Here is a 40,461-nt window from a genome sequence, read left to right on the forward strand (position 1 = left end):
GATCGTCCTGGTGGACACCCGGCGTCTCGCCGACTGCTTCCCCGCGGTCGACTACTTCGAGAACTCGGGCCTGCCCTTCGTCATCGCCCTCAACGGCTTCGACGGCCAGCAGCCCTACACCCCGGACGAAGTGCGCGAAGCCCTCCAGATCGGACCGGACACCCCGATCATCACCACGGACGCCCGCCACCGCGCGGACGCCAAGAGCGCGCTGATCACCCTGGTGGAGCACGCCCTGATGGCCCGCCTGCGCTAGCACTTCTCCGCGAGGGGGCCCTTTCCGTCCGGAGAGGGCCCCTTCGCCGTACCCCGTGAGCCGTACGGCGGCCCGGACCCGAACACGCCGCGGCCCCGCTCTCCCTCGGGGAGGAGCGGGGCCGCGGTTCGCGTGCGGGAAGGCTCAGTGCCAGCTGTGCGGGGCCCGGAAGCCGGGCTCGCGCTCCAGGCGGCGCCAGCCCGCCTTCGGACGGGCGCGGTGGGTCGCCGAGGGCTCGGGGCGGGCGGCGGCGCGGGCCAGGAGGATCGCCGTGATGGCGGCGACTTCCTCGGGCTCGGCGTGGCCCTTCTCGACGCGGATGTCAGGAGTGCTCATGGGTGTCAGTCTCCCTGAGAGAGGTGTCCGCCGGGTTACTGCGGAGGGTTGCCGTGCTTGCGGGAGGGCAGGTCGGCGTGCTTGGTGTGCAGCATCGCCAGGGACTTGATCAGCACCTCGCGGGTCTCGGCGGGGTCGATGACGTCGTCGACCAGGCCCCGCTCCGCCGCGTAGTAGGGGTGCATCAGCTCGGACTTGTACTCCTTGACCATCCGCGAACGCATGGCCTCGGGGTCCTGGGCCTCGGCGATCTGCCGGCGGAAGATGACGTTGGCCGCGCCCTCCGCGCCCATCACGGCGATCTCGTTCGTCGGCCACGCGTAGGTGAGGTCGGCGCCGATCGACTGGGAGTCCATGACGATGTAGGCACCTCCGTACGCCTTGCGCAGGATCAGCGAGATCCTCGGCACGGTCGCGTTGCAGTAGGCGTACAGCAGCTTCGCGCCGTGGCGGATGATCCCGCCGTGCTCCTGGTCGACACCGGGGAGGAACCCGGGGACGTCCAGGAACGTGACGATCGGGATATTGAAAGCGTCACACATCTGGACAAAGCGCGCAGCTTTTTCGCTCGCCTCGATGTCCAGCACGCCCGCCAGGACCTGCGGCTGGTTGGCGATGATGCCGACCACCTGGCCGTCCAGGCGGGCGAGGGCGCAGATGATGTTGCGCGCCCAGCGCTCGTGGACCTCCAGGTACTCACCGTCGTCGACGATCTCCTCGATGACCTTGGCCATGTCGTAGGGCCGGTTGCCGTCGGCCGGGACCAGGTCCAGCAGCGCGTCGCCGCGGCGGTCCGCCGGGTCCGTGGAGTCGACCCGCGGCGGGTTCTCCCGGTTGTTCTGCGGGAGGAGCGACAGGAGGTAGCGCACCTCGGCGATGCACGTCTCCTCGTCGTCGTACGCGAAGTGGCAGACACCGCTCGTCTCGGCGTGGACGTCCGCGCCGCCCAGGCCGTTCTGGGTGATCTCCTCGCCCGTGACGGCCTTGACCACGTCGGGGCCCGTGATGAACATCTGGGACGTGTCGCGGACCATGAAGACGAAGTCCGTCAGCGCCGGGGAGTACGCCGCGCCGCCCGCGCACGGGCCGAGCATCACCGAGATCTGCGGGATGACACCGCTCGCCTTGGTGTTGCGCTGGAAGATGCCGCCGTAGCCGGCGAGGGCGGAGACGCCCTCCTGGATGCGGGCGCCGGCGCCGTCGTTGAGCGACACCAGCGGAGCGCCGGCCGCGATGGCCATGTCCATGATCTTGTGGATCTTGGTGGCGTGGGCCTCGCCGAGGGCGCCGCCGAAGATCCGGAAGTCGTGGGCGTAGACGAAGACCGTACGGCCCTCCACCGTGCCCCAGCCGGTGATGACACCGTCGGTGTACGGCTTCTTGGCCTCCAGGCCGAAGCCGGTCGCCCGGTGCCGGCGCAGTTGCTCGACCTCCTGGAAGGACCCGGGGTCGAGGAGCAGCTCGATCCGCTCCCGCGCCGTCAGCTTGCCCTTGGCGTGCTGCGCCTCGGTCGCCTTCTCGCTCGGGCCCGCCAGGGCCCGGGCACGGATCTCGTGCAGTTCGGCGACCCGTCCGCGTGCGTCCGTCGGCTCACCGGTCGGCTCACCCGTCGTCTCTTCCAAAACGGTCATGTAGCGACCTTACGAAGGACCCGAAGAAAAGCGAGCCGTCGACTCCGTACAGTCTCCGGACCGTTTTCCTGGTGCCAGTGAACAGAACCGTGGCGGCATGCAGGCATTCCGACTGCTCAGAAGGGCGTCCCGTTGTAGGGAGACCACAAAGCCGTCAGCGGAGAGTCAGCTCACATTCGTGGGTGGCACATGCCATCCCCGGAGTGACACGGAGCCTCAGACGGCGGTCGGCCGAAAGGACCTCGACACTGTCGTCGGCCCGGGTCACCGCGCGCACCGGACGGTTCCAGACCAGCTCCAGCGGGGCCCCGGTGCGGGGCGGCTCGCTCACGCGGAGGGTGGCCGTCCGCCCCCGGCGTACGACGAGCACGCTCGCGCCGGCCGAGACGGTCAGGTCCCCCACCGTACCGGCACGCCAGAAGTTCCACGCCATCAGGCCCAGCCGGGGGACGGCGACGGCCTGGCGGCCGGCGTCGTTGGCGAGGACGGACAGCCAGTGCCGGTCGGCGGCCCGGGCGGCGGTCTCGGCGCGGGAGGCGCCGGGCAGCAGGACGTAGGCGTAGCGGGCGGCCTCGGGGTCGGTGCCGTGGTCGAGCCAGAGGGTCTGCCACCGCCGGGTGCGCCGTTCGTCCGTGCTGGTGGTGTTGATGTCGGACCAGGCGCCGGTGCGGTCCTCGCGCAGGGTGCGCAGGTCGCCGCCGCACGGCAGGATCCAGCCGCCGTGCTCCTCCAGGTGGGCCCAGTTCCGCCCGCGCACGAGGCTCTGGGTGCCGTTCTCGCCCAGGTTGCGGCTGTCCACGACCGTCTCCACCGGGACGCCGTCGGCGCAGGAGATCCCGGCGCCGAGGCAGACCACGGCGTCGTCGAGGAAGAACCAGGACTTGTGGGCCTGGAGGGTGGAACCGAGGCCCTTGAGGTGCTGGCCGACCGCCGCGTACGTGCCGTCGGTGGTCCCGCCGACCCAGCGGACGTCCGGCTTGGGGGCGCCCCACTCGCCGCCCGCCCGGTCGGGGAGCCGCTTCGTGGACACGGTGGTGCCGGGCAGCCGGTACCAGTCGACGGTGGGCCAGTACCAGTCGGTGTACTGGTCGCTGATGCCCCGGGGCCACCAGGAGAGCATGCCGGACCCGGTGTGCCAGCCGCGCGGATTCTCGCCGTTGCCGCACTCGTAGTGGGCGATGCGGTCGCTGGCCATGGCGAGGGCGGCGGTGAAGCGGGGCGTGCGGTGGACGGCGCGGTCCATGGCCGGGAAGAGGCGGTGGCCGAGGGGTTCCGGGGCGGCGGGTGCGGGCGAGTCGGCGATGGCGTGCAGCCGCGCCAGATCGGCGACGTCGAACTGACGGGACGTCAGTATCGGTACGACGGTGTCCCGTTCGATCCAGCCCTTGATCCGGCCGTGCCACCGCTCCCGCTCGGCCGGGCTCGCGCCGCTCGCGAGCAGGGCGATGGCGGCGATGAGGGCCTGCCCGTGGTAGTGGTCGCCGCGCAGCACGTGCTGGTCGTCGCTGCGCAGGTAACCCCGGCTGATTGCACGCCCGTTGACGCAGTCCATCACCAGTCCGTCGTGGATCAGCGGGGCGTAGGCGTGCTCCACGCTGTCCAGGACGTGGCGCCGGGCGGGGTCGGTGACCTCCCACTCGGACCCCGCGAGCAGCGCGAACAGCCGCCCCAGCCCGTCGAGCAGGACCTGGCCGTACGTCCCGGAGTAGGCGACCCAGGTGTGCTGGACGAAGGAGCCGTCGGCGTAGAGGCCGTCGCCCCGCGTCACGTACGGGAAGACGGGCGAGAGGGCGTCACGGGCCAGGGAGATCTTCTCCGGACTCCGGCCGAGGATGCCGCGCAGGGCGACCGAGCGGCACAGGTCGACGCGGTTGGCGCCGGTGGAGGTGCCCGAGTAGTCGGTGAGCATGGTGTCCGGGACGAAGTGGTCGACGGCCGCGCAGGCCGCCGCCACCCGGGCGGGGCCGGCCTGCTCGTACAGGGCGGCCGTGATGTCCGTCAGCAGCCGGGGGCTGCCGATCTGCCACTCCCACCAGTTGCCGTAGCGGGTGGTGGCGGGGTTGTAGACGGTGGCGGAGAGGTGGTCGAGCCCGCGCAGTACGTCGGCGAGGAGGCCGGGGTCGCCGGTGGAACCGGTGCCGGCCTGGACGTACGCCTGGGCCATGGTCCACAGGCGGCCGTAGCTGAAGGTGATCCCGGAGGGCGGGTCGAAGGGGTGTCCGGGCCAGAGCGAGCCGGGAGCGGCGACCATCCCGGCCTGGAACTCCCTGGCCTGCTGCCCGAGTCGGGCGAGCCGGGAGGCGTACGGCTCGGCGGCCGGGTCGTACCCCGCGCCCAGGGCGATGCCGAGCCAGCGGCGGCGCAGCACGTCGTACGGGTCGTCGGCGGCCCGCGCGCCCGGCGCCGGGACGGCGGCGAGGGCGGCGGCCAGCAGCAGCGCGCGTCGGGTCATGCGCATGGGCCCGGTCACCGCCCTCTCTCCTCGGCTCCCGGCTCAGCAGCCGCCGCAGTTGTAGTAGAGGACGTCCCAGTGGTTGCCCTCGTCGGCGTAGATGTTGCCGGAGCCGGACTGGTACTGCGGGGCGCCGTCGCCGCGCAGGCCGATGTAGCCGAAGTTGTTCTTGATGTACGACGTCACGCACGTGTTCTTGCCGTAGTCGAGCTTGTAGCCGTTCCAGTGGGAGTAGGTGCCGGAGGCGTGGCCGGTCTCGGTGCCGCCGGTGATGTTCAGCGCGCAGCCGCTGGCCCGCTTGAGGGTCTGGGCGCCCTGGGCGGTGGCGAGGTTGAGCTGCTCGAAGGAGGTACAGGTGGAGTTGTAGCGGTCGGAGCAGTTGCCCGAGGACGACCAGGTGATGCCGACGTCGCGGAACATCTGGGTGGCGGTCGCGTGGCTGATCTTGGTGACGGCGAAGGCGTCGGTGGCGGTGCCGAGGACGGCGACGCCGGGGGCGACGACGAGGGCGAGCGCGGTGAGCAGCGAACGGGTCTTGAGCGGCTTCATTGGGACCTTTCCTGCGGTGGGCCGTGCGTCCTGTGGGTCGGCTGTGCAGGTGGTACAGGTGGTGCAGGCAGATGGTGCCCGAGCGGTCGGGCGGTGCGCCAGAGGGCGGAATCGATTACTCGGCGCACTCATGGAAACACGCTGCGGATGATGTTGAAAACCGAACCGAATGGGTCTACTGTCTGAGTCGCAGGTTGGTTTAACGTTCAACAAGCAACACGAGGAGCACGCCATGGGAATCTTCAGCCGCAAGGACACCACCCCCGCCCCGGCCCCGCAGGCCACCGCCGGCCCCGACCTGACCGCGCTGACCGGCGACTACACGATCGACCCGTCCCACAGCACGATCGGCTTCGTCGCCCGGCACGCCATGGTCACCAACGTCAAGGGCGGCTTCCAGGACTTCACCGGCACCCTCCACCTCGACGGCGCCGACCCCACCAAGTCCACCGCCACGCTCGACGTCCAGATGGCCAGCATCGAGACCGGCAACACCGACCGCGACGGCCACCTGAAGTCGTCCGACTTCTTCAAGATCGACGAGCACCCGGTCATGACGTTCCGCTCCACCAAGGCCGAGTCCCTGGGCGGCGACGACTACCGCATCACCGGCGAGCTCTCCCTGCTCGGCGTCACCAAGCCGCTCACCATCGACCTGGAGTTCAACGGCGCCGCGAAGGACCCGTTCGGCAACGAGCGCGTCGGCTTCGAGGGCAAGGCCGAGATCCTGCGCTCGGAGTGGGGCCTGACCTGGAACGCGGCGCTGGAGACGGGCGGTGTCCTGGTCTCCGACAAGATCAAGCTCGTCTTCGACATCTCGGCGATCAAGAACGCGTGAGCGTCCGGCAGCCGACGGAGGGTGGGCACGGTGTCCGTCGGCAACAGGTGACCCTCGGTCCGCTCGCTTCCCGGCCAGTGTCGGGCTTCCGCGAGGTGAGTCAAGGGCGCTGCGCGTCGCCTTCGGCGATGGCCCTCCGGGCCACCCTTGACACACCTCGCTCCAGCCCGGGGAAGAAGCGAGCGAGCGGCCCGAAACAGCGGTGGCCCCAGCGGCAACGGGCCCCCAGGCCGACTGGGTGCGTGCCGTCGGGAGGGTCACGCGGTCGCGCCTCGCCTGCACGCCGGGTGGGTTCAGCGACTGCGGGTGGCGGATGGGGCGCGTCCGCGTCCCGCATGGACGCCGGGTCGGCTTGGCGGCGAACGGTGAGCGGGTGGCTGGGGCAACCCCAAGGGGCGGCGGGCCCCTCAGGCGGTGATGGGCGGATCTGCGCCAGGTGCCGTCGACGAACAGGCAGGTCAGCGGGCTGGGTGGTTGGCGGAAGTGGCCCAAATCCGCCAATCACCGAACCCGTGTGATCTGCGGGGCCCATGAGGCCGGCGGGACACTGAGCCAGGAGTGACCCCGCCCCCCCACCCACCGGCCGCACGCCGCCAAGCCGGCCCGGCGTGCTGGCGAGGCGCGATCGCGTGCCCCTGGCGCCGAGTGCGTACGCAGCCGACGCAAGGGCCCGTACCGGTAGGCGGCCACTTTTCCCCGGGCCGCCCGCTCGCTTCTCCCCCGTGCTGGAGCGGGCCGGGTCAAGGGTGGGCCGGAGGCCCATCGCCGAAGGCGACGCGCAGCGCCCTTGACGCGGACCGCGGAAGCATGACACTGGCCGAGAAGCGGGCGGCCCAACGGCCACGTCATCCCACGCTCACCGCGGCCGACCCGGGACGGCCACCTCGTCGCCCCGCACCGCGAACTCGCACCACACGATCTTGCCGGGGCTCCGCTCCCCCACCCCCCACTTGTCCGCGAGCGCCGCGACGAGGAGCAGACCCCGGCCGTGTTCCGCCTCCGGAGTCGGCTCCGGAATCCGCACCTCGCCCGGACCACTGTCGTGCACCTCGACGCGGAGGACGCCGTCCGTGTGCAGGGTCAGCCGAAGCAGGAAACCTCGGCCTGCGGGGACGCCGTGAATGAGGGCGTTGGTCGCCAACTCGCTCACGCAGAGCAGTACGTCGTCGCTGCGCTCGGCCGTGGCCCAGTCCGTCAGGGCCTCATGGGCGAACTCCCGCGCGAGCCGTACCGACCTGCGGTCCCTGCGGTAGAAGGTCTGGCGTGTGCGGGGGTGTCGGGGTTCTGCGTTCATGCCGCGAGTGTCACTGTGCGTCACTACACTGGGTCAGTGAGTGAGGTCGTAGTTCTGATTGCTACGAGTCCACTACGAGAGCTTGGCGTGCATACGGGGGAAAGGAACGGCCATGCACGTGGCATCGAGGCCCAAGAAGGTCGGTTCGTGGTACGCGGTCGGCGCGCTGGTGGCGCACTTCCGGAAGAAGGCGCGCCTCACACAGGAGCAGTTCGCGGAGTCGGCGAACCTCGCGGTCGACACGGTGAGGTCGATCGAGCAAGGGAGGCTGGCCCTACAGCCGGATCGCGCCGAGCAGTTCGACGAACTCCTCGACACGGGTGGGGCGTTAACGGTGGTGGTGGCCAAGCTGCCGGTACGGGACCGGATCGTTCAGTTCGCGCAGGGGCTGGTGGATCATGAGCAGGAGGCGTTGAGCATCCTGTCGTACGAGACCCAGGTCGTCCCGGGACTTCTTCAGACGCCGGAGTACTGCCGTGCGGTCTTCGACTACCGGTATCCGGCACTGGGGAGCGAGACGGCCGAGCAATGGGTTCAGGCCCGCATGGAACGGCAGTTGATCTGGCACCGGGAGAGGCCCCCCGTAGGGCACTTCATCCTGGAGGAGAGCATCCTGCGGCGACCGGTCGGCAGTCCGGACACCATGCACGAGCAGTTCCGGCAGATCCTGGAGTACACCAAGCCGGTGCACATGAGTTTCCAGATCATGCCGATGGATCAGACGCCACACGCAGCCCTGGACGGACCCATGGTGCTCTTGGAGACCCCGGAACACGAACGTCTCGTCTACCTGGAAGTTCAGCGCGCCAGCTTCTTCGTCGATGACCCGGAAGAGGTCAGCGGATATCACCACAAGTATGGGATGCTGCGGTCACAGGCGCTCCCCTGCGATGAGAGCGAGCGCCTCCTGAAGGGACTGCTAGGAGAGTCATGAGCACCGCAGCACTGGCGTGGTTCAAGTCCAGCTACAGCGGGAGTGAAGGCGGCAACTGCCTGGAGCTCGCCTACGCGTGGCACAAGTCCAGCTACAGCGGGAGCGAAGGCGGCGACTGCGTAGAAGTAGCCGCCCACCCCACCACCATCCACATCCGCGACTCCAAAACCACCCCCGGCCCCACCCTCACCCTCTCCCCCGTCACCTGGACCCGTTTCCTCGACGGCATCGCCCGCTGAGCGGCAGCGCGCCGCTCAGAAGCCCCCGCCGAAGTCCCCTCCCCCGCCCCCGCCGTCGAAACCGCCCCCGTCGCCGAAGCCTCCGCTGAAGTCGCCGGGGTCGAAGTCGGTGCCGGAGACGTCGCCGCCCTCGTAGCCGCCTGCGCCGAAGTCGCCGTACCCGGTGCCGTAGTCGGCGGCGTACGTGGGGGTCGCCATCGCGCTGCCCAGCAGGGTGCCGACGAGGAGGCCGGGGAGGAGGCCGCCGCCGAAGTAGCCGCCGGCCCAGGGGCCGTAGGCCGGGCCGGCGTCCCAGTAGGGGCGGCGGCCGTAGTCGGTGTCGACCTCGCGGATCACGGGGTCGCGGCCGTCGGCCAGACGGGTGGCGTCGGCGGCGCAGACCGGGACCTCGCGCGGGGCACCGCCGGGCGGGGTCCAGGTGGCGTCGGTGACGGAGGGGCCGTGCCGGGGGTCGAAGAAGCAGGGCGGGCGGCGCTCCGGGAGCGGGCGGCCCTCGCGGCGGGCGGCCAGCTGGGCGAGGGAGAAGCGGCCGTCCTCCACCGCCTCCGTGACCGACCGGACGTCCTCCGGTTTCCGTGCCGCGGCCATGCGCTGCTTGGCGGTCTCGTAGGCGTCCAGCGCGCGCTCGTAGTCGGCGCGCATCGTGTCGTCGGCGCCCGCTTCCGAGGGGTGGAAGTCCAGGCGGTCGAGTTCCTCGCCGAACGCGGTGATGTCCTCGTCCACGACCACCCGCAGCCGGTCCAGCGCGGCCCGCTGCTCCTCCTCGCGGCGCCGGCGGTTGCGGCGGACCAGCGCGTAGGCGCCACCGCCCGCGGCCACCAGGACGGCGGCCGTCGTGATCAGTGCGGTGGCCGACGCGCCGCCGCCGTCGGCCGAGCCGCCCCAGCTGCTGGGGGCGTGGCCGCCCATGTTGGCCAGGGCGCGGTCGGTGAAGTCGGTGAGCTGGGCCTTGGCGTCCTCGCCCTGGACGCTGCCGACCAGGTTCTGCCGGGCCGTGGCCGACATGACGGAGGAGTCGGCGCGGGCGTCGAAGCGGTCGCCGAGGCGGATGCCGTAGAGGCCGGTGACGCCGGTCGCGGAGCGCAGGTCGGCGAAGAGGTTGGTGGTGGGGTAGCCGGCCGGGAGGACGGCGATGAACAGGGGTTTGTCTGCGTCCTTGATCCGGGTGGCGAGCGTGTCGGCGTCCGCCGCGGACAGCTGGTCCCGGGCCGCCGGGTCGACGTAGACCGGGCTCTTGCGCAGCGCCTGGGCGATCGTGGAGACGCTGGTGTCCGCGCTCGCCCCGGGTGCGTACAGGGTCGTCAGCACCAGGACGAGGGCGGTCAGCAGCAGGGCGGGGAGGCTTCGGGTCCGCGGCACGTCCTTCATACCTTGAAACTACCCGAAGCCTCCCCAAACCGGTCACTCGTCCGGCGTCGGGATCAGACCGCCCGGTACGCCTCCGCCAGCTTCTCCACCGCCTTCCCGTACCTGCCGGTCAGCAGCAGGTGGTCGGCGTCGGCGAAGGGCTTCGCCACGGCCGCCGTGAGGTGGCCGTCCGCCTTCTGCTGGACGAGCAGCCGGGCCTGGGTGACCAGTGCGCGCCCGGTGCGGTCGTCGCGGTGCCGCTCGGCCTTCGCCGCCCGGACGGCGAGGTCGCGCAGGGTGGCCGTCCCGCCCTTCGGGACGTCGGTGCGGGTGGTCAGGCCCCAGCCGTACGGGAACTGCGGGTCGTACGCGGTATCACCCACGTTGATCGGCAGCTGTGCCTCCGACTTGGGCCAGGTGACCGGGAGCTGTCCGGTGAAGGGGCGCTTGCCGTAGAGGACGTCGGCTACGCCCTCGCCCTCGGTGCCGGGCAGCCAGGAGGCGACCAGGGCGTCGATCTCGTCCAGCCGGTCGCCGACGAGCTGCGGGCGGCCGGAGACGATCAGCACCGCGCACTTCATGGCCGCGCACACCTTGTCGACGGCGGCCTGGTCGGCGGCGGACAGGGACAGTGAGTGGCCGTTGCCGACGTCGCCGACGCCCTCGGCGTACGGGGTCTCGCCGACCACGACCACTCCGACGTCGTAGCCGCCGGTGGGAGCGGAGGCGTCCTTGGAGTAGGTGACGTTCCCGCCCGCCTCGCGCAGCCCCTGGAGGATGGTCGTGCCGGGGACGGTGTTGCCGGAGGCGCCCTGCCAGGTGAGGGTCCAGCCGCCGGTCTGGTTGCCGATGTCGTCGGCGTTGGACCCGGCGACGTACACCTTCTCGCTCTTCTTCAGCGGCAGCAGCCCGCCCGCGTTCTTCAGCAGCACCTGCGACTCGGCGGCGGCCCGGCGGGCGACCTCCCGGTGGGCCGGGGAGCCGATGGCGGCGGCCCCGCTGGTGTCGGCGTACGGGTGCTCGAAGAGGCCGAGCTTGAACTTCTCGGTGAGGATGCGGGAGACGGCGTCGTCGATCCGCTGCTCGCTGACCCGGCCCGCCTTCACCTCGTCGACCAGCGCGGTGCTGAACTCCTTGTAGGTGTACGGCACCATCATCATGTCGACGCCCGCGTTGACCGAGGTGCGGACGTGGGAGGCGTAGTCGCCGGGCAGCTGGTCGATGGCGTTCCAGTCGCTGATGACGAAGCCGTCGAAGCCCATGCGGCCCTTGAGCACGCCGTTGATCATGTCGCCGCGGGCGTGCATCTTCACCGCGCCCTTGCCGTCGCCGGCGATGTCGAGGGAGGAGTACGACGGCATGACCGTGCCGACGCCCCGCTCGACGGCCGTGCGGAACGGCGCGAGGTGGATGTCCTCCAGCTCCTGGCGGGTGACCTTGGTGACGCCCTGGTCGATGGTGTACTTCCCGGTGGTCGAGGAGCCGTACGCGGTGCCGCCGTCGCCGACGAAGTGCTTGGCCGTGGCGAGCACCTTGTCGCCGCGCCCCAGGTCCTTGCCGTTCGCGCGGCCCTGGAGGCCCTGGATGACGGTCTCCATGGAGTCCACGAGTGCCGGGTCCTCACCGAAGGACTCGTAGGAGCGGCCCCAGCGTTCGTCGCGGCTCACGCACAGGCAGGGCGCGAAGTCCCAGGGGACGCCGGTCGCGCGCACCTCGGCGGCCGTCACCGCGCCCGTCTGGAAGGCCAGCTGGGGATCGCGGGTGGCGCCGATGCCGACGTTGTGCGGCATGACCGTGGCGCCGGAGAGGTTGTTGTGGCCGTGGACCGCGTCGACGCCGTAGACCAGCGGGATCTGGAAGCGTGTCGCCTGGGTCCGCAGCTGGAAGGCGTCGATCATCTTCGCCCACGCCTCGGGCGTGTTGGGCGTGGGCGTCGAGCCGCCGCCGGAGAGCAGGGAGCCGAGGGCGTAGGCGGCGATGTCGTTCGGCTGGGTCATCGCGCCACGTTCGGCCTGGGTCATCTGGCCGGCCTTCTCCGCCAGGGACATCCGGCTCAGCAGGTCCGCGACCCGCTTCTTCACCGGCAGCTTGGCGTTCAGGTACGGCAGTCCGTGCGCGTCGATCACGACCTGCGGTGTCTCGGCGGGGGCCTTCGCGCCGGTGACGGTGAGCTTCAGCGGGACGGTCTCGGCGGGTTCGGCCGCCCGGTCCCGGCGGGTGGGCACGGCGATGGTCCGCACGGTGCCGGAGGCGGTGCCGGCCGGGAAGGTGAGGGTGCCGGAGACGGGGGTGTAGTCCTGGCCGGCGGTCGCGGTGCCGTCCCCGGTGGCGTAGGTGACGATCACGGGGTCGGTGAGGGGCTGTTCACCGGTGGTGGCCACGGTGACCTGCACCTTCGCCGTGCCGCCCTCCTCGACCGGGTGCACGGGCGCGTCGGTGGTGACGGAGGCGCGCAGCGCCTGGTCGGCCCTGCCGTACAGCTCCACGCCGTCCATGGCGAAGTCACCCTTGGCGCCGGCCGGGAGGGTCAGGGCGTAGCCCCACATCTCCTTGAGGCCGAGGACGTGGTCGATGCCGCCGACGGGCTGGTAGTCGGTGCGGTAGGCGAAGTCGGTGAAGGGGAGCCGGATCTGCTTCCAGCCGGTGAAGTCGTCGGTGAAGGAGGTGGTCCACAGCTCGGACGCCTCGCCGTTCGCCCCGCCGTCCTTGATCTCGAAGGGGATCCTCTTGCCGGTGTTCCGCCCCTCCCACCAGAACCGGATGCCCTGGTGGGCGGACCAGTCGTGGGCGGGCGCGGTGGCGGCGAAGTCGTGGGTGAAGCCGCCGTAGCCGCTGATGTCGTAGCTGCCGGCGAGGACTTTGCCGCCCTCGGGGGCGTCGGCGCGGTCGGCGAGGCGGAGGGTGGGCGGGTCGTCGGCGTCGCCGCCCCAGGTGAAGATGCCCTCGGCGGGCTGGGAGGCGAAGGGCACCTCGCCCTCGAAGCGGTCGACGGGTACGGGGGCGGGCTCGTCGGCGGCTCGCGCGGTCGCCGCCCACGGCAGCAGACCGGCGAGGAGTGCGGCGGAGGCGAGCAGGGCGGTTCTTCGCATGGACCTTCCCTCGGCTCTCGTGGTTCACTCAGGGCTTAGCTCACGCCGTGAGTTAACTAGGGGCACACATCCCCGTCAAGACGATCCGTCAGCTCTGCCGATCCGAGAGGAAGGGCGACGCACCAATGAGGAGATCCCCCCGCACAGTCCGGCTGCTGCTCGCCGGGCTGCTCTCCGCAGCCGGTCTCAGTGTGGCCGTACCCCCCGCGCACGCGGCCGGTGAGCAGGTGACCGCCTGGCTCACCACCACCGACGACTCCGCCGGCCGGCACGTCGTACGCGGCCTCCAGCCGCAGACCCCGTTCGCCTTCCAGTCCGGGACGGGCGGGAGCGGCGAGAACATCACCGTCGACGAGAACACCCGCTACCAGACCTTCACCGGCGGCGGCGCGTCCTTCACGGACACCGCCGCCTGGCTGATGAACAGCAGCGGGGCGCTGTCCCAGGCGACCCGGGACGCGACCATGCGCAAGCTGTTCTCGCCGACTGACGGCATCGGCCTGTCGTTCCTGCGCAACCCGATGGGCGCCTCCGACCTCGCCCGGTACGGCTACACCTACGACGACGTGCCGGCCGGGCAGACCGACCCGTCCCTGGCGAAGTTCTCCATCGCGCACGACCTGGCGGACGTCGTCCCGCTGACCCGGCAGGCGCTCCAGCTCAACCCGTCCCTGACCGTGATGGCCTCGCCGTGGACGGCACCGGCCTGGATGAAGGACAGCGGCTCGCTCAACGGCGGCTGGCTGAAGTCCGAGGACTACGGGGCGTACGCCTCCTACTTCGTGAAGTACCTCCAGGCGTACAAGGACCAGGGCGTCAACGTCTCCTACGTCACCGCGCAGAACGAGCCGACCTGCTGTTCCGGCTACCCGTCGATGAGCTGGAACGCCAGCGGTCTCGCCTACTTCACCAAGAACGAACTGCTGCCCAAGCTCCAGGCGGCGGGCCTGACCACCAAGGTGCTGGCGCACGACTGGAACTGGGACGTCTACGACTCCTACGCGGCCCAGACCGTGGACGACCCGGCCGTCCGCAACCATCCCAACTTCGGCGGCATCGCCTGGCACGGCTACGGCGGTGACATCGCCAAGCAGACGACCGTGCACAACCAGTACCCCGCGCTGGACGCCTTCGGCACCGAGCACTCCGGCGGCACCTGGATCGCCGACCAGCAGCGCGAGGACATGTCCAACATCATCGACTACACCCGCAACTGGGCGAAGTCGGTGACCAAGTGGTCCCTGGCCGTGGACCAGAACATGGGCCCGCACAACGGCGGCTGCGGCACCTGCACCGGTCTGATCACCGTGCACAACGGCGACGGCGCGAGCGGCACCGTGGACTACACCGTCGAGTACTACGACATGGGCCACCTGACCAAGTTCGTCCGCCCCGGCGCCCAGCGCATAGCCTCCACCGCCTCCACCGCGGTGCCGAACGTCGCCTGGCGCAACCCGGACGGCAGCAAGGCGCTGATCGCGTACAACGACTCCTCGTCGGCCCGGACCGTGACCATCAACTGGGGTTCCCAGCACGCCACTTACTCGCTGCCCGGCAACACCTCGGCCACCTTCACCTGGTCCGGCACCCAGTCCGGCGGCGGCGCCAGGACCGGGGCCTTCGTCGGCCTCGCCGGCAAGTGCCTGGACGTGGCGGGCGGTTCGAGCGCCAACGGCACGGCGGTGCAGCTCTACGACTGCAACGGCAGCGCGGCCCAGCAGTGGACCGTCCAGGCCGACGGATCGATCCAGGCGCTCGGCAAGTGCCTGGACGTGAGCTCCGCTTCGACGGCGGACGGGGCCAAGGTGCAGTTGTACGACTGCAACGGAACCGGTGCCCAACGGTGGTCGTACAACGCCGCCACGAGTGATGTGGTGAACACGGCGGCGAACAAGTGCCTCGACGTCACCGACAACTCGTCGGCGAACGGGGCCCGGGCCCAGATCTGGTCGTGCACCGGCGCCGCCAACCAGAAGTGGATCCTGCGGTGAGGCGGTAAGGCGGGACATGCGACGTACGGGGGCCGTGGCGGCGGGGATCGCCGGCGGGATGCTGCTGCTCAGCGGCTGTGGCGCCGTCGACCTGCCGCTCGCGGGGGTGCGGGCCGCGCCGGACGGGACGCCGTACGCGGTGTTCCGTCCGTGCGGTGACGACAGCTATCGGGGCCCGGACCTCGACGGGCGGCCCCGGGGCGCCGGGAAGGGTCCGGTCACCACCGGGTGGGACGCGAAGAAGGAGGGCCTGCGCGGCGACGCCGACTTCCCCCTGTTCGACCCGCCCGCCGCCTGGCACGCCCGGCACCGGGGCAGCCGGCACCTCCTGCCCCGGCACCGGTACGTCCTCCGGTTCGGGCACTACGCCGGCGGCGACTCCTACAACGGGGTCGTGGAGTTCACCGGCGAGCAGATCGACCGGCTGAAGCCCGGCCAGGTCTGGGCGGACGGCCGGGCGATGAGCCTCGCCGCGTTCGAGCGGCTCGCCGCCGACGCGTGCTGAGCGGCGGCCGTCCGGCGGCTGGGGGACGATGAAGGAGGCCGGCCCGCAGCCGGCCGGGGAACCGCGCGGCACCGGCGTCCCGCCGCCGGCCCGCCGCACGTCCCCTCCGAACGACCCCGGCCGTAGCTGACGGCCGGTGACCTGGAGCCCCCATGACGACACCGCAGGACCTGTTCCTCGTCAGCCTGGACGTCCCCGGCGAGCGCCCCGTCGAGCAGGGCGACCTGTCGCTGGCGCTCGCCGGGGCCGAGCTGATCGACCTGCTCGGCGCCCGGGCGCTCACCCTGGACGGTGAGCGCATCGTGCCCGGACCGGTGCTGACCACGGGTGACCGGCTGCTGGACGAGGCCGGGGCGAGGCTCGTCCGCGAGGAGCCGTACGAGACGGTCGAGGACTGGCTGTGGCGGCGCGGCGAGGGGCTGGCCGTGGCCTACCGGGACGTCCTGGAAGCCGACGGGCAGCTCACCGGGAAGCGCCGGCACTGGTGGCCGGGCCGGGGCGGGACCGAGACCCCGGCCGACACGGCCGCCCGGCGGCACGCGACCGACCGCTGGGACTCCCACGATCCCGTGCTGACCGGTCTCGCGGGCACCCTGGGCATCGAGCCCGACCGGGCGGCCTCCTCCGGACTCGACGACGAGGCGGTGACCACCGTCCTGGCGGCGGTCGGCGACGCGGTCACCGAGCTGGAGGCGGTGCGCGAGCGGCGCCGGATCGAGAACATCGCCTTCGACAACATCTGGAGGGCGCCCTGAGCGGCGCGGGACCGGCCGGCGCGGCTCACAGGATGAGCTGGCCGATGCCCAGCAGGTTGCCCTCGCTGTCCCGGAACCACGCGCCCCGCTCCGCCCGCGCGCCCTTGCTCGGGTAGTTGCCCTCGATCTCGGCGATGCCGCCCCGGGTGCGGAAACCGGGCACGTCGACCTCCTGGAACTCGACGCCCCGGCGGCGCAGCTCGGTGACGGCCGCCTCGATGTCGTCCACCTCGAAGGCCATCTGGGTGAAGGTGCCGGGCGAGGCCCCCGTCGAGCGGAACACGACGAAGTCCGCGCCCGCGCAGCGGTACAGCAGCCCGCCGGGCCGTTCGTCCACCGGGTACAGGCCGAGCTTCTCGGCGTAGAAGCGGCGGGCCCGGTCCAGGTCCCGGGCGGGCAGCCGGGTCGCGACGCGGGCCCGGGACAGCACGTCGTGGGTGTCTGAGGTCATGCCTCCACTGTGGCTACTGAGCGGGCTCCACGCCCGCGCGGAGGAGGCCGTACGTGTACGCGTCCTCCAGGGCCTGCCAGGAGGCGGCGATGACGTTCTCGGCCACGCCGACCGTGGCCCACTCGCCGGAGCCGTCCGAGGTGGCGATCAGCACGCGGGTGGTGGACTGGGTGCCGTGCTTGCCCTCCAGGATGCGGACCTTGTAGTCGACCAGGTCCAGCTTGGCGAGCTGCGGGTAGATCTTCTCCAGGGCCACGCGCAGGGCGCGGTCCAGGGCGTTGACCGGGCCGTTGCCCTCGGCGGTGGCGACGATCCGCTCGCTCTTGGCCCACAGCTTGACCGTGGCCTCGTTGGCGTGGGTGCCGTCGGGCCGGTCCTCGACGATGGCCCGCCAGGACTCGACGTCGAAGTACTTCAGCGGCCTGCCCTCGGCCTCGGCGCGCAGCAGCAGTTCGAACGAGGCGTCCGCCGCCTCGTACGTGTAGCCCTTGAGCTCCCGCTCCTTCACCCGCTCGACCACCCGGCCGACCAGCTCGCGGTCGCCGCTCAGGTCGATGCCCAGCTCCTTGCCCTTCAGCTCGACCGAGGCGCGGCCGGCCATGTCGGAGACGAGCATGCGCATGGTGTTGCCGACCCGCTCGGGGTCGATGTGCTGGTACAGGTCCGGGTCGACCTTGATGGCGGAGGCGTGCAGGCCGGCCTTGTGCGCGAAGGCGGAGACGCCCACGTACGGCTGGTGGGTCGACGGCGTCAGGTTGACGACCTCGGCGATGGCGTGGGAGGTGCGGGTCATCTCGCGCAGCCGGCCCTCGGGCAGCACCTTCTTGCCGTACTTCAGTTCCAGGGCGGCGACCACCGGGAACAGGTTGGCGTTGCCGACGCGCTCGCCGTAGCCGTTGGCCGTGCACTGCACGTGGGTGGCGCCCGCGTCGACGGCGGCCAGGGTGTTGGCGACCGCGCAGCCGGTGTCGTCCTGGGCGTGGATGCCGAGCCGGGCGCCGGTGTCGGCGAGGACGGTGGAGACGACCGCGTGGACCTGGGCGGGGAGCATGCCGCCGTTGGTGTCGCAGAGGACGACGACGTCGGCGCCGGCCTGGGAGGCGGTGCGCACGACCGCCTTGGCGTACTCGGGGTTGGCGCGGTAGCCGTCGAAGAAGTGCTCGCAGTCCACGAAGACCCGGCGGCCCTGCTCGCGCAGGTACGACACGGTGTCGCGGACCATCTCCAGGTTCTCCTCCAGGGTGGTGCGCAGCGCCAGCTCCACGTGCCGGTCGTGCGACTTGGCGACCAGGGTGATCACCGGGGCGCCCGAGCTCAGCAGGGCCTTGACCTGCGGGTCCTCGGCGGCTGTGGTGCCGGCGCGGCGGGTGGCGCCGAAGGCGACGAGCTGGGCGTGCTGGAAGTCGATCTCCGCTTGCGCGCGGGCGAAGAACTCCGTGTCGCGGGGGTTCGCGCCGGGCCAGCCGCCCTCGATGAAGCCCACGCCGAAGTCGTCCAGGTGCCGGGCGATGGCGAGCTTGTCCGCGACGGTGAGGTTGATGCCCTCGCGCTGCGCGCCGTCGCGCAGCGTGGTGTCGAAGACGTGGAACGAGTCGTCGAGCTCGCTGGTTGCCGTCTCGGTCATGTCTCAAGGCTCCTGTGGGAAATCTTCGGTCTTTACCGGAATGACCGGCTCCACCGTTCCTCCATGGTCCCTCGCGCTCCGTCACCGGCTGAAGGTGGGCCGGAAAACGAAAAAACCCCTCGCGGGTGCGAGAGGTCTGCGCGCGGGTCGAGGACGACGGTGGCCACCCGCACCTGGTCGTACGAGGTGGTCACTGCGGACCGGCGCGCCTGCTGCCGATAATCATGGCGAACGAGAGCACGGGGGCAGTCTGGCACAGCCCGGCCCCCGACTCACCGACCGTCTCAGGATGCGGGCGTCAGTGTGGAATCCTCGCCGGCCCGCACCCGGGTCAGATCCAGGTCCTTGGTCTCCCGCATGGTGACGTACACCACGAGGGACACGGCGGCGCAGCCGGCCACGTACCAGTAGAAGCCGGACTCGATGCCGCCCTTCTTGAACCACAGGGCGACGTACTCGGCGGTGCCGCCGAAGAGGGCGTTGGCGATGGCGTACGGCAGGGCGACACCGAGCGCGCGGACGCCGGTCGGGAAGAGCTCGGCCTTCACACAGGCGTTGATGGAGGTGTAGCCGGTGACCACGACCAGCGCGAGCAGGGCGAGGCCGAGGGCGGGCCAGTAGCCGTCCGCGTGCCCCAGCAGCGTCATGATCGGAACGGTGAGGAAGGTGGAGCCGACGGCGAAGGTGATCAGCAGCGGGCGGCGGCCGATGCGGTCGGAGAGGGCGCCCGCGAGCGGCTGGAGGCAGGCAAAGACGATCAGCGCGGTGAACGAGACGAGCGTGGCGGTCTGCTTGGACAGCCCCGCGGAGTTGGACAGGTACTTCGTCAGGTAGGTGGTGTACGTGTAGTACGCCACCGTGCCGCCCATGGTGAGGGCGATCACCAGGAACGCCTCCCGCTTGTGCCGCCCCAGCGCGCGCAGGGTACCGCGCTCCCCGGAGTGCGAGGTGTCCTCCTCGTACACCTCGGTCTCCAGCATGTTCCGGCGCAGGTAGAAGACGACGGCCGCGCCGAGCGCGCCGACGACGAACGGGATGCGCCAGCCGTAGCTGTGCAGGGCGGCGTCGGACATCGTGCGCTGGAGGACGATCTGGAGGCCGAGGCCGACGATCTGGCCGGCGGTCATGGACACGTACTGGAAGCTGGACGCGAAGCCGCGCCGCCTGGGATCGGATGCCTCGGTCAGATAGGTGGCGCTGGCCGCGTACTCGCCGCCCACCGACAGGCCCTGGAGCAGGCGGGCGACGAGCAGCACGAGGGCTCCGCCGTAGCCGGCGACCCCGTAGGTGGGGGCGACGGCGATGAGGATCGCCGAGGCCGACATGAGCGTGACGGTCAGGGTCAGCGCCGCCTTGCGGCCCTTGCGGTCACCGACCCTGCCCAGCAGCCAGCCGCCGACGGGGCGCATGAAGAAGCCGACGGCGAAGATGCCGGCGGTGTTCATCAGCTGGGCGGTGGGGTTGCCGCTCGGGAAGAACGCGCCGGCGAAGTAGGTGGCGAAGCTCGCGTACACGAACCAGTCGAACCACTCGACCATGTTGCCCGCCGAGCCGACCCAGATCTTCTTCCAGTGTTGTCGTCCCATGGGCCGTTACCTGCCCGGTGGCACAGGAAACGATTCCGGTGCGGCGTCGGAGTTGCGCCGCTAGGGGGTCACGGTGAGCCCCTCCTCGATGAACTCCCTGACGTGCGCGAGGACTTGCTCCCGGTCGGTGCCCCGCAGCCCGATCGCCACGTGGATCGAGAACCCGTCCAGCAGCGCGCGCAGCCTCGTCGCGAAGCGGTCCGCGTCCACCCGCCGGAACTCCCCCCGCGAGATCCCCTCGGCGATCAGCGCGACCAGGTCCCGGTGCCACGCGCCCTCGATCGCCGCCTGCCGGGCCCGCGCGTCCTCGTCGGCGTTCTGCGACCGGTTCCAGACCTCCAGCCACAGCGTCCAGTGCGGGTCGCGGTGGCCGTCGGGCACGTACAGGTCGACGTACGCGGACAGCCGCTCCCGCGCGCTCCCGGGACGGGCCAGCAGGCGGCCCCGCTCCGCGCCGAGCCGGCCCTCGCTCCACTCCAGCGTCCGCAGCAGCAGCTCGTCCTTGGAGCGGAAGTAGTACAGCAGGTGGCCGCTGCTCATGCCGACCTCGCGGCCCAGCCCCGCCATGGTGAGCTTCTCCAGACCGCGCTCGGCGATCATGTCCATGGCGGCGGCGAGGACCTCCTCGCGCGGCGGCGCGTTCCTGCGTGCCCGGCCCGCACCGGTCATCTCCTGCTCCCGTGTGTGTCAGACCTTCGGCTGCTGTTGCGTGATGCAGTGGATACCGCCCCCGCCCGCGAAGATCGTACGCGCGTCCACCAGCGTCACCGTCCGCTGCGGGAACAGGCGCCGGAAGATCCCGGCGGCGATCTCGTCGCGCGGGTCGTCGAACCCGCACAGCACCACGCCGCCGTTGCAGAGGTAGTGGTTGATGTAGGAGTAGTCGGCCCAGTGCCCGTCGGCCTCCAGGGCGGTCGGCGCGGGCACCTCCACGACCTCCAGGCGGCGGCCCCGGGCGTCGGTCGCCGACCTCAGCAGGCCGATGACCTCCCGGGTGACCTCGTGGTCGGGGTGTGCCGGGTCCGGCTGGTGGTGGGCGACCACGACACCCGGCCGGGCGAACGCGGCGACGATGTCGACGTGGCCGAGGGTGCCGAAGCCGTGGGGAGGGTAGTCGCCGGTCAGGCCGCGCGGCAGCCATATCGCCTTGCTGGTGCCGAGGTGGGCGTGGATCTCCGCCTCGACCTCCTCCTTGGTCCAGTGCGGGTTGCGCTCGGGACCGAGCTGCACGGTCTCGGTGAGCAGCACGGTGCCCTCGCCGTCGACGTGGATCGCGCCGCCTTCGTTGACCAGCTTCGAGGCGTACGTCTTGGCGCCCGCGAGGTCGGACACGTACGCGCCGATCCTGGCGTCGTGCTCCCAGCGGGCCCAGTCCTGGGCGCCCCAGCCGTTGAACGTCCAGTCCACGGCGGCCAGCCGGCCCCGGCCGTCGGTGACGAAGGTGGGGCCGATGTCCCGCATCCACGCGTCGTCCAGGTCCCGCTCGACCGTATCGACACCGGGGCCGAGCAGCGCCCGGGCCTCATCCGACTGGCCGGGACCGCACACGACCGTCACCGGTTCGAAGCGGCGGACGGCGCGGGCCACGGACGCCCAGGCGGTCCGGGCGGCGGCCAGGTCGTCCGGGTCGTCGAAGGTCGGGTTGGGGCTCGGCCACGCCATCCAGGTGCGCTCGTGGGGGGCCCACTCGGCAGGCATGCGGAAGCCGTCGGCGGCGGGGGTGCTCATGGCGCGGGTCCTTAGAGGAAGTAGAGGCGGTTGAGGGAGACGGAGTCGGCCGGCTCCGAGCGGATCGGGTCGCCGTCGAGGGTGACCAGGCCGGTGCGCCGGTCGACGTCCACCGCTCCGGTACGGGAGTTCAGGCGCAGGTCGGCGGGGCCGATGCCCCGGGTGCCGCGCACCGCGACCCTTCTGCGCCGGGTCGGCATCCGGTCGTTGCCCTGGTCGACGGCGGCGCGGGCGACGAACGCCACCGAGAGGTCGGCGGCCGTGGCTCCGTACGCCCCGAACTGCGGGCCCAGGACGAGGGGTTCGCAGGTGTCGGTGGCCGCGTTGGGGTCGCCGACCACGCCGTACGCCGGGAAGCCCGCCTTGAGGACGAGCTGCGGTTTGGCCCCGAAGTACTCCGGGCGCCACAGCACGATGTCGGCGAGCTTGCCCACCTCGATCGAGCCGACCTCGTGGGAGAGCCCGTGCGCGATGGCCGGGTTGATGGTCAGCTTGGCCAGGTAGCGCAGGACGCGCGCGTTGTCGTCGCCCTCGCCGTCGCCTTCCAGGGGCCCCAGCTCGGCCTTCATCTTGCCGGCCATGGCGAAGGTGCGGCGGACCGTCTCACCGGCCCGGCCCATGCCCTGGGCGTCGGAGGAGGTGATGCCGATCGCGCCCAGGTCGTGCAGCACGTCCTCGGCGCCCATGGTGCCGGCGCGGATCCGGTCGCGGGCCATGGCCGCGTCGCCGGGCAGGTCGGTCTTCAGGTCGTGGACGGAGACGATCATGCCGTAGTGCTCGGCGACCGCGTCCCGGCCGAAGGGCAGGGTGGGGTTGGTGGAGGAGCCGATGACGTTCGGGACACCGGCCATCTTCAGCACGTTGGGCACGTGCCCGCCGCCGCAGCCCTCGATGTGGAAGGCGTGGATCGTGCGGCCCTCCAGCACCCGCAGGGTGTCCTCGACCGACAGGCACTCGTTCAACCCGTCGCTGTGCAGGGCGACTTGGACGTCGTGCTCCTCGGCGACCCGGAGCGCGGTGTCCAGGGCGCGGGTGTGGGCGCCCATGTCCTCGTGCACCTTGAAGCCGCTCGCCCCTCCTTCGGCCAGGGCCTCGACGAGCGGCGCCGCGTGGGAGGACGAACCCCGGCCCAGGAAGCCGATGTTGACCGGCCAGGCGTCGAAGGCGCTGAAGGCGTGCCGCAGCGCCCAGGGCGAGTTGACGCCGACGCCCCACACCGGGCCGAACTCCTGCCCGATGATCGTGGTGACGCCGGAGGCGAGGGACGCCTCCATGATGCGCGGCGACAGCAGGTGCACATGGGTGTCGACGGCGCCGGCGGTGGCGATCAGCCCCTCGCCGGAGACGATCGAGGTGCCGGTGCCGACGACGACGTCCACGCCGTCCAGGGTGTCCGGGTTGCCGGCCCGGCCGATGGCGCAGATACGGCCCTCGCGGATGCCGATGGACACCTTCCTGATCCCCTGCACCGCGTCGATCACGACGACGTTGCTGATCACGACGTCGCAGGTGTCCCGGACGGCGGCGGCCTTCAGGTGCAGTCCGTCGCGGGCGGTCTTGCCGAAGCCGGCCAGGAACTCGTCGCCGTACTTCTGCGAGTCGGACTCGACGCGGACGGTGAGCCCGGAGTCGCCGAGGCGGACCCGGTCGCCGGCGCGGGGGCCGTGGGTGGCGGCGTAGGCGTGCGGGTCGACGTGGATCGACCGGCTCACCTCGCGCCCCTTCGAGCGGCTCATCGCTCCTCGCCTCCTTCCGGTGTCGCTCCCAGGTATCCGCAGGCGGCGGCCCTGCGGAGGGCTTCCTCCTGCGCGCCGGGCGCGTCCAGCGGCCCGTCGACCAGTCCGGCGAAGCCGATCGCGATCCGCTCGCCGCCGATCGGCACGAGCCCGACCTCCTCGCTCTCCCCCGGCCCGAAGCGGACCGAGGATCCGGCGGGTACGGCGAGCCGCATGCCGTAGGCGCGCCCGCGGTCGAAGTCGAGGCGGGGGTTGGCCTCGAAGAAGTGGAAGTGGGAGGTGACGGAGACCGGCACGCTCGCGGTGTTGGTGACGCGGAGCCGGACGACGGGCTCGGGGTCGGCGTGCTCGGGGCCGGGGAGCAGGGCGCCCGGGGCGTCCGCGCCCAGCCCTCCCCCCGCTGTGCCGATGGGGTCGGAGACGACCGCGAGCCGGGAGCCGTCGTCGAAGACGGCCTCGACCATCACCTCGGCGACGACGTCGGCGACACCCGGCAGGACGTCCTCGGGACCGAGCACCGACCGGGCCGCCTCGACGGCCTCCGCGAGCCGCTTGCCGTCGCGGGCGGCCTCGCAGACGGTGTCCGCGATCAGTGCGGTGGCCTCGGGCACGTTCAGCTTCAGGCCGCGCGCCCGGCGGGCCCGGGCCAGCTCGGCGGCCCCGAAGAGCAGCAGCCGGTCACGTTCCGTGGGGGTGAGTCGCACGATCGGGCACCTCCTTCCTTCCCCAGGTTTAGAGCAGCACTCTAAACGCAGTGTGCGCTCACGGGGAAGGACTGAGGAATCTACCGGCGTTATGTCACATTGAACATCGTTCTAAATCAACCAGATGACAAACGGCGAGGGGGCGCCGGGGCCCGCGCGACCAGCCCCCACTGGTTTCGCGGACCCCGACGCCCCCTCGGGGCGGTCGGCCGGGCCTCAGCCGACCCGGTGCATCCAGCCGTGCTTGTCCTCGGTCAGGCCCCGCTGGATGCCCAGCAGCGCCTCGCGCAGCCGCCCGGTGACCGGTCCGGGCGTGCCGTCGCCGTGGGACCACTGGTCGGTCTTGGTCTTGACGTGACCGATCGGCGTGACCACGGCGGCGGTACCGCACGCGAACACCTCGGTCAGCGCACCGGACGCGGCGTCCTCGCGCCACTGCTGGAGGGTGATCACCCCTTCCTCGGCGGTGTAGCCGAGGTCGCGGGCGACCTGGAGGAGGGAGTCGCGGGTGATGCCCTCCAGGATGGAGCCGGTGAGCGACGGGGTGACGATCCGGTCGCCGTAGACGAACGCGACGTTCATGCTGCCGCTCTCCTCGACCTTGGTGCGGGTGACCGCGTCGAGGTAGACGACCTGGTCGCAGCCGTGCGCGGCGGCCTCGGCCTGCGGCAGCAGGGACGCGGCGTAGTTGCCGCCGGTCTTGGCGTCGCCGGTACCGCCCGGGACGGCGCGGACGTGGTCCTCGGAGACCCAGATGGTGACCGGCTTCACACCGCCGGCGAAGTACGCGCCGGACGGGGAGGCGATCAGCATGAACAGGTACTCGTTCGCCGGGTGCACGCCGAGCGCGGCCTCCGTGGCGAACATGAACGGCCGCAGGTAGAGGGAGGCCTCGCCGCCGTGCGGCGGGACCCAGTCGGCGTCCTGGGTGAGCAGCGCGTCCAGCGCGGCGATGAACAGCTCCTCGGGCAGCTCGGCCATGGCCATGCGGCGGGCGGAGTTGCGGAACCGGCGGGCGTTGGCCTCGGGACGGAACAGCGCGACCGAGCCGTCGGGCTGGCGGTAGGCCTTCAGGCCCTCGAAGATCTCCTGGCCGTAGTGCAGGACGTGCGTGGACGGGTCCAGGGAGATCGGCCCGTACGGAACGAGCTGGCCGTCGTGCCAGCCGCGGCCCTCGGTCCACTTGATCGTCACCATGTGGTCGGTGAAGTGGCGGCCGAACCCGGGGTTGGCCAGGATCGCCTCCCGTTCCGCGGCGGCGAGGGGGCTGGCGGAGGGCTTGAGCTCGATCGTGGGCGTCGTCATGAGTGATTGTCCTTCACCGGTTGTAGTGACGGGCCGCGCTCACGCCTGTGCTCCCGGTCGTCGGTGCTGGGACGTCCGAGCTTTCCCTCATACCGCGGCTCCGCGTTCGATTATCGCGCGGGCGGCGGTAGCGGACGGAATCGGGGTGAAGCGGTCCAGGGGTTGATGGTGGCACCCGGCGAGGCATGGGAAAAGCCGCCGGGTGCGGTCGCGACCCGGCGGCTCGGTGTAGCGCGGCGGGTCAGCCGGCTACGCGTACGGCGAGCGCGTCGCCGATCGCGGAGGTGGAGCGGGCCGGCTGTCCGGCGCGCTCGGTGAGGTCGGCGGCGACCGCCGCGTCGATCCGGTCGGCCTCGGCGTCGTAGCCGAGGTGGCGCAGCAGCAGGGCGACGGACAGGACGGTGGCGGTGGGGTCGGCCTTGCCCTGGCCGGCGATGTCCGGGGCCGAGCCGTGGACCGGCTCGAACATGGACGGGAACTCGCGGGTGGGGTTGATGTTGCCGGAGGCGGCCACGCCGATGCCGCCGGAGACGGCCGCGGCGAGGTCGGTGATGATGTCGCCGAAGAGGTTGTCGGTGACGATGACGTCGAACCGGCCCGGGTCGGTGACCAGGTAGATGGTCGCGGCGTCGACGTGGATGTAGTCCGTGGTGACCTCGGGGTACTCCTCGGCCACCTTGTTGAAGATGTTCGTCCACAGGTGCCCGGCGAAGGTCAGCACGTTGTTCTTGTGGACCAGCGTGAGCTTCTTGCGCGGGCGGGCCTGGGCGCGCGCGAAGGCGTCGCGGACGACGCGCTCGACACCGAAGGCGGTGTTGACGGACACCTCGGTGGCGACCTCGTGCGCGGTGCCCTTGCGGATGGTGCCGCCGTTGCCGGTGTACGGGCCCTCGGTGCCCTCGCGGACGACGACGAAGTCGATCTCCGGCTGGCCGGCGAGCGGGGTGGCGACACCCGGGAGCAGCTTCGACGGGCGCAGGTTGACGTGGTGGTCGAAGGCGAAGCGGAGCTTGAGCAGGAAGCCCCGCTCCAGGACGCCGGACGGCACCGACGGGTCGCCGATGGCGCCCAGCAGGATGGCGTCGTGCCGCTTGAGGGAGTCGAGGTCGGCGTCGGTGAGGGTCTCACCGGTGGCGTGGTAGCGCTTGGCGCCGAAGTCGTACTCCTTGGTCTCCAGCTTCACATCCTGCGGCAGGACGGCGGAGAGGACCTTGAGACCCTCGGCCACGACCTCCTGGCCGATGCCGTCACCGGGGATCACTGCGAGATTGATGCTGCGAGACATGCGGGCACCCTACTCCGCGTCCCAGGGGATGACACGTACCGTCCGCCATACGGACACCCGGACGGGTTGCCGGTGTCCGCCCGTCGGTCGACGTTCACCCGTGTGCGGCAAGGATGTCGGACACCGGGGGAACGGTCCGGGGCATGGACACTCCCGACGTCGGCATCCCCCGCCCGCTCGCCGAGCGGCTGAGCATGGCCGAGCAGTACGAGTACCTGCGCAGCCGCCTGGTGCGCCGCCGCACGCTGGTGACGGCCGGTGCGGTGGCGGGCGGCCTGCTGACCGGCTGCGGCACCGCGTCCGGCGCGAAGCCGGCCCCGGCCACCTCGCGGGCGCCCGGCTCGGCGGTGGCCCCCTTCGGCCGGCACCTCGCCTTCGGCGCCGACCCCCGCACGCGGATGCGGATCTCCTGGCAGGTGCCGCTGGCGGTGAAGCGGCCGTACGTGCGGGTCGGCACCCGCCCCGACGACCTCGGGCACCGGGTCCCGGCCGAGATCCGCCCGCTGCGCACGCCCGGGGTGGAGGACGTGCGGCCCGCGCTGGAGCAGTACTACGTGCACGCGTCCGTGGACGGCCTCACGCCCGGCACGACGTACTACTACGGCGTCGGCCACGACGGCTGGGAGCCCACGGCCCCCGCCCACCGCGCGGCCATCGCCTCCTTCCGCACGGCGCCCGCGCGTGCGGAGCGCTTCGTGTTCACGGCCTTCGGCGACCAGGGCGTGGGCCGGGCGGCGTACACCAACGACGATCTGATGCTGCGCCAGGAGCCCGCCTTCCACCTGCACGCCGGTGACATCTGCTACGCGGACGTCAGCGGAACGGGCCGGACGACGGACGGCTACGACCCCGCCTCCTGGGACCTGTTCCTGAAGCAGAACGAGCAGGTGGCGCGGTCCGTGCCGTGGATGGTGACCACCGGCAACCACGACATGGAGGCCTGGTACTCGCCGGACGGCTACGGCGGCCAGCTCGCCCGCTTCCGTCTGCCGGAGACCGGCTTCGACCCGCACGGCACGCCGGGCGCCTACACGTTCACCTACGGCAACGCCGGCTTCGTCGCGCTGGACGCCAACGACGTGTCGTACGAGATCCCCGCCAACCTCGGGCACAGCCGCGGCCGGCAGACGGCGTGGCTGGACCGGACGCTGCGGCGGCTGCGCGCGGCCGACGGGATCGACTTCGTGGTCGTCTTCTTCCACCACTGCGCCTACTCCACCTCGCGGCACGCCTCGGACGGGGGCGTCCGGCGGGAGTGGCTGCCGCTGTTCGGGAAGCACCGGGTGGACCTGGTGATCAACGGCCACAACCACGTGTACGAGCGCACGGACGCGATCAAGGACGGCACGACCGGCCGGGCGGTGCCCGTCGGCGGGTCCACCGACCCCGGCCGGGACGGCACCGTGTACGTCACGGCGGGCGGCGGCGGCCGTGACCTGTACGGCTTCCCGTCGGGCGTGAAGGACAGCTACGAGGGACACGTCACCGGGCACCGGGCGGTGGAGACCTTCGCGTGGGCGAAGGGCAGGGACCGGGTGCCGGAGACGGTGGAGTGGTCGCGGGTGCGCTACACCGGCTTCTCGCTGCTCTCGGTGGAGGTGCGGGCCGGCGCGGCGCCACGGCTGGCGGTGTCGGCCCTGGCCCAGGACGGGCGGCGGATCGACCACTTCGAGGTGCGGCGCGGCGGATGAGGGCCGCGCCGCACCCCGTCGGGGTGCGGCTCCCGGCCGGTGGTCCGGCTCAGTGGCCGGTCTCGCCGCCGTTGTCCCGGCGGTCCAGGGCGCGCTGGAGAGCGGCGGCGGCGTTCTTGCGGTCGGACTCGCTCGTGCGGGACACGTGGCGGACTCGGCGGCGGACGGTCGTCTCGGCCATGGCGATCGACTCCTTCGGCATACGTGGAGCACGGCAAGGAAGGGGGTTACGAGACGCCGGAAGGGGCGGGGAGCACCGGCCGCAGGGGTTGCCTGCACGGGGCCCGGCTCACGACCGCCATTCGCTGGATCGAGCGAGACGTTCGGCTCCTACAAAACTAAGGGAGTGGCCTGCATCTGTCTGCACAATTACTCGGACTTCCTACTATCTGAGACGGCGCACTGGATCACACCGTCCTGAGCTGGGCTTCCGTGCGTTCGGAGGAACCTTGGCCAAGGGAGCGCAGGACACGGATCAGGGCCCGCACGGCGGGCGTGGCGGCCAGTTCCGGGGTGGTCGCGTAGCCGACGGAGCGGTACGGCCGCTCGGGCCCGAGGTCGGTGATCCGCACCGAGGGCGGGGCCCCGGTGAGCGACAGCGCCGGCATGATCGCCATGCCGAGGCCGCTGCCCACCATCGACAGCACCGCCCCGTCGTCCTCGGCGGTGACGGTCGCCGCCGGGATCCAGTCCTGGGCGGCCCACCAGTCGCGGGTGTAGGAGCCGCAGTTCTCCGTCCAGTCGACGAGCGGGAGGGAGCGCGGCGCCGGGTGCCCGGCCGGGTGCACCAGGGAGTACGGCTCCTCCAGCAGCACCCCGCCGACCAGCCCGGCGGGCAGGGCGGCCGGGCCGCCGAGGGTGGCGATCCCGAGGTCGGCCCGCCCGGCGGCGACCTCACCGGCGGTGCCGGGCCCCTGTTCGCGGATCACGCTGACGGTCACCTCGACGCCGGGGTGCAGGGCGGCCAGCCGTTCCAGGGCGGGCGGCAGCAGATGCAGGGCCGCGCTGCGGAACGCGGCGATCCGCAACGACCCGGCGACCTCGCCGGTGTCCGCGCCCCTCACGTCGGCGGCCATCGCCGCCAGCATCCGCAGCACGCGGCGCGCGTGAGCGGCGGCCCGCTCGCCGGCGGGCGTCGGCCGGGCGCCGAACCGGCCGCGCTCGAACAGTACGACGCCCAGCTTGCGTTCGATGCCGCGCACGGCATGGGAGACGGCGGACTGGGTGGCGCCGAGCCGGACGGCGGCGGCCGAGAAGCCGCCCTCCTCGGCCACGGCGACAAGGATCCGTAGCTCCTGCGGGGCAAGGTCGGCTGCGGTCACGTCGGGGTCTCCCACCTGCTGCTATGAGCGGGGCTCATGGTTCGGCGCGTTCCATGAGCCCAACCCGCTGCCCGCGCCGGGGATTCCTCCGTACGGTCCCGTCCCATGACCGAGACCGCGCTCACCGTGCACCAGACCGCCCGACCCACCGGCTTCCCCAGCGCCGACCAGTTCCGCTTCGCCGAGTCCCCGGTCCCCGAACCGGACCCCGGCACGGCCCTGGTGGCGAACCTGTACTGGTCGGTGGACCCGTACCACCGTGAACTGATGGACGGGGGCTTCGCACTGCACGCCCCGCTGGAGGGCCGCACCCTGGGCAGGGTCGTCGCCTCCCGCACCCCCTCCCTGGCCGAGGGCGAGATCGTCTTCCACCGCCAGGGCTGGCGCACCCACGCCGTGGTCCGCCCCGAGGAGGTCCGCCGGATCCCGCACCACCCGGGCGTCCCGCTGTCGGCGTACCTGAGCGTGCTCGGGGGCACCGGGCTGACCGCCTACGTCGCCCTCACCCGGATCGCCCGGCTGCGTCGGGGCGAGGACCTGTTCGTCTCCGGCGCGGCGGGCGGGGTCGGCACGGCCACCGGCCGCTTCGCCCGGCTGCTCGGCGCGGGCCGGGTGATCGGCAGCACGGGCAGCGCGGAGAAGGCCGCGTACCTGACGCGGAAGGCCGGCTACGACGCGGCCTTCGACTACCGCACCGCCCCGGTCGCCGACCTGCTCGCGCGGGCCGCCCCCACCGGCGTCGACGTCTTCGTGGACAACGTCGGCGGCGACCACCTCGGCGCGGCGATCGGCGCGCTGCGCGAGCGGGGCCGGGTGGTGCGGGTGGGCACGATCAGCCAGTACAACACCCCGGACGCGCCCCCGGTGCGGTTCGACCACGCCGACGTGGTGGAGAAGAGCCTGCGCGTCGAGGGCTTCCTGGTGAAGGACCACCTGGACGCGCAGGAAGAGCTGTACGACTTCGCCGTACCGCATCTGCGCAGCGGGGCACTGGTCGCGGACGAGACCGTGATCGACGGGTTCGAGCGGATCGTGGAGGCGTTCCTGCTGATGCTGCGCGGCGGCAACACCGGCAAGATCCTGGTCCGCGCGGCCTGACCGCCGGCTTCAGAGGACGTCGCCGTCCCGCCAGTCGAAGACGAGCTCCCCGTCCGGGTCCAGCGCGCCCCGCACGTACACGCCGCCTTCCTCCTCGGGCAGCCGGACGATCCCGTCCGGCGACAGGGCGTGCACCTGCCCGGCCCACCGCTGCCAGCCCCGGGCGGTGTACAGCGCGGCTCCCGCGTCGCTCGCGGAGAGCGCGCCGAGGTCGTAGGCCCGGTCGACCACCCGCTCCACCTCGGCCATCACCCGCCCGCCGAGCCCGGTGCGCCGTACGTCGGCCCGCACGGCGACGGCCTCGACATACCCGGTGCGCAGCCACCGCCCCCGGTGCCGCACCCGCCGCATCACGACGGCCCCGTGAGCGGCGAGCCCGGCCCCGTCATGGACGAGCACGTGCGTCCCGCCCAGCCCGTGCTCCCAGTCCGCGTCGGACAGGTCCCCGTCGAAGGCGTCGTCCAACAGGGCGCGTACAGCGCGGAGTTCGGCCGGGTCCAGGTCGGCGGTGTGGGCGAGCCGCAGGGTCATGACGCCAGTATGGCGCGCCGGAAGCCCGCCGGGTCCTCCACCCACGGCAGGTGCCCGGCGGCGGGTAGGACCACCCGGCGGACGCGGGGCAGAACCGCGGCGAGTGAGTCCACGGCGGTGCGGGGGCGGATGTCCCGGGCGCCGTCGACGATCAGGACGGGCACGTCGAGGCGGGCGCAGGCCGCGCGCAGTCCGGGTGTGCCCCAGGTCCGCTTCCGTTCCTCGTTCAGCGCCCTGTTGCACGCCTGGTTGACTCCGAACCAGGGCTCGGCCATGCGCCGGGCGTGCTCCAGCGCGCACTCCCGGTCCTCGAACTCCACCGACCACCGCAGCGCGGCCCGTTCCCGCTCCGCGGCCTCGTCGCGTTCCGGCAACGCCTCCAACTCCCGCCAGCGCGCGAGCCGTTCGGGACTCTCACCGAGCCGGGCGAGGAAGCCGGCGGTGTAGACGGGATGCCAGTCGGCGTCCGGGCCGATGCCCGTGCCGGAGACGTAGACGAGCCTGCTCACCCGCTCCGGGTGGGCCAGCGCGTAGCTCAGCGCCAACTGCGCGCCCCAGGAGTGGCCGAGCAGCGCCATGCGGTCCAGCCCGAAGTGCCGCCGTACGGCGTCGAGGTCGGCCACGAACCGGGCGGTCGTCCACGGCCCGGCGCACCGCTCCGAGCGGCCGCAGCCGCGCTGGTCCCAGCGGACGACCGGCGTCCGGTCGGCGAGGAGCGCGGCCACGTCGCCGAACATGTCCCACAGCCCCGGCCCGCCGTGGCACAGCACCAGCGGGTCTCCCCCGCCGTCCGGCCGCGCCGCCCACAGCCGTACCCCGTCGTCGGCCGTTACCGCCTCCCCGGCTGCCGCTCGGGCGTCGGCGGGTACTCCGTCGGCTGCCTTCGTCATGCGGCCAGTGTGCCGGCCGGCGGGCGCATGGGAACGGCCCGGGAAGCCCGCTCGTGTCGGGCTTCCCGGGCCGTGCTCGGGGGGCTGGTCAGCCCATGTGCGGGTAGGTGTAGTCGGTCGGCGCGACCAGGGTCTCCTTGATGGCGCGGGTCAGCGTCCAGCGCAGGAGGTTCTGGGGGGCGCCGGCCTTGTCGTTGGTGCCGGAGGCGCGCCCGCCGCCGAAGGGCTGCTGGCCGACGACGGCGCCGGTCGACTTGTCGTTGATGTAGAAGTTGCCCGCGGCGAAGCGGAGCTTCTCCATCGTGTACGCCGCCGCCGCGCGGTCGTTGGCGATGACCGAGCCGGTGAGGGCGTAGTCCGACACCGACTCCATCTGGGTCAGCATCTCGTCGTACTTGTCGTCCTCGTAGACGTGCACCGCGAGGATCGGACCGAAGTACTCGGTGGTGAACACCTCGTTCTCCGGGTCGGTGCACTCGATGACGGTCGGGCGGACGAAGTAGCCGACCGAGTCGTCGTAGCTGCCGCCCGCGACGATCGTGCAGGACGGGTCCGCCTTGGCGCGGTCGATCGCGGCCTTGTTCTTGGCGAAGGCACGCTCGTCGATCACGGCGCCGATGAAGTTCGACAGGTCGGTGACGTCACCCATGGTGAGGTAGTCGACCTCTGCGGCGAACTCCTCCTTGAAACCGCTGTTCCAGATGGACGCCGGGATGTAGGCGCGGGAGGTCGCGCTGCACTTCTGGCCCTGGTACTCGAAGGCGCCGCGGGTCAGGGCGGTCTTCAGCACGGCGCGGTCGGCGCTCGGGTGGGCGACGAGGAAGTCCTTGCCGCCGGTCTCACCGACCAGGCGCGGGTAGGAGCGGTACTTCTCGATGTTGTTGCCGACCGTCTTCCACAGGTACTGGAAGGTCTTGGTCGAGCCGGTGAAGTGGATGCCCGCGAGGTCCCGGTGCTCCAGGGCGACCTTGGAGACCTCGATGCCGTCGCCGGTGACGAGGTTGATGACGCCCTTGGGCAGGCCCGCCTCCTCCAGCAGCCGCATGAGGAGCACGGCCGAGTGGGTCTGCGTCGGGGACGGCTTCCAGACCACCACGTTGCCCATCAGGGCGGGGGCGGTGGGCAGGTTGCCCGCGATGGCCGAGAAGTTGAACGGCGTGATCGCGTAGACGAAGCCCTCCAGCGGGCGGTGGTCCAGGCGGTTCCACACGCCCGGGGAGTTCGCCGGGGGCTGCTCGGCCAGGATCTGCCGGGCGTAGTGGACGTTGAAGCGCCAGAAGTCGACCAGCTCGCAGGGGGTGTCGATCTCGGCCTGCTGGGCGGTCTTGGACTGGCCCAGCATGGTGGAGGCGGCGATGGTCTCGCGCCACGGGCCGGCCAGCAGCTCGGCGGCGCGCAGGATGATCGCGGCGCGGTCGTCGAAGGACATCGAGCGCCAGGCCGGCGCGGCGGCCAGGGCCGCGTCGATGGCGTCCTTGGCGTCCTGCTGGGTGGCGTGGCGGCCGGTGCCGATGACGGCCTTGTGGTTGTGCGGCTGCACGACCTCGAACGGCTCGCCGCCGCCCAGCCGCTTCTCCCCGCCGATCGTCATCGGCAGCTCGATCGGGTTCTCGGCCAGCTCCTTGAGCTTGGCCTCCAGCCGGGCGCGCTCGGGCGAGCCGGGGGCGTAGCCGTGCACCGGCTCGTTGACGGGGGTGGGGACCTGGGTCACAGCGTCCATGAGATCCGTAACTCCTTGTACGTGAGCGGGTGTTCGGGCTCAGCCCTTGCTGACCATGGAGCGGAGGAAGAACCGGAGGTTGGCCGGCTTCTCCGCCAGGCGGCGCATGAAGTAGCCGTACCAGTCGGTGCCGTAGGCGGTGTAGACGCGCATGCGGTGGCCCTCGGCGGCCAGCCGCAGGTGCTCGTCGCCGCGGATGCCGTACAGCATCTGGAACTCGTACTCGTCGAGCTTACGGCCGGCCTTGTGGGCCAGCTCCTGGGCGATGGCGATCAGACGCGGGTCGTGGGACCCGACCATCGGGTAGCCCTCGCCCTCCATCAGCGTCCTCAGGATGCGCACGTAGGCCTTGTCGATCTCGTGCTTCTGCTGGTAGGCGACCTCGGCCGGCTCCTTGTAGGCGCCCTTGACCAGGCGGACGCGGCTGCCGGACTCCGCGAGGCGGCGGGCGTCGGCCTCGGTGCGGAAGAGGTAGGCCTGGATGACGCAGCCGGTCTGCGGGAAGTCCTTCCGCAGCTCCTCGTGGATGGCGAACATCGAGTCGAGGGTGGTGTGGTCCTCGGCGTCGAGCGTCACGGTCGTACCGATGGCGGCGGCGGCCTCGACGACCGGGCGGACGTTCGCGAGCGCCAGTTCGTGGCCGCCCTCCAGCGCCTGGCCGAACATGGACAGCTTGACGGACATCTCCACGCGCTCGCCCAGCCCCAGGTCCTTGAGGTGGTCGATCAGCGCCAGGTAGGCGTCCCGCGCGGCGGTGGCCTGCTCGGGCGTGGTGATGTCCTCGCCGACGACGTCCATCGTCAGCTCCAGGCCCTTGGCCGTGAGGTCCTTGATGATCGGGACGATGTCGGCCACGGTCTCGCCGGGGATGAAGCGGTCGACGACCTGCTTGGTCACCGGGGCCGCCGAGATCAGGCGTCGCATCCGGTCGCTGCGCGACGCGGCGAGAATCACGGGACCCAGCACGGGGCACCTCCACAGACAAGCACCAAATTCGGCCGTCACCCGACGATTCGGGTACGGCACGGAGAACCACCGTGAAACCTATGGATCTCTCCGATCGTCGGCCATCGACAGCTGTCACGCATCCGTGCCCGGGATCTCAGACAGATGTATGAAGGCGGCCGGGAAATGGGGGAGAATGCCCGAGTGGCGGCTGAATTCAAGGCGGACTACCAGGAGCTGGTGGACGAGATCTCCGAGCTGCTGGGGGTGCCGGCGACCCTGGAGAACCGTGACTTCGAGCTGATCGCCTTCGGTGCCTACGACAGCGAGGACGAGCTGGACCCGACCGCGCTGGACCCGGTGCGCACCCGCTCGATCCTGACCCGGCGCTCCACGGCGACGGTCCGCGCCTGGTTCGAGGGCTTCGGCATCACGCGCGCGACCGGGCCGGTCCGCATCCCGCCGAGCCCGGAGGCCGGTGTCTACCGCGGCCGGATCTGCCTGCCGGTACGCCACCGGGGCGTCGTCCTCGGCTACGTCTGGCTGCTGGACAGCGATCCCGGGCCGACCGACGCCCAGCTCGCCTCCGCCCTGCGGGTCGCGGGCCGGATCGGCGCCCTGCTCGCGGACGAGGCGGAGGCCGGGGCGGGGCTGAGCCGGGAGCTGCGGGCCGTGCTCACCGCGGAGCGCGGCTGGCAGCGGGACATGGCGGTGGCCGAACTGCGCACCGCGCTGGGGCCCCGCGCGGACGGCCCGCACACCCTGGTCTGCGTGGCGCCCTGGCCGTCGGCCGACCCGGACGACGCCCCCGCCGCCCGTACGATCCCGCACGCCACGGCGCTGTGCACCCTGCCGTGGGGCGCCTCGGGACAGAGCCTCGCGCTGCTGGTGCGCCTGCGCACCACGGAGTCCAGCACACCCGCCCTGGCGGCGGCCTCGCGGCTGCTGAAGGAGGCCGACGGGGCCCGTGGGGCGGCGGGCGGCGCGGCGCGCGGGGTGGGGGCCCGGGTGGCGGCGGCGGTCGCGGCGGGATTCACCGCCGGGGCCGGGGTCACCGGCTGTGCGGCCGGGGTGGGCGAGCCCCGCACCGGCCTCACCGAGCTGGGCACCGTCTGGCAGGAGGCCTCGGCCGCCGCGCGGGCCGCGCTGGCCGAGCCGCGGTTCGGGCCGGTCGCGCAGTGGGCGCGGATCGGGGCGTACCGGCTGCTGACCGCGCTGCCGCCGGAGGCCGCGCACGACCGGGTGGTCGGCCCGCTCCTGTCCCCCGTCCACCGGGAGCTGGCCCGCACGGCCGAGGTCTACCTGGACTGCGCGGGCCAGGCGGGCCGCACGGCGGCCGAGCTGGGCATCCACCGCCAGACCCTCTACTACCGCCTGTCCCGCGTGGAACAGCTGACCGGCCTGGACCTGGACGACGGGGAGGACCGGCTGCTGCTGCACATGGCGCTGAAGCGGGCGCGGCTGTGACGCCCCGGCGCGGTCAGCCGCGCGCGGCCTCCCGGATCACCCGGCGCAGCCCCTCGGTGAGCTGCTCGGCGGTGGTCGCCGTGCCGGGGTCGAAGAGCCACTGGACCATGAGGCCGTTGAGGAGGGTCTGGTAGAGGCGCCCCTCGCTGTCGACCGTCTCCTCGTCCAGGTCGGACTCCGGGACGCCGTTGAACAGCGGGACGAGTCCCGCGCGGCCTTCCCTCTGGGCCTCGGCCAGCAGCTTGCGCACCTCTTCGAGCCGGTCGTTCTGGAACATCAGCTCGAAGCTGAGCAGCCAGATCGCCCGTGACTCGGGCACGGTGCGGATGATCCCGGCCCACACCTCCTGGAAGCGCTCCAGCGAGCCCGGGGGCTGGGTCATCTCGCCGTCCAGGCCGGGGTCGAAGCGCTCGCCGACGCCCTCGATCAGCGAGACGTACGCCTGCACCAGCAGGGCGTCCTTCGAGCCGTAGTGGTAGCCGATGGAGGCGAGGTTGGTGCCCGACTCCTTGACGATGTCGCGCGCGGTGGTGCGCAGGAAGCCCTTCTCCAGCAGGCAGCGCTTGGCGCCTTCGAGCAGATCCTCACGGTGTCCCATGGGCCCACCCTACTCCGCGATCCATACAACCGTCCCAGACAGATGACTTATACACTCGTTCTAGACAAGCGTATAAGACGCTCGTACAGTCCTCGGCATGACGATGAACCCGACGAGCACCACCGACCCCGCCGGCGCCGACAGCGCACCCACCCGCGCCGGACGCCGCGAGTGGACCGCGCTCGGCGTGCTGATGCTGCCGCTGCTCCTGGTCTCGATGGACGTCTCGGTCCTGTACTTCGCGACCCCCGCGATCAGCGCCGACCTGCGCCCCAGCGGCACCCAGCAGCTGTGGATCTTCGACGTCTACGGCTTCGTCCTGGCCGGCCTGCTGCTGACGATGGGCTCGCTCGGCGACCGCATCGGCCGCCGCAGGCTCCTCCTCATGGGCGCCGCGGCCTTCGGCGCCGCCTCGCTCCTCGCGGCCTACGCGAACAGCGCCGAGACCCTGATCGCGGCCCGCGCGGTCCTCGGCATCGGCGGCGCCACCCTGATGCCCTCCACGATGGGCCTGCTGCGCACGATGTTCACCGACCCGGCCCAGCGGGCGAAGGCGATCGGCCTGTGGTCCGGCGTGATGACCGGCGGCATCGCCCTCGGCTCGGTGATGAGCGGCATCCTGGTCGAGCACTTCTGGTGGGGCTCGGTCTTCCTGGTCAACCTGCCCGCGATGGCGCTGCTGCTCCTCCTCGGCCCGGTGCTGCTGCCCGAGTCGAAGAACCCCGCGCCCGGCCGCTTCGACCGGCTGAGCGTTCCGCTGTCGCTGGCCGCCGTGCTCCCCGTCGTCTACGGCCTGAAGGAGATCCCCTCCGAGGGATGGAACCCGGGGTACGTCGTCTCGGTCACCGTCGGTCTGCTCTTCGCGGCCTTGTTCGTCCGGCGCCAGCGCACCGGCACCTCCCCGCTGATCCCGCCGGCCCTCTTCCGGGGCCACGGCTTCACCGCGTCGCTGGTCCTGACCCTCGTCTGCGCGTTCGGGATGATGGGCTCGGCCATCTTCACCACGCAGTACCTCCAGTCCGTCCTGGGCAAGAGCCCGCTGGAGGCGGCCCTGTGGAGCCTGCTGCCCTCGGTCCTCATCGGGATCGCCGGACCGCTCTCCGCCCAGCTCGTCCAGCGGGGCGTCCCCCGGGGACACGTCGTCGCCTGCGGCTTCGCGGTCAGCGCGGCCGGGTACGCCCTGCTCGCCCTCGTCGGCACCGACTCGCTGTGGCTGGTGCTGGCCGCCGCCGGCGTCCTCGCCTGCGGAGCGGTCATGGTGCTGTCCCAGCTGACCGACCTGGCGATGAGCGCGGCGCCGGCGGAGCGGGCGGGCACGGCCTCCTCGCTGCTGGAGACCGGCACCGAGTTCGGCGGCGCGCTCGGCATGGCGGTCCTGGGCTCGATCGGTACGGCGGTCTACCGCCACACGATGCCGGCCACCGCCCCGGCCGGGGCCCGCGAGACCCTGGGCGGTGCGCTGGCCGGCGCGGCCCGGCTGCCCGGCCGGACCGGTCAGACCCTGCTCGCGACGGCACGGGAGGCGTTCACCAGCGGAATGCGGGGCGCCGCCGTCGCCGGCGCGGTGATCCTGGTGCTGGCGGCCGTGGGAGCGGCGGTGACGCTGCGGCGGATCGAGGCCGGGCGGAAGTAGGCGACGCAAAAACGCCGGGCGGGCTGAGGGGTCACCTCAGCCCGCCCGGCGTTCCGGCACGGGTGGATCAGACCAGGTTCACCGAGCGGGCGGACGTCGCGCCGATCTCGGAGGCGACCTCGGCCAGGACGGCGGAGCCCACCGTGTCGTCGACGGTCAGCACGGCCAGCGCCTCCCCGCCCACGGCCGCGCGGGCGACCTGCATGCCGGCGATGTTGATGCCCGCCTCACCGAGGATGCGGCCGACGGTGCCGACGACACCCGGGCGGTCCTCGTAGCGCAGCACCACCATGTGGTCGGCGAGCGCCAGGTCGACGTCGTACTCGCCGACGGCGACGATCTTCTGGACGTGCTTCGGGCCGGACAGCGTGCCGGAGACCGACACCTCCTCGCCGGTGCCCAGCGTGCCGCGCACGGTCACCACGTTGCGGTGGTCGCCGGACTCCGAGCTGGTGGTCAGGCGGACCTCCACCCCGCGCTCCTGCGCGAAGAGCGGGGCGTTGACGTAGGACACGGTCTCGTCGACGACGTCCTCGAAGACGCCCTTGAGCGCGGACAGCTCCAGCACCTTGACGTCGTGCTGGGTGATCTCGCCGTAGACCTCGACGTCGAGGCGGACCGCGACCTCACCGGCGAGCGCGGTGAAGATGCGGCCGAGGCGCTCGGCGAGCGGCAGGCCCGGCTTGACGTCCTCGGCGATGACACCGCCCTGGACGTTGACGGCGTCCGGCACCAGCTCACCGGCGAGGGCGAGGCGGACGGACCTGGCGACGGCGATACCGGCCTTCTCCTGCGCCTCGTCCGTCGACGCGCCCAGGTGCGGGGTGCAGACGACCTGGTCCAGCTCGAAGAGCGGGGAGTCGGTGCAGGGCTCCTTGGCGTACACGTCGAGGCCGGCACCGGCGACCCGGCCCTCCTTCAGCGCCGCGTACAGCGCCGCCTCGTCCACGATGCCGCCGCGCGCGGCGTTGACGATGCGGACGCTGGGCTTGACCTTGCGCAGCGCCTCGTCGCCGATGAGGCCGAGCGTCTCGGGGGTCTTGGGCAGGTGGACGGTGATGAAGTCGGAGACCTCCAGCAGCTCGTCCAGGGAGAGCACCTTGACGCCCATCTGCGCGGCCCGCGCGGGCTGCACGTAGGGGTCGTAGGCGACGACCTTCATGCCGAAGGCGGACATGCGCTGCGCGACGAGGGCACCGATGCGGCCCAGGCCCACGACGCCCAGCGTCTTCTCGGCCAGCTCCACACCCGTGTACTTGCTGCGCTTCCACTCGCCGTTCTTCAGCGCGGCGTTGGCCTGCGGGATGTTGCGGGCGGTGGAGAGGATGAGACCGCAGGCCAGCTCGGCGGCGGTCACGATGTTGGAGGTCGGGGCGTTGACGACCATCACGCCGGCCTTGGTGGCGGCGGAGACGTCGACGTTGTCCAGGCCGACGCCGGCCCGGGCGACGACCTTGAGCTTCTTCGCGGCGGCGATGGCCTCGGCGTCGACCTTGGTGGCCGAACGGATCAGGATCGCGTCCACGTCGACGATGGCCGGCAGCAGCTCGGAGCGGTCCGCTCCGTTGCAGTGCCGGATCTCGAAGTCCGGACCGAGTGCGTCGACGGTGGCAGGCGACAGCTCTTCAGCGATGAGTACGACGGGTTTCGAGCTCACGTGAGTCCTCACATGTGCGATGCGGACGGCCGTCCCGACGGCCGCAGGCGGAGGAGGGGCTAGCCGCGGAAGACGCACGACGCTGTGGGCCTGACGCGTGTTGTGCAGAAGCATAGTGGCGCGGCGGGCGTCGCATTGCGCCTCCGCGGAAGGATCACCCGTCCGGGGCTGGACGGGTTGGACAACAGGGGCCGGAGCAGCCCGCCCCGGCCCCTGTCAGCGGGCTTACGCCTCTTCGTTCACCCAGCTCATCAGCTTGCGCAGCTGCTTGCCA

At 71.9% G+C, this 40,461-nt stretch carries 35 protein-coding genes; 11 read left to right on the plus strand and 24 right to left on the minus strand.

Features of this window, described 5'->3' with window-relative positions; translation table 11 throughout:
• A partial coding sequence (locus tag AQJ11_RS22045; RefSeq protein ID WP_208616583.1) for an ATP/GTP-binding protein occupies positions 1–256 on the plus strand: 256 nt, incomplete at its 5' end.
• Between the two features lie 144 nt (positions 257–400).
• Here the strand turns inward: AQJ11_RS22045 and AQJ11_RS22050 are convergent.
• The 4 genes from AQJ11_RS22050 to AQJ11_RS22065 form a co-directional block, all read right to left on the minus strand.
• Positions 401–592: an acyl-CoA carboxylase subunit epsilon gene (locus AQJ11_RS22050; RefSeq protein WP_014675206.1), complete on the minus strand. Its 192-nt coding sequence runs from the start codon at positions 590–592 to the stop codon at positions 401–403.
• 35 nt (positions 593–627) lie between these two features.
• A complete protein-coding gene (locus tag AQJ11_RS22055) occupies positions 628–2,223 on the minus strand; it encodes an acyl-CoA carboxylase subunit beta (protein WP_014675205.1) in 1,596 nt (531 codons plus the stop codon).
• Positions 2,224–2,377: 154 nt separating this feature from the next.
• Positions 2,378–4,681 carry a polysaccharide lyase 8 family protein gene (locus AQJ11_RS22060; protein ID WP_107120861.1) on the minus strand — a complete coding sequence of 768 codons (2,304 nt, stop codon included), beginning with the start codon at positions 4,679–4,681 and terminating at the stop codon, positions 2,378–2,380.
• A 36-nt stretch (positions 4,682–4,717) separates the two neighbouring features.
• On the minus strand, positions 4,718–5,224 hold the full coding sequence (locus AQJ11_RS22065; protein ID WP_014675203.1) for a hypothetical protein: 507 nt from the start codon (positions 5,222–5,224) through the stop codon (positions 4,718–4,720).
• Positions 5,225–5,456: 232 nt separating this feature from the next.
• Between AQJ11_RS22065 and AQJ11_RS22070 the strand changes: the two genes are divergently transcribed.
• Positions 5,457–6,062, plus strand: coding sequence for a YceI family protein (locus AQJ11_RS22070; RefSeq protein WP_059264118.1), 606 nt, complete (start codon positions 5,457–5,459; stop codon positions 6,060–6,062).
• A gap of 856 nt (positions 6,063–6,918) precedes the next feature.
• Here AQJ11_RS22070 and AQJ11_RS22075 read toward each other — a convergent pair.
• A complete protein-coding gene (locus tag AQJ11_RS22075; protein ID WP_059264119.1) occupies positions 6,919–7,356 on the minus strand; it encodes an ATP-binding protein in 438 nt (145 codons plus the stop codon).
• Between the two features lie 112 nt (positions 7,357–7,468).
• Between AQJ11_RS22075 and AQJ11_RS22080 the strand changes: the two genes are divergently transcribed.
• Positions 7,469–8,290 carry a helix-turn-helix domain-containing protein gene (locus AQJ11_RS22080; protein WP_059264120.1) on the plus strand — a complete coding sequence of 274 codons (822 nt, stop codon included), beginning with the start codon at positions 7,469–7,471 and terminating at the stop codon, positions 8,288–8,290.
• On the plus strand, positions 8,287–8,529 hold the full coding sequence (locus AQJ11_RS22085; protein WP_059264121.1) for a DUF397 domain-containing protein: 243 nt from the start codon (positions 8,287–8,289) through the stop codon (positions 8,527–8,529). The genes AQJ11_RS22080 and AQJ11_RS22085 overlap by 4 nt, the downstream gene beginning before the upstream one ends.
• A gap of 15 nt (positions 8,530–8,544) precedes the next feature.
• On the opposite strand, the gene AQJ11_RS22090 is transcribed toward AQJ11_RS22085, so the two are convergent.
• Both AQJ11_RS22090 and AQJ11_RS22095 read right to left on the minus strand, forming a co-directional pair.
• Complete coding sequence (locus AQJ11_RS22090) at positions 8,545–9,897, minus strand: hypothetical protein (RefSeq protein WP_014675198.1); 1,353 nt, start codon at positions 9,895–9,897, stop codon at positions 8,545–8,547.
• Between the two features lie 53 nt (positions 9,898–9,950).
• On the minus strand, positions 9,951–12,965 hold the full coding sequence (locus tag AQJ11_RS22095; RefSeq protein ID WP_059264122.1) for a glycoside hydrolase family 3 protein: 3,015 nt from the start codon (positions 12,963–12,965) through the stop codon (positions 9,951–9,953).
• Between the two features lie 125 nt (positions 12,966–13,090).
• Between AQJ11_RS22095 and AQJ11_RS22100 the strand changes: the two genes are divergently transcribed.
• The 3 genes from AQJ11_RS22100 to AQJ11_RS22110 all read left to right on the plus strand — a co-directional run bounded on the left by AQJ11_RS22100 (position 13,091) and on the right by AQJ11_RS22110 (position 16,216).
• Positions 13,091–14,956: a ricin-type beta-trefoil lectin domain protein gene (locus tag AQJ11_RS22100; RefSeq protein WP_063807691.1), complete on the plus strand. Its 1,866-nt coding sequence runs from the start codon at positions 13,091–13,093 to the stop codon at positions 14,954–14,956.
• 16 nt (positions 14,957–14,972) lie between these two features.
• Positions 14,973–15,461, plus strand: coding sequence for a hypothetical protein (locus AQJ11_RS22105; RefSeq protein WP_244218316.1), 489 nt, complete (start codon positions 14,973–14,975; stop codon positions 15,459–15,461).
• Between the two features lie 152 nt (positions 15,462–15,613).
• Complete coding sequence (locus AQJ11_RS22110; protein ID WP_014675193.1) at positions 15,614–16,216, plus strand: GOLPH3/VPS74 family protein; 603 nt, start codon at positions 15,614–15,616, stop codon at positions 16,214–16,216.
• A 25-nt stretch (positions 16,217–16,241) separates the two neighbouring features.
• On the opposite strand, the gene AQJ11_RS22115 is transcribed toward AQJ11_RS22110, so the two are convergent.
• The 9 genes from AQJ11_RS22115 to AQJ11_RS22155 all read right to left on the minus strand — a co-directional run bounded on the left by AQJ11_RS22115 (position 16,242) and on the right by AQJ11_RS22155 (position 26,635).
• The gene (locus AQJ11_RS22115; RefSeq protein WP_059264123.1) at positions 16,242–16,667 is read right to left on the minus strand and encodes a VOC family protein; all 426 of its coding nucleotides are present in this window, start codon (positions 16,665–16,667) and stop codon (positions 16,242–16,244) included.
• Positions 16,668–16,680: 13 nt separating this feature from the next.
• Positions 16,681–18,291: a citramalate synthase gene (gene cimA / locus AQJ11_RS22120; protein ID WP_059264124.1), complete on the minus strand. Its 1,611-nt coding sequence runs from the start codon at positions 18,289–18,291 to the stop codon at positions 16,681–16,683.
• A gap of 284 nt (positions 18,292–18,575) precedes the next feature.
• A complete protein-coding gene (locus tag AQJ11_RS22125) occupies positions 18,576–19,877 on the minus strand; it encodes an MFS transporter (protein WP_058082008.1) in 1,302 nt (433 codons plus the stop codon).
• A 60-nt stretch (positions 19,878–19,937) separates the two neighbouring features.
• The gene (locus AQJ11_RS22130; protein ID WP_014675188.1) at positions 19,938–20,546 is read right to left on the minus strand and encodes a TetR/AcrR family transcriptional regulator; all 609 of its coding nucleotides are present in this window, start codon (positions 20,544–20,546) and stop codon (positions 19,938–19,940) included.
• A gap of 18 nt (positions 20,547–20,564) precedes the next feature.
• Entirely contained in the window at positions 20,565–21,605 is a 1,041-nt protein-coding gene (locus AQJ11_RS22135; RefSeq protein ID WP_059264125.1) for an agmatine deiminase family protein, read from the minus strand.
• A gap of 11 nt (positions 21,606–21,616) precedes the next feature.
• Positions 21,617–23,341, minus strand: a complete 1,725-nt coding sequence (locus tag AQJ11_RS22140; protein ID WP_058082006.1) for an urease subunit alpha — start codon at positions 23,339–23,341, stop codon at positions 21,617–21,619.
• Positions 23,338–24,045: an urease subunit gamma gene (gene ureA / locus AQJ11_RS22145; RefSeq protein ID WP_059264126.1), complete on the minus strand. Its 708-nt coding sequence runs from the start codon at positions 24,043–24,045 to the stop codon at positions 23,338–23,340. The genes AQJ11_RS22140 and ureA overlap by 4 nt, the downstream gene beginning before the upstream one ends.
• Positions 24,046–24,261: 216 nt before the next feature.
• Positions 24,262–25,350 (minus strand): branched-chain amino acid aminotransferase, encoded by a 1,089-nt coding sequence (locus AQJ11_RS22150; RefSeq protein ID WP_014675184.1) that lies wholly within the window; start codon positions 25,348–25,350, stop codon positions 24,262–24,264.
• 241 nt (positions 25,351–25,591) lie between these two features.
• Positions 25,592–26,635 carry a 3-isopropylmalate dehydrogenase gene (locus AQJ11_RS22155; protein WP_058082004.1) on the minus strand — a complete coding sequence of 348 codons (1,044 nt, stop codon included), beginning with the start codon at positions 26,633–26,635 and terminating at the stop codon, positions 25,592–25,594.
• Between the two features lie 143 nt (positions 26,636–26,778).
• Between AQJ11_RS22155 and AQJ11_RS22160 the strand changes: the two genes are divergently transcribed.
• On the plus strand, positions 26,779–28,326 hold the full coding sequence (locus tag AQJ11_RS22160) for a purple acid phosphatase family protein (protein WP_059264127.1): 1,548 nt from the start codon (positions 26,779–26,781) through the stop codon (positions 28,324–28,326).
• Between the two features lie 49 nt (positions 28,327–28,375).
• Here AQJ11_RS22160 and AQJ11_RS52140 read toward each other — a convergent pair whose 3' ends face one another.
• Both AQJ11_RS52140 and AQJ11_RS22165 read right to left on the minus strand, forming a co-directional pair.
• A complete protein-coding gene (locus tag AQJ11_RS52140; RefSeq protein ID WP_015493350.1) occupies positions 28,376–28,507 on the minus strand; it encodes a hypothetical protein in 132 nt (43 codons plus the stop codon).
• A 226-nt stretch (positions 28,508–28,733) separates the two neighbouring features.
• Positions 28,734–29,648, minus strand: coding sequence for a LysR family transcriptional regulator (locus AQJ11_RS22165; protein ID WP_059264253.1), 915 nt, complete (start codon positions 29,646–29,648; stop codon positions 28,734–28,736).
• A gap of 105 nt (positions 29,649–29,753) precedes the next feature.
• Here AQJ11_RS22165 and AQJ11_RS22170 point away from each other — a divergent pair, with 105 nt between their 5' ends.
• Complete coding sequence (locus tag AQJ11_RS22170) at positions 29,754–30,746, plus strand: NADP-dependent oxidoreductase (protein WP_059264128.1); 993 nt, start codon at positions 29,754–29,756, stop codon at positions 30,744–30,746.
• Positions 30,747–30,755: 9 nt separating this feature from the next.
• On the opposite strand, the gene AQJ11_RS22175 is transcribed toward AQJ11_RS22170, so the two are convergent.
• The 4 genes from AQJ11_RS22175 to AQJ11_RS22190 form a co-directional block, all read right to left on the minus strand.
• On the minus strand, positions 30,756–31,277 hold the full coding sequence (locus AQJ11_RS22175) for a GNAT family N-acetyltransferase (protein ID WP_059264129.1): 522 nt from the start codon (positions 31,275–31,277) through the stop codon (positions 30,756–30,758).
• Entirely contained in the window at positions 31,274–32,167 is an 894-nt protein-coding gene (locus AQJ11_RS22180) for an alpha/beta fold hydrolase (RefSeq protein ID WP_059264130.1), read from the minus strand. The genes AQJ11_RS22175 and AQJ11_RS22180 overlap by 4 nt, the downstream gene beginning before the upstream one ends.
• A gap of 88 nt (positions 32,168–32,255) precedes the next feature.
• On the minus strand, positions 32,256–33,887 hold the full coding sequence (pruA, locus tag AQJ11_RS22185) for an L-glutamate gamma-semialdehyde dehydrogenase (protein WP_014675176.1): 1,632 nt from the start codon (positions 33,885–33,887) through the stop codon (positions 32,256–32,258).
• Between the two features lie 39 nt (positions 33,888–33,926).
• A complete protein-coding gene (locus AQJ11_RS22190) occupies positions 33,927–34,853 on the minus strand; it encodes a proline dehydrogenase family protein (RefSeq protein WP_059264131.1) in 927 nt (308 codons plus the stop codon).
• A gap of 165 nt (positions 34,854–35,018) precedes the next feature.
• On the opposite strand from AQJ11_RS22190, the gene AQJ11_RS22195 reads away from it, so the two are divergent.
• Entirely contained in the window at positions 35,019–36,299 is a 1,281-nt protein-coding gene (locus AQJ11_RS22195) for a PucR family transcriptional regulator (RefSeq protein WP_208616584.1), read from the plus strand.
• Between the two features lie 13 nt (positions 36,300–36,312).
• On the opposite strand, the gene AQJ11_RS22200 is transcribed toward AQJ11_RS22195, so the two are convergent.
• A complete protein-coding gene (locus tag AQJ11_RS22200; protein ID WP_058081998.1) occupies positions 36,313–36,897 on the minus strand; it encodes a TetR/AcrR family transcriptional regulator in 585 nt (194 codons plus the stop codon).
• A gap of 97 nt (positions 36,898–36,994) precedes the next feature.
• On the opposite strand from AQJ11_RS22200, the gene AQJ11_RS22205 reads away from it, so the two are divergent.
• Positions 36,995–38,530, plus strand: a complete 1,536-nt coding sequence (locus AQJ11_RS22205; protein ID WP_059264133.1) for an MFS transporter — start codon at positions 36,995–36,997, stop codon at positions 38,528–38,530.
• A 67-nt stretch (positions 38,531–38,597) separates the two neighbouring features.
• Here the strand turns inward: AQJ11_RS22205 and serA are convergent, their stop codons facing one another.
• Positions 38,598–40,187 (minus strand): phosphoglycerate dehydrogenase, encoded by a 1,590-nt coding sequence (gene serA, locus AQJ11_RS22210; protein WP_014675171.1) that lies wholly within the window; start codon positions 40,185–40,187, stop codon positions 38,598–38,600.
• Positions 40,188–40,461: the final 274 nt, after the last annotated feature.

The sequence above is a fragment of the Streptomyces corchorusii genome (assembly GCF_001514055.1).
GTDB lineage: Bacteria > Actinomycetota > Actinomycetes > Streptomycetales > Streptomycetaceae > Streptomyces > Streptomyces olivaceoviridis.

Excerpts from the sequence above, each read along its gene's own strand:
- AQJ11_RS22150 (WP_014675184.1), bottom strand. The coding sequence starts at position 25,350 with ATGACGACGCCCACGATCGAGCTCAAGCCCTCCGCCAGCCCCCTCGCC.
- AQJ11_RS22195 (WP_208616584.1), top strand. The coding sequence starts at position 35,019 with ATGGGGGAGAATGCCCGAGTGGCGGCTGAATTCAAGGCGGACTACCAG.
- AQJ11_RS22105 (WP_244218316.1), top strand. The coding sequence starts at position 14,973 with ATGCGACGTACGGGGGCCGTGGCGGCGGGGATCGCCGGCGGGATGCTG.
- AQJ11_RS22050 (WP_014675206.1), bottom strand. The coding sequence starts at position 592 with ATGAGCACTCCTGACATCCGCGTCGAGAAGGGCCACGCCGAGCCCGAG.
- AQJ11_RS22135 (WP_059264125.1), bottom strand. The coding sequence starts at position 21,605 with ATGAGCACCCCCGCCGCCGACGGCTTCCGCATGCCTGCCGAGTGGGCC.
- AQJ11_RS22115 (WP_059264123.1), bottom strand. The coding sequence starts at position 16,667 with ATGACCTCAGACACCCACGACGTGCTGTCCCGGGCCCGCGTCGCGACC.
- AQJ11_RS22170 (WP_059264128.1), top strand. The coding sequence starts at position 29,754 with ATGACCGAGACCGCGCTCACCGTGCACCAGACCGCCCGACCCACCGGC.
- AQJ11_RS52140 (WP_015493350.1), bottom strand. The coding sequence starts at position 28,507 with ATGGCCGAGACGACCGTCCGCCGCCGAGTCCGCCACGTGTCCCGCACG.
- AQJ11_RS22100 (WP_063807691.1), top strand. The coding sequence starts at position 13,091 with ATGAGGAGATCCCCCCGCACAGTCCGGCTGCTGCTCGCCGGGCTGCTC.
- AQJ11_RS22065 (WP_014675203.1), bottom strand. The coding sequence starts at position 5,224 with ATGAAGCCGCTCAAGACCCGTTCGCTGCTCACCGCGCTCGCCCTCGTC.
- AQJ11_RS22090 (WP_014675198.1), bottom strand. The coding sequence starts at position 9,897 with ATGAAGGACGTGCCGCGGACCCGAAGCCTCCCCGCCCTGCTGCTGACC.
- cimA (WP_059264124.1), bottom strand. The coding sequence starts at position 18,291 with ATGACCGAGACGGCAACCAGCGAGCTCGACGACTCGTTCCACGTCTTC.
- AQJ11_RS22140 (WP_058082006.1), bottom strand. The coding sequence starts at position 23,341 with ATGAGCCGCTCGAAGGGGCGCGAGGTGAGCCGGTCGATCCACGTCGAC.
- AQJ11_RS22095 (WP_059264122.1), bottom strand. The coding sequence starts at position 12,965 with ATGCGAAGAACCGCCCTGCTCGCCTCCGCCGCACTCCTCGCCGGTCTG.
- AQJ11_RS22070 (WP_059264118.1), top strand. The coding sequence starts at position 5,457 with ATGGGAATCTTCAGCCGCAAGGACACCACCCCCGCCCCGGCCCCGCAG.
- AQJ11_RS22180 (WP_059264130.1), bottom strand. The coding sequence starts at position 32,167 with ATGACGAAGGCAGCCGACGGAGTACCCGCCGACGCCCGAGCGGCAGCC.
- AQJ11_RS22130 (WP_014675188.1), bottom strand. The coding sequence starts at position 20,546 with ATGACCGGTGCGGGCCGGGCACGCAGGAACGCGCCGCCGCGCGAGGAG.
- AQJ11_RS22060 (WP_107120861.1), bottom strand. The coding sequence starts at position 4,681 with ATGCGCATGACCCGACGCGCGCTGCTGCTGGCCGCCGCCCTCGCCGCC.
- pruA (WP_014675176.1), bottom strand. The coding sequence starts at position 33,887 with ATGGACGCTGTGACCCAGGTCCCCACCCCCGTCAACGAGCCGGTGCAC.
- AQJ11_RS22075 (WP_059264119.1), bottom strand. The coding sequence starts at position 7,356 with ATGAACGCAGAACCCCGACACCCCCGCACACGCCAGACCTTCTACCGC.
- AQJ11_RS22200 (WP_058081998.1), bottom strand. The coding sequence starts at position 36,897 with ATGGGACACCGTGAGGATCTGCTCGAAGGCGCCAAGCGCTGCCTGCTG.
- AQJ11_RS22085 (WP_059264121.1), top strand. The coding sequence starts at position 8,287 with ATGAGCACCGCAGCACTGGCGTGGTTCAAGTCCAGCTACAGCGGGAGT.
- AQJ11_RS22205 (WP_059264133.1), top strand. The coding sequence starts at position 36,995 with ATGACGATGAACCCGACGAGCACCACCGACCCCGCCGGCGCCGACAGC.
- AQJ11_RS22055 (WP_014675205.1), bottom strand. The coding sequence starts at position 2,223 with ATGACCGTTTTGGAAGAGACGACGGGTGAGCCGACCGGTGAGCCGACG.
- AQJ11_RS22160 (WP_059264127.1), top strand. The coding sequence starts at position 26,779 with ATGGACACTCCCGACGTCGGCATCCCCCGCCCGCTCGCCGAGCGGCTG.
- AQJ11_RS22175 (WP_059264129.1), bottom strand. The coding sequence starts at position 31,277 with ATGACCCTGCGGCTCGCCCACACCGCCGACCTGGACCCGGCCGAACTC.
- AQJ11_RS22155 (WP_058082004.1), bottom strand. The coding sequence starts at position 26,635 with ATGTCTCGCAGCATCAATCTCGCAGTGATCCCCGGTGACGGCATCGGC.
- AQJ11_RS22080 (WP_059264120.1), top strand. The coding sequence starts at position 7,469 with ATGCACGTGGCATCGAGGCCCAAGAAGGTCGGTTCGTGGTACGCGGTC.
- AQJ11_RS22125 (WP_058082008.1), bottom strand. The coding sequence starts at position 19,877 with ATGGGACGACAACACTGGAAGAAGATCTGGGTCGGCTCGGCGGGCAAC.
- AQJ11_RS22110 (WP_014675193.1), top strand. The coding sequence starts at position 15,614 with ATGACGACACCGCAGGACCTGTTCCTCGTCAGCCTGGACGTCCCCGGC.